Below are 57,671 nucleotides of genomic sequence, written 5' to 3' on the forward strand. Positions count from 1 at the left end.
TTTTAAAATATATTTAATTGATCTTCCTGGCATAGGAATAAATAAAAAATTAAAACCCATTAATATTGAAAAAATTATTAAAATATTAAATTTGTACATGCCTAAAAATTCTATTTATTTAGGATGGTCACTCGGAGGATTAATTGCAACTAATTTTGCTATATTATACCCAAAAAAAATTTTAGGACTTATTAACATAGCATCTTCTCCGTATTTTATAAAGCAAAAAAATTGGCCTGGAATAGAAAAAGAAAAAATATATCATTTTTACTATAATTTGGTTAATCAATACCATCTAACAATAAGCAATTTTTTATCTTCACAAATATTACAGGAAAAAAAATATTTTCAAGATTTAGAAATATTAAAAAAAATATTATTTGAAAAAGGCGCTATTCCTAAACAAAAAACACTAAAAAAAGGATTAGAAATATTATTATCGATAGATTTAAGATCTAAAATATCTATGATCAAAATTCCATTTCTAAGAATATATGGATCTTTAGATAATTTGGTGCCTAAAAAAGTTTCAAATTTAGTTGATTTAATATGTCCTAATAGCGATTCTATTATTATAAAAAATGCTGGACACATTCCTTTTATTTCACATAGAGAAGAATTTTGCTCTATTTTATTAAAATATTTTTTTAACAAATTTTAAAATATATAAGCCCCAAATAAATGGGGCTATATTACTAACACATTCTAAAAAGGAATTTCATCATCAAAATCTATTTCTGAAGAATCAATTGTTTCCTTTTTTAACTTATATTTTTCTATATTTTTAGATGCAGGAATAGTTTCGGTGTTTTTCGTTTTTAAAATACTATTATTTTCATTGATAGAAATACTATGAGAATTAGAATTTCTATTACCTAGCATTTGCATTGTACCACCAATATTTACTATTACTTCTGTAGTATATCGATCAAGACCATTTTGGTCTTGCCATTTTCTTGTTTGAAGAGAACCTTCAATATATACTTGTGAACCTTTTCGTAAATATTCACCTGCTATTTCTGCTAATTTTCCAAACAAAACAACTCTATGCCATTCTGTTTTTTCTTTATTTTCACCTGTATTTTTGTCTTTCCAATTTTCTGAAGTTGCAATTGTCATATTTACTACTGCATTACCATTTGGCATGTATCGAACTTCTGGATCTTGACCTAAATGACCAATTAAAATTACTTTATTTACACCTCTACTTGCCATAATAAAAACTCCATTTGTAAAACTAATTAATATAAATATATTTTTAAATAGAATTTTTAATTATTCAAAGTACATAATAAATATTTAATCAATTAAATATTTTTTATTTAATACAAAAAATATATACTTAATTATAAAATTTTAAAATAATAATATTTTAATTATAATTCTTTAAAAAGTACTTAAAAAAATTAATCAATTTATATTTTAAATAGATAAAATATACATAATTTAATTAAAAATTTATTTATTAAAAAAATTTTTTAAATATGAAGCTATATAAATTATAGTTGTTTTTCTTAATATTAAATTAATTTGTTTTTTTGATAAAACAATGACATATTTTTAAAAATATATTTAGAACACTTATTTTAATTCTATCTTAAATTAGAAAAAAACTTATACAAGTATTTTATCAAAAAACAAATAAAAAATTTTACATATCTCAAAAAATCTAAATATTTATAAATACACAAAATGTGATAAAATTATATACATAAAAAATGTACATAAACTATTAAATTGAATCTGTATTAATTTGTCATATATAAAAACTTTATTATAGTATTTTAAATTCACATTGATTTTAAGATTTTCTTAAAAATTTTAATATTACTTTGTATTTAAAATATTATTCCTCTAGAAATATATTCCCCTTAAGCGAAACTATGAATTAAAATAATTTTATTATAAATAACGTATAAGATATTCTATGTCATAATTAAACAAATATTTTAAAAAATAAAAACTTAAAATATTAAAATATACAAAGTAAATTTATAAGCAAATAATTTATTATTGTAATATTAGAAATATAATTTCAAAATGATTTGATAAATAATGGTATATGCAATATATATGGGTAAAAATAAATTATATTTAAATCAAATTAATAGATTAAAAATACCTCCGCATTCAATAGAAGCAGAACAATCAGTACTAGGCGGTTTAATGTTAGACAATGAGCAGTGGGATACTGTTTCAGAACATGTAGTTGCTGATGATTTTTTTAGCAAACCACATCGTTTAATATTTCAAGAAATGCAACAATTATTAAATTCAGGACATCCAATTGATTTAATTACATTATCTGAGTCTTTAGAGCAAAAAGGAAAACTAGAAAGTGTAGGTAGATTTTCTTATTTAGCTGAATTATCAAAAAATACTCCTAGCACAGCAAATATAACTGCTTACGCCGACATAGTGAGAGAAAGAGCTATTGTAAGAGAGATGATATTAGCTGCTAATAAAATAGCAAATGCAGGATATGATACACAGGGAAGAAAAAGTGAAGAACTTTTAGATTATGCAGAATCTAGTGTTTTTAAAATAGCAGAAAAACGTTTTAAAAAAGATTCAGGACCTAAAAATATTGAAAAAGTACTTGATGAAACTATTAGTAGTATTGAAAAATTATTTTTGTCACCGAATGATGGAGTAACAGGAATAAATACAGGATATCAAGATTTAAATAAAAAAACATCAGGCTTACAACGTTCTGAACTAATAATTATTGCTGCAAGACCTTCAATGGGTAAAACAACTTTTGCTATGAATTTATGTGAAAATGCTGCTATGTTATATGATAAACCAGTCTTAATTTTTAGCTTAGAAATGCCTGGAGAACAAATTATGATGCGTATGTTATCTTCTTTATCAAGAGTTAATCAAGCACGTATCAGAACTGGAAAATTAAATGATGAAGATTGGTCTAGAATATCAGGTACAATTAATGTTTTACTCAAAAAAAAGAATATTTATATAGATGATTCTTCAGCTCTCACACCTAGTGAGGTTCGTTCAAGAGCAAGACGTATTTATCGTGAAAATAATGGTTTAACATTAATTATGGTAGATTATTTACAACTAATGCGAGTTCCTTCTTTATCAGACAATCGTACTCTTGAAATTGCTGAAATTTCAAGAACATTAAAAGCCCTTGCAAAAGAACTACAAGTTCCAGTTATTGCTTTATCACAATTAAATCGTTCTTTGGAACAACGATCAGATAAAAGACCCGTAAATTCAGATTTAAGAGAATCTGGCTCTTTAGAACAAGATGCAGATTTAATTATGTTTATATATCGAGATGAAATATATCATGAAAATAGCGATTTTAAAGGTGTAGCAGAAATAATAATTGGAAAACAAAGGAACGGTCCCATTGGAACTATAAGTTTAACTTTTAATGGACATTGGTCTAGATTCGATAATTATTATAACCCTAAATATGATTAATTAAATAAATTATAATAAAATCAAATTTTATTTGAAATTCAAACTCTACCACTATAACAAATTTTGACTAAAAATTTTATTTTAGATATAAATATGATTTTTCGTATCATTTAACTTAAATTCAAAAAATATGAATAAAAAAAAGAGATTAAAAATCGGAATAGTAATGGATCCAATTCAATTTGTTAAAATTGAAAAAGACTCAAGTTTTGCTATTTTACTTGAAGTACAAAAAAGAAACCATCAAATTTATTATATGGAAATGAATGACTTATATTTAAAAAGGGGTCGTGCATATGCAAAAACACGTTTATTAAAAATACGAAGAGAAATACATAATCATTTTAATTTTATTCAAGAACAAAATATTTTATTAAATGAATTAGATGTTATATTAATGCGTAAAGACCCACCATTTAATATGGAATTTATATATGCTACATACATTCTTGAAAGTGCAGAAAAAGAAGGTGTTTTGATTATTAATAAACCCAAAAGTTTAAGAGATTGCAATGAAAAAATATTTGCATCATTATTTAATCACTTCATACCAGATACATTAGTTACTCGAAACATATCTCAAATATACAATTTTTGGAAAAAGAATAAAGATATAATTATTAAACCTTTAGATAATATGGGTGGATCAAGTATTTTCCGTATTAAAAATAATGATTTAAATTTTTTAGTTATTGCAGAAACTATGACTAATTACGAAAAAAAATATTGTATGGTTCAAACTTATTTACCATCAGTAAAATATGGTGATAAAAGAATATTAATTGTTAATGGAACAGCTATACCTTGGTGTGTAGCAAGAATTCCTAAAAAAGGAGAAACACGAGCAAATATAGCGGCTGGAGGTATTGCTAAAATTAAAAAACTGAACAAAAAAGATTGGGAAATCGCAAACTATTTATCTCCTATTTTAAAAGAAAAAGGACTTATTTTAGTTGGATTAGATGTTATAGGAAATAAATTAACGGAAATAAATATTACAAGCCCAACATGTCTTTGTGAAATTGAGTCAAATAAAAATATTTCTATTAGCAGCATTTTAATCGATTATATTGAAAATCAAAGATATTAAATAGAGATTTTAAAGTAATGATAATTGCATTTGATTTTGGGATCAAAAATATTGGAGTTGCTATAGGTGAAAAAATTCTTAAAAAAGGAAAAGCTTTAAATAAAATAACTGTAAATAAGGGGTGTCCAAATTGGAATGATATAAAACATTTATTTAAAACATGGCAACCCAAGCATGTAGTTGTAGGACTACCACTAAATATGAACGGTACAAGACAAGATATGACAAAAAAAGCAGAAAAATTCGCTAATTTACTAAAACATAAATTTAACATTTCCGTTGAATTACACGATGAACGTTTGAGTACAAAAGAAGCTAAATCTTTAATATTCAATCAATATGGTTTTAAAATATTACAAAAAAGCAATATTCATTCTATTGCAGCTGTTATTATATTAGAAAGCTGGTTTAATCAATCCTTATTATAATTAATTACATCTAATTTAAAATATGAAAAATATTGAAAATAATATACAAACACTCAAAAAAAAAATAAAATATTTATTAAGAAATAATAGCTCTTCACTTAATAATATTAAAATAATTGCTGCGAGTAAAAATCAATCAGTTCAAAAAATAAAAATTGCTTTATCTTGTGGGATATATGAATTCGGAGAAAATTATGTTCAAGAGGGTATACATAAAATCAAACAACTTCAAAAAAATCATAATATTATTTGGCATTTTATAGGTAAGTTACAATCAAAAAAAACTAAATTAGTTGCGCAGTATTTTGATTGGTGCCAAACTATTGATCGAGAAAAGATTGCAATTTTATTAAATAAATATAGAAAAATTAAAGAAGTTCCAATTAATGTTTTAATACAAATTAATATTTCTAAAGAAAAGAATAAAAATGGTGTTTCTATAGAAGATTATCAAAAATTATCAAAAACTGTTTCTAAAATGCCTTATCTTAACTTTCGTGGAATTATGGTCATGCCTAAAAAAGAAACAATAAAATATAATAATTATAAAAATATTAATAATATCTTTAATTATTTACAAAAAAAATATAAATCAGTTGATACCCTATCACTAGGAACAAGTTTTGATATGAAAACTGCTTTAATGTACAATAGCAATATGATTAGAATTGGAAAAGATATTTTTAATTTTTAATCTTTTCTAATATATTATTTATTTTGAATACAAAAATATTATGCTCAAACTTCCACCAATTAGTTTATATATTCATATTCCTTGGTGCATTAAAAAATGTGGATATTGTGACTTTTATTCATATGTTAGTAAAAAAAGTATTCCAGAAATTAAATATATTCAACATTTACTAAAAGATTTAGAAAAAGATTTAAAATTAATAAATAAACGGAAAATAAGTAATATTTTCATTGGTGGAGGAACACCTAGTTTACTTCATCATGAATCTATTAAATATTTAATAAAAGGAATAAAAAAAAGAACAAAAATTTATCAATCTTCAGAAATTACTATAGAATCTAATCCTAAATTAAAAGAATACAAACGTTTTAGAAAATATAAAAAATCAGGAATTAATCGATTTTCTTTAGGTATTCAAACGTTTAATTCAAACTTATTAAAAAAAATAGAACGTACATATGATAAAAAAGAAGCTATTAAAGCAATTAAAGAAATAAAAAAAATTAATAATAATTTTAATATAGATATTATGTATGGTTTGCCAGGCCAATCATTAAATAATGTTTTATCAGATTTAAAATATACCGTTCAGCATAATCCAACACATATATCATGGTATCAATTTACAATAGAACCTAATACTTCTTTCTATAAAAAAAAATTAGATTTACCTGATGAAAACATTTTATTTAATATGTTTAATAAAGGTGAAAAATTTTTAAAAAAATCAGGTTATATAAAATATGAAATATCTTCATATATGAAATTAAATTATCAATGTCGACACAATATGAATTATTGGAATTTTGGAGATTATATTGGAATAGGATGTGGTGCACATGGTAAAATAACTAAAAAAAATGGAGATATTATTCGAACTACTAAAAATAAAAATATAAATAGTTTTATAAATGGAAAATATTTAGACACAAAAAAAATAATTTTAGAAAAAGATAAGCCTTTTGAATATTTTATGAATACTTTTAGACTTTATCAACCTATTTACAAAAAACATTTTCAAGAACGTACTAATATGAATATCAGAGATATAAAAAGCAAAATTAACAAGGCATTACAAAAAAAATATATAATAGAAAATGAAAAATATTGGGAAACAACAAAAAATGGAAAAATGTTTTTAAATTCATTAATAAAAATTTTTTTGAATTAAATCAAATTTAATATTTAGATTGAAACATTAAATTAAAAATTTTATTTCCTAAAAAATCTGCTTTTTTTGAAAAATTTGTTTTTATATAATCAACGGGATATTCAATAAAAGTATTTTTTTTAGATAGATTTAAATATTGATTAATATTTTTTATTGTATCTAATATATAAACAGCATATTCTTTTGAATCAGTTAAAATATGTAAAATACCACCATAATTTAATTTTTTTGAAATATTTTCTAAAAAATCATGCTGTATCATTCTTCTTTTATGATGTCGTTTTTTAGGCCATGGATCAGGGAAAAAAATTTGTATTTTTGATAATGTATGATTTAAAATCATAGTTTCGATTACTTCTACTGCATTGTGATGAATAATTTTTAAATTTTCTAAATTAGAAATATAAGCAAAACGCAAACAAGAACCTATTCCAGACTCATATACTTCAATACCTAAAAAATTGAAATGACAAAAATGAGTCGCCATTTTTACCAAGGAGTTTCCTGATCCGAAACCAATATCTAAAACAACTGGATAATTATGTTTAAAAACACATCTAAAATTCAAAGGTTTTAATTGATAATCAATACCAAAAAGAGGCCAATATTTTTCTATTGATTTTAATTGCGATTTAGTTGTTCTACCTTTTCTACAAACAAAACTTTTATTTTGTCGAAAAAATACCCCATTTTTATATTTAGGTGTGATAATATTGTTTTTCATATTTTAATGACTTATTGATTATAAAATATTTTTATAGATATTTATATTTTAACTTTTTTTAAAAAAAAATACATCTAAATTATTTTTTTAAATATAACGAATTTTCTACTAAAATGACATTTTATGTTTTTTCGCAACTAATTCTTAATTGGTATCATTTTAATGGAAGAAAGAATCTTCCTTGGCAAAAAGATAAAACATTATATAAAGTTTGGATATCGGAAATAATGTTACAACAAACTCAAGTAAAAACCGTTATTCCATATTTTAAAAAATTTATATTAAAATTCCCAAATTTAAAATTTTTAACAAATAGTACATTAAATGATATTTTATATTTATGGAGTGGTCTTGGATATTATAAAAGAGCTAAAAATATTTATAAAACATCTAAAATTATACAAGAAAAATTCAATGGAAAATTTCCTAGAAATATTTCAGACGTACTGAAATTACCTGGTATAGGAAAATCTACTGCAGGTGCTATTTTATCTTTTACATTAAATTATTCTTTTTCTGTTTTGGATGGAAATGTAAAAAGAATTTTAATACGGTACTATGGAATTTTAGGATGTTCAAAAAATATTAAAACTGAAAAAAAACTATGGAATATAATAAAAAATATAACTCCTATCCATAATACTGGTAATTTTAATCAAGGAATCATTGATTTAGGTGCATTAATTTGTACTAATTGCAATCCTAAATGTGAAATTTGTCCATTAAAAAAAAACTGTGTCGCTTATAAAGAAAAAGCATGGAATAGATATTTTTTAGAAAAAAATAAAACAATAAAATTAAAAAAAATATATTGGTTTATTATACTACGTTTTAAATATAAAATTTGGATGGAACAAAACAATACAAAAAATATTTGGAATAATTTATTTTGTTTTCCAAGTTTCGAAAAAAGAAAATATGCAATAGAATGGCTTAAAAAAAATAAAATAAATTTTAAAAAAAATAAAACAATTAACTCTTTTAATCATGAATTTACGCATCTTAAGATACAAGCTAAACCTATTATAATAGAACTATTGTTTCAACAAAAAATTATTAATATTCAAAAAACAGGAATTTGGTATAATCTTAAAAAACCTCAAAAAATAGGATTACCCAAATTAGTAGAAAAAATTATAACATTACTAATATAAAATTTAAATTAATGAAAAAAACAAAATCAATACATCGTAAAATTTTTTGTGTATTTTTACAAAAAGAATCTGAAGGTAATGAATTCCAACCATATCCAGGAACATTGGGAAAAAAAATATATAATGAAATATCAAAAAAAGCCTGGAAAAAATGGACAATACAACAAACAAAATTAATTAATGAGAACAAATTAAATATGAGAGAAGAAACAGATCGAAAAAAACTAGAAACATATATGAAATTATTTTTATTTAATAATAAAAAACATATTTTATAAAAAATTTATATTAAACTAAATTTCTTTTAAAAAAGTGCTTATATTTGATTCTGGTATAGGAGGGATTTCTATATTAGAAAACATTAAAAAAAATATTCCTAATATTAACTATATATATTTATTAGATAATGAAGCTTTTCCTTATGGAGAGAAAAGAGAATCTTTTATTATAGAAAGAAGCATAAAAATAATTAACACAATTAAAAAGCTATATCCCATTACAATGGTAATTGTTGCATGTAATACTGCAAGTACTATATCTTTAGATATATTAAAAAAATATTTCGATATACCTATTATTGGAGTTTTACCTTTATTAGATGAAACCATGAGAATTACGAAAAATAGCAAAATTGGTTTTATAGCAACTAAAGCTACAGTAAATAGTTCATATGTTCAAAAAAGAATATCTAAAAATATCCATAATAAAAATATTAAAATTATAGCTACAAATAAACTAGCAAAAATAGCTGAAAAAAAAATCAGAAAACAGTTTATTTCTTATATAAAATTAAGAAAAATTTTTAATAGATGGCTACTTCTTTCAGTACAACCAGATACAATATATTTGGGTTGTACTCATTTTTCATTTTTAAAAAAAGAAATTCAAAATATTTTTCATAAACCAATTATTTTTTTAGATTCTCACAAAATAGTTGTCAAAAAAATTAAAAAATATTTTTTAAATAAAAAAAACAATCAAAACATTAAAAAAAATATATTTTTGTATTCAAAATATGATAAAAATATTAACAAATTATTATGTATTTTAAAAAAATATGAATTTAACTCTATAAAAAAAGTTAATTTAAGTTAATCTTTTCATAAAATAAATTTTTATATTTTTGAAAAACATATTCTAATAATTTTTTCAATAAATTTGTTTTTTCTGTATCAAAAGAAAATTCTTCTAAAAGATGATTAATTTTTATTATATATTTTTCTAATGCAGATCGAGTAAATACTTTAAAACAATGATTTATCCATATTTTCTTTTCATTAGAATCTAATATAAAAAAAAAATTTCTAGCTTTATAACGAAAAAAAAGTTCTTTTAAACGTGTATCTGAAAAATTTAATTTAATATTTTTTAAATTAATTGGTTTAGTCTGATTAATTTTTTTGATTAATTGTCGATCATATAAATTAAAAAAACCATTATAAATTTGCAAATCTACATTTGATAAATTTTGGAATTCATTTTTCTGATAAATAATTTTTCTTATAATATTTGCTATAAAGTAATTTAATTTAATTAAATTAATTTTTTTATCAATATAAAAATCTTTTAATTTTAATCGTTCAATATCTTCTGTACTAATCAATTGTATAGGTAATAATATAGGACAACGATTTAAATATATCAATAACACACCTAAATTGAATAAATCTTTAATAGTGATATCTTGATAGTCTTTTTTTTCTAAAAAACCAATTAGAGATTTTACATCTTTAAATAAATCTATTGCAATTAATACATTATTATTATTTTCATCCCAACATAAAGGTAATACAAAACTCATATTATTACGTATAGAACCAAAACAACTAGAAATATATAGAATAGGTTGAAATTTTTCTATGTGAACCAATTTATATAATGCATTTTTTTTACGATATTTTAAAAAAAAATTAAATAATTTTGGTTGTTTTTCTTTAATTAATTTTGCTAATTTAATAGTAGCATAAACATCGCTAATTGCATTATGTGCACTATTATGTAATATATGATTTTCTCGAGTCAAATCAGATAATTTAAAAATAGGCAAACCAATATTATTTTTAGGCCATTGTATGCCATCAGGTCTTAAAAGATAACATATTCTCATAATATTTAATAAATCCCAACGTGAATTTTTATTTTTCCAACTCCATTCATATGGATCTAAAAAATTTCGATAAAATATATTTCTTGTAATCTCATCATCAAAAGCAATGTTATTGTAACCTACTATACAAGTATTAGGTTTAATTAAAATATTATATATTTTATTTGCAAAATGATATTCATTCATACCCTGTTTTAGGGTAAATTGAGGGGTAATTTTAGTTATTAAAATAGAATATGGTTCTGGAAAATAATCATCTGATGGAAAACAATAAAAACATTTAGGATCTTCAATAATATTTAAATCCTTATCTGTTCTAATAGATGCAAATTGTGCAGGCTTATCTAATGATGTATGTGTTCCAAAAGTTTCATAGTCATAAAATAAAAAAGTAAATTGATTTTTTGGAAAATACAATATGTGTTTTTTTTTCACTATATAATCTTAATAATTTAAAAAATAGAATTTACATACCATATAAAATTTTTTTAAATATGAAAAATATTAAAATAAATTCATTTGAAGAGTTTTAGACTCTATATCAGAGGAATAAAAGTGGAATATTTAAATAAAATATAATAAATATAAAAATTTTTATAAAACTATAAAATAAATTTTAACAGTTTAATTATATTAATTTTTTCTCCCCTGACTGGACTCGAACCAGTGACATACGGATTAACAGTCCGCCGTTCTACCAACTGAACTACAGAGGAATATAGATATATATATCAAAAATTTATATATCTGTCAAACATATAAATAAAAAATTATAATTAAGTATAAAAATTTTAAAAGAACTATAGATTATTATAGAAAATTCATTTATAGTAAAAGATATAAAAATATATAGGCCCTTTAGCTCAGTGGTCAGAGCAGGCGACTCATAATCGCTTGGTCGCTGGTTCAAATCCAGCAAGGGCCAGTAAAAATTACAAATTTAAAATATTTTAAAAATATTAGTTAAATTTTTCACCATTAATTAGGATTTAATTTGATGGAATGGAAAAAAGAATTTATCGATTTTCTTTTTAAAAAAAAAGTCTTAAAATTTGGAAAGTTTATACTAAAATCTGGACGTATAAGTCCTTATTTTTTTAATTCAGGATTATTATCTACAGGTAAAGATACTGTTAAAATTGGAATGTTTTATGCAAGAGCAATCATGGATTTAAACATTAAGTTTGATATGTTATTTGGACCTGCCTATAAAGGTATACCTATTGTAGTTTCAACTTCAATTGCTTTAAAAAATCAATATAATTTAGATATTCCATATTCTTTTAACAGAAAAGAAGAAAAAAAATATGGAGAAGGTGGGCAGTTAATAGGCGGTGATATAAAAAATAAAAAAATTATTATTTTAGATGATGTTATAACATCAGGAATATCGATCAATCACTCAGTGAAAATAATTGAAAAAGAAAACTCTAAAATATCTTCAATTTTTGTTTTACTAGATAGAAAAGAAAAAAAAGAAACAAACTTATACAAAATTAATCATTCAAACAACCAGAAAAATTACAAAATAAACTCTATTATTACAATTAACGACTTATTTTTTTATCTTTCAAAAAAAGAAAAATTAAGAAAATATGCTAATAAATTAGTAGAATATCATAAAAAATATGGCAGCTTTTAAAAAATCATTTATACTCCAGAATGACCAAATCCATTTTCAGAACGAACGCTTTTTTTAAAATTTTTAACTATAGAAAACTCTGGTCGAATAATCGGAACAAATACTATTTGAGCAATTCTATCATAAGGATTAATAAAAAAATCCTGTGTACTTCTATTCCAAACAGATACCATTAACTCACCTTGATAATCTGAATCAATCAAACCTACTAAATTACCTAAAACAATTCCATGATTGTGGCCTAATCCAGAACGCGGTAAAATTAGAGCAGTAATATAAGGGTTTTCAATATATATTGAAATCCCAGTAGGAATTAAAATAACATTTTTAGCAGATAAAGTTATTTTTTTATCTATACATGCTTTAAGATCTAATCCAGAAGAACCAGGAGTAGCATATTCAGGCAAAAAAATATTATTTTGTTTAATATGAGAATTTAAAATCTTAATTTTAATTATATTTTTATTCATAATTATTAGTACTTTATTATTAAACTGTATTTTAAAATTACGATAAAACCAAAAAATCTGGATTTATTAAAGATACTTTAGAAGATAAAAAATAATTTAAATTTTTCCTTTCACTATATGTGATAACTTTTCCTCCCGCCCCTGTTACAATTGCATGTCCTGCTGCAGTGTCCCAAATATGTGTTTTTCCAAATCTAGGATAAATTTGTGCTTTTCCTTCTGCTACATAACAAAACTTTAAAGACGAACCTAATTTTTTTATTGTATATTTTTTTTTATTTTTTAAAAAATCATGTAATTTTTTATTAGGATGTGAACGACTAATAATATATTTCGGTATATTAGTTTGATTTACAAAAATTTGCTTTTTTTCACCTATTTTATTAATTTTCCAAGATTTTTTTTCAAAAGCATAATATAAAACATTAAAATAGGGAGCATAAACTACACCTATAATAGGAATACCGTGTTCAATTAAACTAATGTTAACTGTAAATTCTCCGTTTTTTTTTAAAAATTCTTTAGTTCCATCTAATGGATCAACTAACCAATATATATCCCAATTTTGATTATATTTGATATTATTAGAATCTTCTTCAGATAATATTGGAATATTAGGATAAATATTAGATAATCTATCTTTGATAATTTTGTTAGCAATATGATCTGCATGAGTTACAGGACTATTATCATTTTTGTAAGAGATATTGATTATTTTATTAGATATATAAACTTGTATAATAGCATTACCAGCATCTTTAGCTATTTTGCAGATTTCTTTAAACATTTAACACCATTATAAAATAAATCATTTTTTAGGAATGATATTAACTATAAAATATTCACAAACTTCATTATGAGGTTGGAAGATTACTTGATGCTCACCGATGTGACGTAATACACCATTAGGTAATTTTATTTCTTTTTTATTAATTTTAATACCTATCTGAGACATTTCTTTAATAATATCTCTGATACCTACAGAACCAAATATTTTATTTTCTTTCCCAACTTTTGAAGGGATTACTATAGATTTAATTTTTTGTACTTTTTCTGCACGAGATCTTGCAATAAGTAATTTACTAATATTTTCTTCTTTTAATTTAACTTGTTGAGCTTGAAAAGATTCAATATTTTTTTTGTTAGCTAAAACAGCTTTACCTTGAGGTATTAAATAATTTCTAGCATAACCTGATTTAACTTTTACAATTTTACCAGAATCACCTAAGTTATTAACTTTAAACAAAAGAATTACTTCCATTATTTATTATTCTCTTCTTAATTTTAAAATATAATGAATTATAGTGGTTTTTATTATCAACAATGTTGATCAGTATATGGAAGTAAAGCGAGATATCTTGCTTTTTTAATAGCTTTTGATAATTGTCGTTGATATTTAGCTCGAGTTCCAGTAATTCGACTAGGAACAATTTTTCCATTTTCTGTAATATAATTTTTTAACATAACAATATCTTTATAATCTATCTCTTGAATACCTTCTGCTGTAAAACGACAAAATTTTCGACGACGGAAATAACGTGCCATATAAAGTATCCTTTAAAATAACAAAATCATCATTAATTTTGTATATACTTAAAAATTGTATAGAAATATTTTAGATATAAATAAATCATTCATCTATAATTATTTTTTTTCTTTTTTTTCTTCTTTTAACTTAATCATAGGAGATGGTTCAATAACTGCTTTTTTAACTAATATAATCATATTTCTAATAATTGCAATATTAAAACGAAAATCAGTCTCTAATAAATTAATTACTTTAGGTTCAACTTCAATGTTAATTAATACATAATGTGCTTTATGTAACTTATTAATAGAATATGATAATTGTCTTCTACCCCAATCTTCTAAACGATGTATAATTCCTAAATTATCAAGAATTATTTTTTTGTATTTTTCAATAATATTGCTAATTTTATCGCTATAATCCGGATGAACCATAAAAATTATTTCATAATGACGCATAAAATGCTCCTTTTGGATTTTTTAGTTTCCCGGATTTTAAAAAAATGCTATCTAAGAAACAAGGAACTATTACATAAAATTATATCTATCTTAAATATATGGTATTTTAATTTAATAAAAAAATCAATTAAATTTAATTTTATAAGAAATATAAAAAAACTAAAATTTTCAAAAGTTTAAATTAACTAAATACATAAAGATAATTCTATTTTTCTTTGATCTAAATTAACAGAAATCACTTTGACTTTCAAAGTATCACCAAGACGAAATATATTTTTAGTAGATTTTCCAATAAATTTCAAGCCGATAGAATCAAAATAGTAGTAATCATCAATTAAACTTTCTATACGAACTAATCCATCAATAAAATATTTATTTAAACGAACAAAAAACCCAAAAGAAGTAATATTTGATATTACACCAGTAAATATATTGCCAATTTTTTTTTTCATAAAATCACATTTCAACCAATCTGTAACATCTCTATTAGCTTCGTCTGCACGTCGTTCAGTCATAGAACAATGGATCCCAATTTTTTTTATATTATTTATTATATAATTTAAATTAAGAGCGTAATCACTATTTTTTTTGAATTCTTTTTTATTTTTATCTAATGTAAATAATATTTTTTTTATTACCCTATGTAATAAAAGATCAGGATATCTTCTAATTGGAGATGTAAAATGAATATAACTAGATAAAGATAAACCAAAATGTCCATGGTTTTCTGGTGCATATACCGCTTGTTTCATAGATCTTAATAACATAATTTGAATCATTTCATAGTCTGGACGATTTTTAATCTCTTTTAAAAAATTTGAATAATAAAAAGATTCCGGGATTTCACCTCCTGGCAAACACAAACCTAATTCTTTTAAAATAATTCTAAAATTCACAATACTATCTTTAGCAGGACGATCATGATTCCGAAATAGAACTGGATATTGATATTTTTGTATAAATTTAGCAGATGCTATATTTGCTAAAATCATACATGATTCAATAAACTTATGTGCATCATTTCTAATATGTTGATAAATACTCCTAATTTTAAAATTAGAATCTAAAATAAACTTGGTTTCAATATTTTCAAAATAAATACCTTTTTTAGAAATATTATTTTTTTTTAATATTCTTTGTAAAGATGATAAATTTTTAATATGTTTTAATAATTTATTATATTTTACACATAATTCAATATCACCATTCCAAATTTTAAATATTTCATCATATGTAAATCGTCCTTGTGAGCATATAATTGCCTCGTAATGTTTATATTTAATTAGCTCCCCTTGATTGGATAAACTCATTTCACAAATCAAACATAAACGTTCTACATAAGGCTTTAAAGAACATAAATTTACAGATATTTTTTCTGGTAACATAGGAACAACTAATGAAGGAAAATATACAGAATTACCTCTTTTTAAAGCTTCTTTATCTAAAAAAGTATTAGGTTTTACAAAATAACTTACATCTGAAATAGCTACTAATAAATTCCATCCTTCTTCGCTCTTTTTTTTATTACAAAAAACAGCATCATCAAAATCACATGCATCTTCTTCATCAATAGTGAAAAATGGAAGATGTCTTAAATCTATACGAATGTTAAATTCTTTTTCATCAATTCTATCATTTATTGCATGTAATTCATCTTTAATTTCTTTTGACCATATATAAGGAATATTATGTGTTCGTATAGCAATTTCTGTAGCAAGATTAGTTTGCATTTCCTTGCCGCCAAGAACTTCTACTATTGTACCTTTAATTTTATTTTTTTTATTTAAAAAATGTTTATTTAATTTAACAGTAACGATAGAACCTATAGCAATTTTATTAGTTAATATAGAAGAAAGAATAAATATTTTAAAATTGAATCGATTATCATTAGGAACAACAAATTTTGATTTTTTTTCAATATAATATCGGCCAACTATTAAGATATTATTTGGTTTTAATATTTTTAATACTTTTGCTAAACTTCTCCCTTTTTTTTCAGATTTGATAACATGAGCTAAAATAATATCACCATGAATACATAATTTCATTTGTTCTATAGACAGCCAAAGGTCTTCTTTTAACGTTTCAGTTCTTAAAAATCCGTAACCATTTCTATGACCTATTACTTTTCCTTTCACTAAATTAAGATTGTCTAAAATAATATAATCCTGACTATATGTACATATAATTTGTTTATCTCGTTCCATAGCTTTTAATCTGCGACGTAACGCTTTTTTAGACATTGGATGATGAATATTAAATTTTTTTTCTATTTCTTTTTGATTAATTGAATTTTTATGTTGCTTTAAAAAAAATAAAATACACTCTCGACTTGGAATAAGATTTTTATATTTTTTGTTTTCATTTTTTTGGTAGGTATCTACTACCATATTCACTTCTCCAATAAAATTGGTTCATGAAAAATATTTTTAAATTTTTTTATTATAAAATTATAAAAAAATATTTTTTACTAAAATAGTATCATTTCTATCTGGTCCTGTAGAAATTATATGTACTGGAATTCCTGCAATTTTTTCAATACATTTTATATAATTTTTTGCCGCTTTAGGTAATTCTTCTATTTTTTTAATACCTGAAGTTTGTTCCATCCAACCAGTGTATGTCTCATATATGGGTTGGATATTCTCTAAATTTGAAAAAGATATATTATGATAGATTTCTAATGTATTTACATTTTGATAAGCTATGCAAATTTTTATTTCTTTTAAATCATCTAAAACATCTAGTTTAGTTATACATAATGCCGATAAAGAGTTTAATTTAACAGCATAACGTAAAGCTACACCATCTAACCATCCAGTACGTCTTTTACGACCAGTAGTAGATCCAAATTCATTTCCTTTCTTAGAAAGATAACTGTCTATACTATTAAAGAGTTCAGTAGGAAATGGACCATTACCGACTCGAGTAGAATAAGCTTTCGTAACTCCTAAAATATAATCTATGTTTTTCGGACCAACACCAGTGCCAGTAATAACACCACCTATAGTACTATTAGAAGAAGTTACATAAGGATATGTACCATGATCAATGTCTAAAAAACTACCTTGTGCACCTTCAAAAATAATAATTTTTTTATTTTCAATAGCATCATGTAACATTATCGTAGTATCTGTAATCATATCATTAATTATATTTTTAGCTTCCAATAAATCTTTTAAAATTAAATGATAATCAAATGGTTTATGCTTATAAATAGATAATAATTGATCATTATAATAATTAACTATCTTTTTTAATTTGATAGATAAATTTTTTTCGTTTTTTAAATCTCCAATACGTAAAGAACGACGGGCAATTTTATCTTCATATGCTGGTCCAATACCTCTTCCTGTGGTTCCAATAGCATTCACGCCTAATTTTTTTTCACGTACTATATCCATTGTAATATGAAACGGTAAAATTAAAGAAGCCGCATCAGAAATAAAAAGACGATTTTCAATAAAAAAATTATTTCTTTTTAACATTTCTATTTCTTTAACTAATTCAGAAACAGAAATAACAACTCCATTTGAAATTATACCAATAACTTTTGGATGTAATAAACCCGATGGTATTAAATGAAGAACAATCTTTTTGCCATTTAATACTAATGTATGACCTGCATTATGTCCTCCATGATATCTAACTACATAAGAACTGTTTGTAGATAAATAATCAACTATTTTACCTTTTCCTTCATCACCCCACTGAGTGCCTAATATTACAATATTTTTATTCATTAATTTAATATACCTATTTTTTAAATGTTTTAACTTGAAATAACATGGTTCATATATTGAAAAAATTTATTATCGGAACTAATTAACATAATATTGTTTTTGTTTTTAAAACTATTTTCATAGGCATGTAAACTTCGGATAAACAAATAAAAAGAAGAATCGCCTTTAAAATTATCTGAAAAAAGTTTTGCTACTTGTGCTTCACCTTTTCCCTTTAATATTAAAGCTTCTTTCTGCGCTTCAGCTAATATCATTGATACTTTGTAATCAGCCATTGCGCGTAATTTTTCTGCTTTTTCTTGTCCTTGAGAACGTTGACTTCTAGCAACAGCTTCTCGTTCTGCTCGCATTCGATTATATATAGCTTCAGAAACTTCAGTAGGTAAATTAATTTGTTTAATACGAACATCTACAACTTCAATTCCTAATGCATTCATACTATTAACATTAATTTTAGATGCATTTGTTAAATTTACTGTTCCTTTATTTAAAGATTGAAGTACATCTGTTGTCAATCTTCCTCTAGAATCAGTTACAATTTCTTTTACATTTAAACATCCTATTTGAGAACGTAGTCGATCGCTAAATTTTCTTTTTAATAAAACTTCCGCTTGAAAAATATCTCCGTTCCCAGTTGCTAAATAGTAACGACTAAAATCACTAATACGCCATTTTATATACGAATCTACAATAAGATCTTTTTTTTCTTTTGTAACAAAACGATCAGCTTGATTATCCATAGTATGAATACGCGCATCTAACATTTTAACAGTTTCTAAAAATGGAATTTTAAAATGTAAACCAGGTTCATAAACTAATGTTTTTTGATTACTATTTCTTAAAACTTTACCAAATTGTAAAACAATTCCACGTTCGCCTTCTTTTACAATAAACAATGAAGAAGAAATAAAAAAAAGCAAAATACTTGATAAACAAATTAACAATTTATTCATATATTCATTCTCTTTCTATATTTTTAATGTCTGTTCGTATTGAATTTATACGTCTTTGTTTAAAAAAATTATTAGGAGATAATGAAGATAAATAATTGATCTCTTGATCTTTTTTAAAAGATTTCAATTTACTTTTTATTGGTTTAGTTGAATTTAAAAATAGTTTATTATCTGCTTGTCTATTATTAAAAAAACCATTTAAAGATAAAAAAAACATTGAATTATTATTTTTATCAATAAAAATTTTTTTAGTTTTACTTAATAATCTTTCCATAGATTCTATATAAATTCTTTTAAGAGTGATTTCTTTTGCTTTTTTATATTCTGGCAAAATTTTTAAAAATCTAACAACTTCTCCTTGAGCTTCTAATATTATACGTGAAGAATAGGCTTTAGCTTCTTCTAAAATACGCTGAGCTTTTCCATTAGCTTTAGGTTGAACTTCATTTGCATATGCTTCAGCTTCCCGTACATATTGTTCTCTATTTTCTCGAGCTGCAATTGCATCATCAAAAGCAGCTTTTACCTCTTCTGGAGGTCTAGCTGTTTGAAAATTTACATCTAATATAGTTATTCCCATATTATACGGTTTAATAGTTTCTTCGATTTCTTTTTGAGTATCATGTCTAACTAAAGTACGTCCTTCAGTCAATATACGATCCATAGTAGAACGTCCAATTACTCCACGTAAAGCACTATCAGTTGCTTGCCTTAAGCTATCATCAGGATATGCAACAGAAAAAAGATAACTAGAAGGATTAGTAATTTTGTATTGTACATTCATTTCAACACGTACTACATTTTCATCAGAGGTTAACATAATACCTGAAGTTGCTAATTCACGTACTGTTTCAACATTAACAGCTTGTACATGATTAACAAATACCGGTCTCCAATTCAATCCTGGTTCAACTAAATGACTAAATTTACCAAAATGAGTGACTACACCACGTTCAGCTTCTTTAATCGTATAAAAGCCACTAGCACACCAAATAATAAAAAATATAAAAATTATTAGTAAGAATGGATGAATTTTCTTATTCAATGAATTTGAAGAATTATTTGTATTGTTAATTAAATTATGAATTTTTTTGAAAAATTTTTGAAAATTTATTGAAATTTTTTTTTGACTAAATTTTTGTTCTTTTTTTTCAGAATAATCTTTTTCTGAACCATTTTTTTTCCCCCATGGATCTATTTCTGGTTCATGATTGTTTTTTTTATTCCAGGCCATTTTATGCCTCATTTATGAGTTTCAATTCTGTATCACATATTTTAAATAAATTAAAAAATAATATATCTTATATTTTAAGATATGAAAACTGTATTTTTTTTGAATTTTTTAAATATTTTTAAATTCTTAGAATTTATAATGTTTGATTTAATTTTAATATTAGATATTAAATTTATATGTTTTTTTAAGAATTTTGTGTATTTCATTAAAAACAGTATGTGGATTTGAACTAACTATAGAATAAACATTTTTCCATTTTTTTAACCATGTTAATTGATGTTTAGCTAGTTTTCTAGTTGCAAAAATAATCCTCGAAACCATTTCGTCATAATTAATTTGATATTCAAGATAATCCCACATTTGTCGGTATCCGATACATCGGATAGATGGTAACTGTTTATTTAAATCTCCTCTTAAAAATAAATTTTCTACCTCTTTTTGAAAACCTGACATTAACATTTTTTTAACACGATATTCAATTTTATCATATAACCATTGTTTACTTTCAGGTAAAATAGAAAATTGAATTATATTATATGGTAATGTAGCAGGTGTTGTATTCTTTAAAGAAGTGAAAGTTGTTCCAGAAATATAAAATATTTCTAATGCTCTTAATAGTCTTTGAAAATCGTTTCTATGAATATTGCGTGCAGACATAGGATCTATTAAATTTAACTTGTCATATAAAAAAGATTTATTATATTTCACCTTATCTAATAAATATTTTCGAATTTTAAAATTTGAAGGAGGAAGATTAGATAAACCATATAATAATACATGATAATAAAACATTGTGCCTCCAACAAGTAATGGTATTTTCCCCGACTTTAAAATGTTTTCAATTTCTTTAAAAGCATCTTTTCTAAATTCTGCTGCTGAATATACTTCACTAGGATCTTTAATATTTAACAAACGATGTGGATGAATTTTTAATTCCAAATTATTAGGTTTATCTGTTCCAATATTCATATCTCGATAAATTAATGCAGAATCTACACTAATTATTTCTATTGGCAAAAATCTTCTAAGATACATAGCGATTTTACTTTTTCCACAACCAGTAGGTCCGATTAAAAAGAAAACAATGGGCTTTTCAGATTGAAAAAATTTTATATTTTTAATATACATAATGCTTCATCAATATTTATTTTACATGAAAGTTTAAAATCAGGTTTTTTAAGTATAAATGGACAAAAATATTCTAATTCTAATAATAACAAAATTCCGTCTAAATAATTCCAAGGCTTTTTTTTTGTTGATATATTATTATAAAACCATTCTAAAATTTTTTTTATGTTTAATTCGTTTTCTGAAGAAGCAAAGGTAAAAAAATTTAATATTAAAAGATCAATATTTTTTTCTTTCAAAATACACGGTATTTTTTTTAAATTAATATATTTTTTTAATAAAATAAAATCAAAACCAAATTTAAAGATCATCAGTTGATTTTTAAATAAAACTTTATATTGCTTGGAAGTAATAACAATTTTCATTTCAAATATATACGATGTAGGATTAATGCTATTTTTAATGCAAAATTTCAACTTATATTGATTAACAATTTTTTCTGCTAATGGGAATGAAATTAATATAAATTCATTAATATAATGAATTAAACCATAATATTTTTTAATAATTATCAATAGTTTTAAGGAAGAAAGAATTTGATTTTTTGATTTTTGTTCTAAAAAAAAATTATTCTTAATTATATTTTGAAAAAGAAATTCTTTTTGTTGTTGTAAAATTTTTTTTTTAATTAATTTAAAACAAAAAGTATAAAAATCTGTAATATAATGTTTTTCTTTTTTTTTAGATGGAATATTGTATAAAAATAATTGATTTTGATTTCTTTTTAAAATATTTAAGATACTATTATATACAAAGTCATAAATTTTATTAGATTTATGAAACCTAACTTGACTTTTAGAAGGATGAATATTAATATCTATTTCATAAGGTGGTATGTTTATATATAAAATAAACGACCTGTTAGTTTTGACACCTGTAAATTCATAATAAGCATTCAAAACTGCGTTACTTATTATGTTATTATAAACAAATCGATTATTAATGTAACAATATTGAATATTTTTAAAGGAATCTATAAAATATGAAGGATATACTACCCAACCAAATAATGTAACATTATTAATTTTTTTATTCACCATTAATAAAGCATTAATGTCAAGTTGATTGAAAATTTGCTTCAATCGAAAAATTTTATTTTCAGAATTTGTTATTTTATTATAAGTAACAATTACATTTTTATTTTTTTTAAAAAAAATATTTAATTCAAAATGAGATAAAGCTATTTTCTTAATTACATCATAAATTTTTAAAAATTCTGAATTTTTATCTTTAATGAATTTTAAACGAACAGGTACATTATAAAATAAATGATCTACTATAACTGTTGTTCCTACAGGATGAGCAATAGGAAACAGTGTGGTTTTTTTATTAGATCCATCAGCATAAATTTTCCATCCAATATGATTGTCTTTAAAACAGGACATTAACGTAATTTTTGAAACTGATCTAATACTTGATAATGCTTCTCCTCGAAATCCAAACGTATTAATAATAGATAAATCAGAAACATCAAAAATTTTACTTGTAGCATGGGGAGAAATTGCTAATAACAATTCATTTCGATCAATCCCATAACCATCATCTTTAATAATAATTGATTCAAAACCATTTTGTTCAATATTAATATTGATATTTTTTGATTCTGCATCAATACTATTTTCTAATAGTTCTTTAATAACAGAAGAAGGTCTTTCAATTATTTCTCCTGCTGTAATTTGACTAGATACACTAATTGGTAATATACGAATAGGCATTCGTACCTCTTATACTCTATTTTAAAATTTAAAAATATAATTTAATCGATATTAAATTTAATTGGAGATTTTTTGGAAAAAATTTTATTAATTAAAAGATACTCAGAAATAATTAAATTCATTTCATAACTATCCATTTGTAAATTAGAAATTTCAAATAATGTTTTTTTTATTCCTAACGTTTTTATTAAATTAGAAATTTTTACAGACTCTGAATCATTTTCATTTTTATAATGTAATGCTGCTGCAATACCTTTTATTAAATTACAATATGGAAAATTATATTTTTTTGCTAACAACAAGGGTTTAATCAAACGTTCATTTTGGGATAATTTTTGAACTGGATTTCTTGCAATACGTTCAACTTTATCCAACAAAACATAATTCTCGAACCGAATTAAAATTTTATTAATATAAGAAAAGTGAATTTTTTTATCAAACTTATATTTTTTAATTAGTGTTAACCCGCTTTCTTTCATAGCACCTTTAACGATGCTTTTTATATTATGGTCTTTAATACTTTCATATATAGTTTTGTATTGTCGTATCCATCCTAAATAAGCTGTGATAGCATGACCTGTATTTAATGTTAAAATTTTTCTATCTATAAAAGACCTTAAGTTATCACTTATCGTCATATCAATAATATTAGGAATTATTCCTTTAAATTGATTTTTATCAACAATCCATTCTTGAAAATTTTCAGCAATTAAAGATAATTTATTTTTTTCAAAAGAACATATAGATGGTATAATAGTATCAATACTACAATCTATAAAACCAATATATTGATCAAAATATTTATAATATTTAAGAGGTATTTTTTTGAAAACAATAGTTCTTAAATAAGAACTTGCTTGGATTTTATTTTCACAAGCAATAATGTTTAATGGTGTTGTAGATTTTAATTTAATTCTTAATATGATTCCTTTTGCTAAAATAGATGCAATTTTATCAAGTGAAGACGCTCCAATCGAAGTTGTAATTAAATTAACATCAGATATAATATTTAAAATATTCGGGTCATTTAAATTAATTGCACTAAAATTATCGATATTAATGATTTTTTCATAATTATAACCTACTAATTTTATTTTATATTTTTTATAATAATTTAAAGCATCTATTATATTTTGATTTATATCAGCGAAAATAAGATCAAAACCAGAATATAATATTATTTTTCCAATAAAACCCCGTCCAATATTTCCAGCTCCAAAATGTAAAACTTTCATAATGAAATCCTAATTAAATATTTAAATATGATAAAACTTCTTCTACATTTTTTGTTTTAGATAATTTACTAATAATTTCTGTATTATCCAATGCATTTGTAATTTGACTAACCACTTTAATATGCTCATTATTTTTAGCAGCAATACCAATTACAAGATAAGCAATATCATTAAAATCATCTCCAAAACGTACACCATTTGGAAATTGACAAAAAATTATTCCAGTTTTTAAAATATTGTTTTTTGCTTCTATAGTACCATGAGGTAAAGCAATGTTTTCTCCTAACCAAGTAGATGCAATTTTTTCTCTAGCCAACATTGCATCAATATAGTTGTTCTCCACATAACCTTGTTCTACTAAATATTTACCAACTATTTTAATAGCTTGTTCTTTATTATCAGCAAATTGATTAAGAAAAACATTTTTTTTACTTAGTTTAAATAATTTATTTGATTTATCTTTTATATCAAAACCATTGGTTTTACTTATTTTTTCTTCATTACGAAAGTTTTTATTTTGAATTAATTTGTTTACTAAAAAATCATAAAAAACATTGTCAAGAAAATTAATTAAAGGTATATGTTTAGCATTAGGAGCATATTTTTTAGCACGAGAAGTTAGATTTTTATGTGTTATTACTATATCTGCATTATGAGGTAAACAATGAATAGAAGTATTAAATACAGATATATGCATTAAATTTTTTTTTCTCATTTTCTTTCTAAGAATACTTGCACCTATTGCACTAGATCCCATTCCAGCATCACAAGCTACTACAATAGTATTAACATTTTTAAAAAAATCATTTGATTTGTAATTTTTATTATTTAATAAGCAAATATTAGTGTTATTATTTTTATTATGAATAAATTTTAACAATATAAAAGCAACTAAAAAAGAAACAAAAAAAGAAGAAAAAATTGAAAAAATATTAATACAGTAAAAACCCTTTTTCGTCATTGCTAAAATAGATAAAATAGAACCTGGTGAAACAGCACCAATTAAACCGCCATGAAAATAAACAAGCATAAAAATATTAGTCATACTTCCTAAAATAAGCGACAATATTAATCTTGGATTCATTAAAACATAAGAAAAGTAAACTTCATGAACACCTCCTATAAATTGAATAATTGCAGCTCCTCCAGCAGATTTATAATAATCTTTTTCTCCGAAAAAAAAACATGCAAGTAACATTCCTAATCCTGGTCCAGGATTTGATTCTATTAAAAAAAATATAGAATTTTTATTTTCTAAAATATCTTGAAGACCTAAGGGTGTGAAAACTCCGTGATTAATTGCATTATTTAAAAAAAATATTTTAGCAGGTTCAATTATAATAGCTATAAGTGGTAATAAATTATGATGTATAACTATTTTTAATAAACGACCTATAGAAAATGAAAACCATTCAATACAAGGTCCAATGAATAAAAATGCAATAATTGTTAAAATAATTCCAATTAATGCAATAGAAAAGTTATTGATTAACATCTCAAAACCATTCTTTATCTTATCTTTAAGTAAATTATCGAAAACTTTAATAATCCAACCGCCCAATACACCTGAAATCATTCCACCTAATAACATAGGTATTCCAGTACTAGTAATCATGCCAATAGTAGTTATACTACCAATTATCCCTCCTCTTTTGCCGCCGACTAATTTGCCACTAGTAAATCCAATAAGAATTGGTAAAAGATAAAATATTATAGGTGAAATTAATTCTGCCAAAATCTTATTTGGTTTCCATCCAAGAGGTGCAAATAATACATTCATAATACCCCATGCAATAAAAATGCTTATATTAGGCATCATGATATTACTTAAAAATTGTCCAAAGTTTTGTATTTTTAATTTAATTGATTTAAACATACTGATTGCTCATATATTGAAAAACAAACTTATATTAAATAATTATTATTTAAAATTTTTTATAAAATCTCATATCGTTTATTTTATGTTCATAATAAATAAATTAACTAACTAAATATTTCATTTATAAAAAGATCTATAAAAATTTATTAAACCTTGTGTAGAAGAATCAAAACTTTCATATTTCTCTAAATTAGAAATATTTTCATAAATATCTTTAGCCAATTTTTTACCCAATTCTACACCCCATTGATCAAAACTAAAAATATTTAATAAATGACCTTGAACAAAAATTTTATGTTCATATAAAGCGATTAACATACCTAAATTATAAGGTGTTATTTTACGTACTAAAATGGAATTTGTAGGTTGATTTCCTATACATTGCTTGAATAAAAAATTTTCATCTTTTTTATTTAGAATACATTTTATGTTATTTTCGATCGAAATTGATTTTTTAAAAAAAGATTTTTCTATATTGCCAAAAGCAAGTGATTTAGTTTGTGCAAGAAAATTAGATATTAATTTTATGTGATGACTTCTTAAATTATTATGAGATAAAATAGGAACAATAAAATCACTTGGAATTAATTTAGTACCTTGATGTATTAATTGAAAAAAAGCATGCTGACCATTAGTTCCGGGTTCTCCCCAAATTATAGGTCCAGTTTGATAACATATTTTTTGACCTTTCTTATCTATTGATTTACCATTAGATTCCATATTAGACTGTTGGAAATAAGCTGAAAATCGATGCATGTATTGGTCATATGGAAATATAGCCTCTGTTTCAGAACCAAAAAAATTAGTGTACCAAATACTAATAACAGCTAATATTATTGGTATATTTTTTTCATATTCTGAATTGTAAAAATGATTATCTATAGTATGAGCACCATTTAAAAATTTTTCAAAATTATTAAATCCAATAGATAATATGATAGATAATCCAGCAGAAGACCATAGTGAAAAACGACCACCTACCCAATTCCAAAATTGAAAAATATTTTTAATATTAATTCCAAAATTCAATGCATTTTCTATATGGGCTGATAATGCAAAAAAATGTTTATCTAAGCTAGATTTATCTTTTGAATATCTCATAAACCATATTTTCGCACTATTTGCATTGGTTATTGTTTCGTCTGTAGTAAATGTTTTAGAAGCTATTAAAAAAATTGTTGTTTCAGGACTAATTTTTTTTAAAACTTCAGAAAGATGAGTACCATCTATATTCGAAACAAAATGTATATTTAAGTGATTCTTATATGGACGCAATGCTTCTGTAACCATATATGGACCTAAATCAGAACCTCCAATACCAATATTAACAACATCTAAAATCGATTTTCCAGTATAACCTTTCCATTGACCACTAATTACTGAATCTGAAAAATCTTTCATCTTATTCAATACATGATTAACATCTAACATAATATTTTTATTGTCTACAAATATGGGAAAATTACGTCTATTCCGCAAAGCAATATGTAATACAGATCGATCTTCTGTTTTATTTATTTTAGCGCCAGAAAACATTAGTTTAATAGCATCTTTAACATTCATTTCTTTTGCTAGATCTAATAAATATTTTAAAGTATTTTCAGTTATACGATTTTTTGAAAAATCAACTAATATTTCATTTTCCAGAAAAATAGAAAATTTTTTAAATCGATTAGGATCTAACAAAAAAAGATCTCTTAAATGTATATTTTTTATTTTATTAAAATGATCTTTCAAAATATTCCAAGATTTAGTATTAACAGGATTAATATATTTCATTCAAATAATTTCTCAAATAATTTCTCAATATTAAATTATTATACTACAATGTTTTATGTATCAAATATCTATAAATAATAAAAAATTATTAAGATTCTCGTAAAAATTTTTTAATTTTTTAAAAATAAAAAATAATATACAATAAATTATAATTCTAATATTAAATAAAAATTTTATGGAACTTAATCAAAATCTAATTTGGATTGATTTAGAAATGACTGGACTAAATCCTAAAATTCATCGAATTATAGAAATAGCTACTTTAATTACAGATGAAAAATTAAATATACTTGCAAAAGGTCCAGTTTTTGCAATTCATCAAAGAGAAAAACACATACTACTAATGAATGAATGGAATAAAAAAACTCATACAAAAACTGGATTAATTGAAAGAGTGAAAAAAAGTACTTATAATGAATCACTAGCTGAATCTGAAACTATATTTTTTTTAAAAAAATGGGTTGATATAAAATCATCTCCTATGTGCGGAAATAGTGTTTATCAAGATCGCAGATTTTTAAATGAATATATGCCTAATTTAGAAAATTATTTTCATTATCGGTGTATTGATGTAAGCACGATCAAAGAATTAGTATATCGTTGGTATCCTAAAATAAAAAAATTTAAAACAAAAAAACACACTGCATTAAACGATATACAAGAATCAATAATGGAGTTGCATTTTTATAAAGAAACTTTTTTTAGTATTTAATTCAAAATAAAAAAATATTATTGATGTAAATATATTTTTTTTAAGTAAAGCTTGATTAATAAATTTTATGTATATAAAATATATAATATATTTAAAAATATATATAAATTTTGCGGGAATAGCTCAATTGGTAGAGCACAACCTTGCCAAGGTTGGGGTCGCGAGTTCGAATCTCGTTTCCCGCTCCAAAATTAAGATATTAAAACTATTATAACGATATAAAAATCAAGGAAAATTTATGATCTTTGATTGTTCTTACAAATGGATAATATTAGCTTTTTTATTTATAAATTTTCAAGATAAATCTCAAAAAAATATTGATAACAAAATTATTAATACAGCAATATTTACAGAAAAAATAAAAAATTATCATACAAAAAATAATTTTTTTTTAATAAATTTAAAAATCATTTAATTAAAAAAACAAAAAAATTTACTATTTTAATAGACCCAGGACATGGTGGACAAGATCCTGGATCAATCGGACATAAAGGACTAAAAGAAAAAGAAATAAATTTAAAAATTGCTATTCAATTAAAGAAATTATTAGATAGTAATAAACTTTTTAATGCAATTTTAACACGTAATAATGACTCGTATTTATCTTTAAAAAAAAGAAGAAATTTTTTAAAATATCAACACGTAAGTTTATTATTATCAATTCATGTAGATTCTTCAAGTAAACAATATGTATCAGGAATATCAATATGGATTGTTTCAAACAGTAGAATGCATCGTGAAATTAACAATTTTATAAAAAATAATAAAGAAAAAATTCATTTTTCTAAAAATATTGAAAACATATTTAAAAATAGTAAAAATGATATATATTTCAAAAAAACTATTCTCGATTTACAATTTAATAATTTTCAAACTATGGAAATAAACTTATCAAATTATATGTTTGAAGAATTTAAAAAAGTTTTAAAAGTTCATAAAATACGATTAAATTATGCTAGTTTGGGAATATTGAGTTCTATAAATACACCTTCTATGCTAATAGAAACTGGATTTATCACTAATTTTGAAGAAGAAAAAAAATTAAGAACAGTTTCCTATCAAAAAAAAGTTGCTAATGCTATTTATGTTTCATTAAAAAATTATTTTCAAAATAAATCTAATCTTTTGACAAATATTGAGTAAGAATAATTAAATTTATTTTTAAGCATCAAAATACCTTTTAAGATGCTTAGAACTTAAAATAATTATTTTAAATTATAGATAAAAATCATAGCTTTATATCGTTTATTTTTTAGTCATTTTAAAACGTTTTTTAAATCTTTCAACACGTCCTCCAGTATCAATAATTCTTTGTTTTCCAGTATAAAATGGGTGACATTTTGCACATATATCTAGATTTAGATCATGATTAAGAGTTGAGAAAATTTCAATTTTATTACCACAAGAACAAATAGCTGTTATCTGATAATAATGAGGATGTATTTTTTTTTTCATAGAAAATTTTCCTAAATTATTAAAAATATTTATTCTATATATATAATTATTAGTATAATAACAATTAATTTTTTAAAAAATAAAAATATGTATAAGCATAAAAATAAAATAAATTCGATGTATTTTAAAAAAAAAAAAATCAAATTTAATAAATATAATTTATTCACTATCTTAGCACTAATAATAATTTTTTTTATTTTATTTAATATATTTTCAAAGAAAACAAATAATACACAAAAAAAGATATTTGTTCAAAATAAAGAAGATGAAAATACATTACCTGCTAAACCAAAAGAAAGATGGAAATATATTAAAAAATTAGAAAACTTATAAAAATGAATATTTTTGATAAAATATATTATCAATTAATTTTAACCAAATAACATAAAATTAATAAATTTTTAATATTAAAATTACTTTAAATAAACTTAAATTAATTATTCAGTTATTAGAATAATGATTTTAATTTTTATGTAAAAATTTTATATATTTCTAAATAAAAACGTTATCTTTAAGAGGTTTTTCTTGTGACCACAATACTAAGTGTAAGATTAAAAAACAAAGTAGTCATCGGAGGTGATGGACAAGCAACTTTAGGCAATACTATCATGAAAAGTAATGTCAAAAAAATTAGAACTCTTTACCATGAAAAGGTAATTGCAGGTTTCGCGGGCGGTACTGCTGATGCTTTTACTTTATTTGATATGTTTGAAAAAAAATTATCTATATATCAAGGTCAATTACAGCGATCAGCCATAGAATTAGCAAAAGATTGGAGATCTGATAAAATGCTTCGAAAATTAGAGGCTTTATTGGCAGTAGCGGATAAAGAAACTTCTTTAATTATTACTGGAAATGGAGATGTAATACAACCTGAAGATGATTTGATTGCAATTGGATCAGGAGGATCTTATGCACAATCAGCTGCTCGTGCACTAATAGAAAACACTAGTCTTAGTGCTAAAAAAATTGTAGAAAAATCATTAAATATTGCTGCAAATATTTGTATATATACAAATCATATTTTTACTATAAAAGAACTACTTTCAGAAAAATAAGGCTTATTTATATGTCCGAAATGACTCCTCCTCAAATTGTTGCTGAACTTGATAAGTTCATTGTTGGTCAAAAAAAAGCAAAAAAAGCAGTATCTATTGCATTGAGAAATCGTTGGAGAAGAATGCAACTAAATAACGAATTAAGACAAGAAATTACACCTAAAAATATTTTAATGATTGGTCCTACTGGGGTGGGTAAAACAGAAATTGCTAGACGACTAGCTAAACTAGCTGATTCTCCATTTATTAAAGTAGAAGCAACTAAATTTACTGAAGTAGGATACGTAGGAAAAGAAGTAGATTCAATTATTAGAGATTTAACAGATGCTGCTATAAAAATGATTCGCATTAAAAAAATTGAGAAAAATAAAGCTCGAGTAGAAGAAATTGTTGAGGAAAGAATATTAGATGTTTTAGTACCTAGACCTAAAAATAATTGGACAGAAAATGAAAAAAATGAAAGTCTTTCAAATACTTTACAAATATTTCGTAAAAAGTTAAGAGAAGGTGTTCTTGATGATAAAGAAATTGAAATTAACTTATTAGCTAGTACTATGGGAGTTGAAATTATGGCACCTCCTGGTATGGAAGAACTAACAAGTCAATTACAATCTTTATTTCAAAATTTAGGTGGTCATAAAAGAAATACAAGAAGACTTAAAATTAAAGATGCAATTATATTACTAAAAGAGGAAGAAGCAGCAAAATTAGTTAATCCAGAAGACATAAAAAAAGAAGCTATAACCGCAGTTGAACAAAATGGGATAGTTTTTATTGATGAAATTGATAAAATATGTAGAAGAAGTGATGCATCTGGTCCAGATATCTCTAGAGAGGGTGTACAAAGAGATTTACTTCCATTAATTGAAGGATGTACTGTATCTACTAAGTATGGTATGGTAAAAACAGATCACATTTTATTTATTACATCTGGTGCTTTTCAAACATCTACTCCATCAGATTTGATTCCCGAATTACAGGGAAGACTTCCAATTAAAGTCGAACTACAAGCATTAACAATAAATGATTTTGAAAAAATACTTACTGAACCTACTGCATCAATTACTACTCAATACAAAGCGCTTATGAAAACAGAAGGAGTAGATATAAACTTTACGGAAGAAGGTATTAGAAATATTGCAGAAGCAGCATGGAAGGTAAACGAATCTATGGAAAATATAGGTGCTCGAAGGTTACATACAATATTAGAAAAATTAATGGAAGATATTTCATTTAATGCTAGTAGTAATATTGGAAATAAAATTGAAATAAATGCAGATTATGTTGGAAAACATTTAGATCAATTAATATCTAACGAAGATCTTAGTCGTTTTATTTTATAAATTAATCAGAAAAAATATTTATCCATTAAAAAATTATTTAAAATGGATGAATATTTTATTTTATCAATTACTATTGAAAAAAAAAAATCAGGACACATATAAAAATTAATCAAATTTTTAATTTTAAAAATATCCTTTCAGTATAAATAAATTAAAGGAGGTTTTTATGTCTTATCGTTCATTTTCTTTTTTACCAAACATTCATCATAATAGTGTTTTTTCAAATAGATTTAATCAAATCGACAAAATGTTTAGTACTTTAACAGGAGAAAAACCATTATCAGATACACCATTATATAATCTTATTCAAATTAATGAAAAAAAATATAAATTAACACTAAATGTTTCCGGTTATGAAGAAAAAGAACTAGATATATCTATACATAATAATCAACTTATAATTCAAGGAAAAAAAGAAAAACACAATCAAGAAAATGAAAAAAAATATAAATATTTACATAAAGATATAATATTTAATAATTTTTCTTTAAGTTTTAACTTTGATCACAAGATACAGGTAAATAAAGCAAATTTATTTTTAGGTTTATTAGAACTAAATTTTGAATGTAAAATTCCAGATGAAGAAAAACCTAAAAAAATATATATTAATATTCCTAATAATACAAAAATTGAAAGCAAATAAAATATAAGTAATGTTTAAAAACAAAAATTATTAATAATCATTGTACTTAAATTTAAATAAGTGCAATGATTATTAAAAATATTTTTCAAAACATATAGGAATATTTAATGAACCCATGGATTAATGCTGAAGTTTTAAAAATAAAAAAATGGACTGAAAATTTATTTAGTATTTTTTTAAAAGCTCCCATATCAAAATTCGAAGCTGGACAATACACGAAATTAGCTTTATATGAAGATATAAAAAAAAGAAAAATTCAAAGAGCATACTCATTTGTAAATGCTCCAAGTAACAAAAATTTAGAAATTTATATTGTTCGTATTCAAAATGGTAAATTAACTAATATCTTATATAATTTAAAAGAAAAAGATAATATATTTATTAAAAAACATGCATTTGGATTTTTTACTCTTAAAGAAATACCTAATTATGAAATATTATGGATGTTTGCTACTGGTACTGCCATTGGTCCTTACTGTTCTATTTTACAAGAAGGTAAAGATATTGAAAGATTTAAAAACATTATATTAATACATGCTGTACGATATAAAAATGAATTAGTTTATCTTCCATTAATGGAAAAACTATGCAAAAAATATAACGGAAAACTAAAAATTCAGACCATATTAAGTAGAGAAAAAGATAAAAATTCTTTATCTGGAAGAATTCCTTTTTTATTGGAAAATAAAATAATAGAACAAAAAATCGGATTGGATATGAATTATAAAAATTCACATGTTATGTTATGTGGCAATCCATCGATGGTAAAAGAAACATATTCTTTATTAAATAAAAATAGAAATATGACTAAACATTTAAGAAAAAAAAGTGGGAATATTACAATGGAAAATTATTGGTAGATTTTTAATCTTAAAAACCAATATAATTAACATAATTTATATATATTATAAATTTTAAACATAAAAATTAAAATAATATATTATTTTGTTTCTAAAAATAACACTTGTTTTTGTATATTTTATTTATATATTACATGTTATTTATCAAAAATTTTTTAATTAATAAACTTCATTTCTTAGATCAATTCTTTTAAAAGCATATAAAATACTTCTTAAAATATAAACAGTTATTTTATTCAATAATGAATAAAAAAATATTAGTTAATATATTTTAATTTTTTAGGATTATAACTAATTTAATAAATTCGTTCCTTTTTAGATGATAGCAAATATTTGATGTGTTATTCTAAATTAATTATTAAAAGTAATTTTTAATTGAATTAATTACTGGAGAACATCAATTTATTTCAAATAAAATAAATATTATTAATAATATAGATTTTTAATTAAATTTTTAATATAAAAATTATGTTTCAAACTTTTATTTATAACTTTTTGTTAGAACTCATATACAAGTGGAATTTTATATTTTAATTTTATTACAATTAAAATAAAAATTATTTATAAAAATAAAAAAATGAAAAAAACAGCAATATATCCAGGTACATTTGATCCAATTACATATGGTCATTTAGACATTATAACTCGTGCAATAAAAATTTTTGATAATATAATTATCGCTGTTTCTTCTAATAATTTAAATAAAAAAACCATTTTTAGTTTAAAAGAACGTATCAAATTAACCAAATTAGCTACATTACATCTTAATAATATAAAAAAAATAATTGGTTTTAATGATTTATTAGCTAATTTAGCAAAAAAAGAAAATACTAATATTTTAATTAGGGGGGTACGTACAATATTTGATTTTGATTATGAAATTAAACTCGCTGCTATTAATAAACAAATATACCCTGAACTAGATAGTGTATTTTTGCTTTCATCTAAAGAAGTTTCATTTATATCATCATCTTTTGTGAAAGAAATCGCAAAATATAAAGGAAATGTAAGACCATATCTTCCCGAGAAGATATACTTTGCTTTATTAAAAAAAATTAAAACGCTTGCAAATTAACAATATTTATTAGTGTAACTTTAAAAAATAAAAAATAATAGGGCCAGAATGTGCCCTATTATTTTTTGAAAAAATGTATCTTAAAGAATTAATGAACAAAATATGAATATTCTATTTTTGGTTCTTCTATATATGAGAAAATAATACTTGTTTTTACCCCAAAAGTATGATTTTCTTTCACATTGTTTGAATTTATAGAATAAAAATCGGATAAATTGGTATCAATAATTCTGATGGTACCATCTTTTAAATGATTAATCTCATAAAAATTTTTTCCACGTACAACTTGTACATTATTTAATTCTGGATGTTTAGCAATTAATTTTAAATAAGATTTCTTTAATAACATTGGATTTGCATATATAGAAATAATTTTTTGTTCTGTATCAGTTTTAATTAATTTTTGAAAACTTTCAAGCATTTTTGATTTAGTCGATGAAGATATTAATTTTCCATCAATTAAAAAATCAGCAAAATGAAAATCTATCATAAAATTTGTATCTAAATGCTTCGGAAGTGTGAATGTTTCAAAAACATTTTGAAAAGATGAAATTGTAGCAGCATTATTGATTTTTTCAGATGATAGGGGATAATTGAAAATCGATGAAGAATTTGTATTATTTGTAAAATAGTTATACTCAGATTTTTCAATATTTTCATTAATTCCATGTTTAAATTTGGAATTTATTTTCAAATTTCCTTCATTTACTTGTATATCAAGATTTTCGTCAAAATTTTCATCTAAATTATTTTGATCTAATATTTTAAGCTTTTCTTCTTTTGGATCTTCAATATTTAAATCAGGAAATGAACTTTCATACTCAGGATGTTTAGGATTATGATTTAACTTGTTGACTATTTTTAATCTTCCCTCTTCTCTTATTTTTTCAATTAAAATATGTATGAAAGCTTTTGAAGCTTCAATTGTTTTTTTTAATTTTGCAACGTATTTAACTAAACTATCTATTCTATCGTTTACTTTTTTTGTAGATTCATCCATTGATGATCCAACAATAAATCTATAACCTGCATCAAAAATTTTCTTAAATGTAGTTCCATTAAAAAGGTTAAAAATTTCATTTTTAACTGCTTTATAGGCAATAGATATTGTTTCTAATACTTTATCAAATATTTCTTTACTGATTTTTATTATATTTAGATTAGAAAATGTGTCTTTAATGAAATCCATTAAAGCATTAAAAGATCTCGGTAAAAAATTTAAAATAGATTGAAATGTGGATTCAGTAGGGGATTCTTCAGTAGTAGTTTTTTTTTCAAAGAATTTTCTTTATTTAATACATCAATATCATTAATACTATTTTTTCTTTCTTTAGCTTTTATTAAAATATTATCTAAATCATTTAAGCATTTGTTTTGCAATCTTTCTAATTCAATTAAATTTTCTTCATCTTTAGACAAAGAAATTGTAATTTTAATATCTTTTATAGGATTTTTATCTTCTGTTTTATTTTCTTTTTTATTTTCCTTAATTTTTTCAACAATATTATTTTTAATAACAGTATTTGATGTTTCTGGATTTATTTTAATTTGTAATTTTCCATTTTGTTCAAAAGATGTTGGATTTAATTTATCAACTAGATTAATATTAGATGACATAATTTTATTTCCTTTTTTTAAACTATTTTAAACTATAAATTTTTTAAATAAAAATATTCTTTTTATGATACCTTAAAAAAAATATTTTTTAAAATTATAGACTAATTTTTTTAATTAATATTTTAAATCAAATTATCGATATGATTTTGTTATCTATTAATTAAAATGAATTTTAAATTATAAAGTATATAATGTAAAATTCTATTATTTTATATATTTTAAAACTATTTTTAAATAAGTCAACTATTAATAATAAATAAACAAAAAAATATTATGAATATATATTTATTTATAAAAAATAATAACCTTAGATTACAAAAAATAATTAATGAATACAACATAAAACATGACGAAAATTCTACTATAGCATTAATTATTAATAATAATGCATTAGAATTATATAATCGTTTAAAACCTAATGAGAAATCGATTAAAATTGATTTTTTATCTAAGCAAAATAATTATAGATGTTTAAACTTTAAAAAAAAACATGAAGCGCTATATAAAGCTCTAGGAATTAAAAAAAATTACTCCCCTTATGTTATAGATGCAACAGCTGGATTTGGAAAAGATGCATTTTTAATTGCTTTTTGGGGGTGTTATGTCCTTATGATTGAACGACATCCAATAATAGCTGCTTTGTTAAAAGATGCTATGCAAAGAGCACATGAAAATAAAAATATTGGAAATTGGTTAAAAAAAAGACTCCATTTACTATGTAATGATAGTACTAAAATATTTAAAATGCCAATTGTTAAACCAGATGTAATTTATTTAGATCCAATGTATCCAAAAAATAAAAAAAAAGCACTACCTAAAAAAAATATGCAATTTTTAAGAAAAATCATAAATTATAGTGATAATAATGAAAATTTGTTATATATTTCTAGAAAATTTGCAAAAAAAAGAATTGTTGTTAAAAGACCATCTTATGCAAAACCTCTATCTAATGAAAAAGCAGAATTTTCAATAAGCAATAAAAATCATCGTTTTGATATTTATTTACCCCTCAAATAAAATAGGAGCACATTTCTTTATTGTGTACTCCTATCTAAAAAATATAAATAATGTTTTTTAAATTAGAAACAATGCTATTGAATATAAAAAACTAGAAAGTAAAATTGAAACAGGTAAAGTTAATATCCAAGCAACAATAATATTTTTTATAGTACTTTTTTGAATATGATCACCATCAGCTAACATTGAACCTGCTACTGATGAAGCTAAAATGTGTGTTGTAGAAACAGGAATGCCTGTATAACTAGCTATTCCAATAGAAAAAGCAGCAGTGATTTGAGCAGACATAGCTTGTGCATATGTCATTCTTTTTTTTCCTATTTTTTCTCCAATAGTTGTAACTATACGTTTCCAACCAAACATTGTACCTATAGATAAAGCAAGTGCAATTATCAATATTATCCAAACTGGTGCATATTCTACAGTTACAAGTATATCTTTTTTAATATTATATAAAATATTTTTTTCATATTTAGTCGTATTGAAATTGATTAAATGATCAATATTTTCGGAAATAGAAAGTAAAAAATGACGTAGTTGAAAACGTTGTTTTATACTTAATGTATTATAATTATATACATCATCTAACAAAATTTGAGTTTTTTTGATGTTTTTTATTATATTAGAATTATTATAATCTAATTTTTTATTATTTATTTTCGAATAATGATTTAAGTAATACTTCTTTAAATAATCAATCGTGTTTTTTGTATGAATAATTTCTTTTTTAGAAGCATTTAAATTTACTAAAAAACTAGTTGGTATAATGCTGATTAATACGAGCATAATTAAACCAATTCCTTTTTGACCATCATTGGCTCCATGTGAATAACTAACTCCGATAGATGATAAAATTAATGCTATTTTGATCCAAAATGGGGGGTTTTTTTTTCCATCATTTTTTTCACGTTCTAATGGTGTCATATGAATACGATGGATTGTTTTATATTTTTTCGAAATATATCTCAATAAAAGTATTAAAATTGCAGAAATTATTAATCCTATAATAGGAGATAAAATTAATGATATTAAAACATTTAAAATTTTAGATATATTTAAAGCATTAACTAAAGAAGATCCTTCTGTAATGGCATTAATTAAAACAATTCCAATAATTGCACCAATAAGAGAATGTGAACTAGATGCAGGTAAACAAAAATACCAAGTAGATAAGTTCCACAAAATAGCAGCAAGTAAGATAGAAAAAACCATTGCAAGGGCGTGTTTAGGATTTCCACTTAATAATAAGTCGTTAGGTAACAAGTGAACAATGGCATAAGCCACTGTTAAACCTCCAAGTAATACACCTAAAAAATTAAATATACCAGACATAATAACAGCAAAATTTGCTGGCATAGCTCTGGTATAAATTAAAGTAGAAACAGCATTGGCTGTATCATGGAAACCATTAATAGCTTCATAAAATAATACAAAAAATAAAGCCAAAAAAATAAATAAACTATGATTCAAGTCAGAACAAGAAAATAAATATAGCATAATATTTTAGCCATTTTGATGAATTGAACTAAGCTTATTATCCTTGAGAAAATATCTTTTAGGAAACTAAAATATAATAAATTTTTATAAAAAATACTTTATTTAATAAATTTTTTTAATTTGAAACATAAAAATATTCCCAATATTAAAATAATTACCATAAAAATTGAGATTCCTGTCCATCTTGAATAAAACCAAAAAAAACCACTAAACGTTCCGAATACACTTGAACCTAAATAATAAAAAAATAAATATAAAGAAGTTGCTTGAACCTTGGCGAATTTTGCCGAGGCACTAACCCAACTACTAGCAATTGAATGGGAAGCAAAAAAACCTCCTGAGAAAATTATTAATCCTAAAACAATAACTATAATTTGATTAAATTGTGTGATTAATAAACCTAAAATCATTAATAATAAAGATATTATTAACACATTTTCTTTATTATATTTATTTACTAAAATTCCAGCTTTAGGTGAACTATAAACTCCTGTTAAATAAATAATAGATAATAATCCTATATTGGAAGGACTAAACAAAAAAGGTGTTAATATTAATCGATAACCAATATAATTAAAAACAGTAATAAAACTGCCCATCAATAAAAAACCTATCATGAAAAGAATAGATAATATTGGATTTTTTAAATGTGAGTAAAAATTATTTAAGAATTTTTTATAATTTACAGAAATTGGACAAAAATTTTTTGAAGATGGTAAAAAATACAAAAAAAGAAAAGATGATATTAAAGAAAAAAAACCAATTACAAATAATGAAATATTCCACGAAAAATTTTCAGCTATAATACTGGTTAAAATTCTTCCAAAACAACCGCCTATAGTATTTCCACTAATATATAAACCAATACAAAATGACAATGAATTAGAATGAACTTCTTCCACTATATATGTAATGGTAATTGCAACTACTCCGCTTAAAGATATTCCTATTAAAGCACGAAGAAGAATTATCATTCTCCAATGATCTGTAGCAGAACAAACAATTGTAAGAATTGATGCTGTTAGTAAAGATATAGACATAATTAATTTTCGGCCAATTATATCTGATAAAATCCCAGTAAATAGTGTTCCTATAGCCATAGTAGCTGTTGTTGCTGATAAAAACAAACTACTTTCTGCTGCAGTTAAATAGAATTGTTTAGAAAATATTGGTAAAATTGATTGAACACAATATAAAATAGAAAAACTAGAAAATCCTCCTAGAAAAAGAGATAAAATAATTTGATTAAATTTTTTTGTATTCCTTTCAATATATTTTTTTCTTTTAATGGTATTTTGATTGTTCAAAACTCTAAAAAACTCCTATAATTAATATTTTATATGTATATATGGCCTTCATAAACATAACGTGCAGATCCTATCATATATAAAGGATTCCCAAAACCCTTCCATTTAATTAATAAAATACCACCTAATAATTCAACTTTAACCTCTTTATTAAGAATATTTTTTGCAATGCCTACTGCTACTGCCGCACATGCACCACTTCCACAAGATTGAGTTTCTCCTTCATTCCTTTCATAAACTCTCAATTTGATATAATTTTTATTTAAAATCTGCATAAAACCTATATTTATTCCATTAGGAAAAATATTTTTTTTTTCTATTATTTCACTGATCTTTTTTACAGGTGCATTTTTTACAGATTCTACTTGAATTACACAATGAGGATTACCTAAAGAAACCAAACTACATGATAAGCTATCATCAATTATTTTTATTACTGAAAAATTATAATTTTTTAATTTTTCTGAAATATCTATTAAACTTAATGAAAAAACAGGTTCATTCATATTTACTTCAATTATATCTTGAGAAATAAAATTAATAATTATATTTTTTTTATTAGTACTGAGATTAATTATTTTTTTGTTGGTTAAATGTTTTAAAACGAGAAATAATCCAACACATCTGGCACCATTTCCACATTGTTCTACTTCATTGCCATCTGAGTTAAAAATACGATAATGAAAATCAAATTTAGAACTTCTGGGTGGTTCAATTAATAATAATTGATCAAATCCTATGCCAGTATTACGATTTGATAGTGCTTTTATTTTTGTTGAAGATATAACAAAATCTTGTGTAATTGATTCAATAACCATAAAATCATTACCTAAACCATGCATTTTAGAAAAATTAATTTTTCTTTTATGATAAATATTTGATTTCATTTAAACTCCTTATAGTAATTGGTTTTTTATAGAAAATTTTTTAAAAATTAAATAACATTTAAAAAATTTTATTTAACATTAATAAATTAATTAAATAAATTTTAAGAAATACTAATGGAAACTAAAATAATGTCTAATTCAATAAATAATTTTTATAATTTAATCAATCATTTGTTTCTTAAAATTGAAGATAATTTAAATAGATATATTGACAAAATTGATTTTGATTATGAAATACAAGATTATGTAATTACTATTACTTTTTCAAATAAAAGTTTAATTATAATTAATAAGCAAGAATTTTTACAACAAGTTTGGTTAGCAACAAAATTAAATGCATATCATTTTAATTATGATGCAGATAAATGGATTTGCAATCGTACTAATAAAGACTTTTGGGAAATATTTCAAGAATCTTTTTCTATACAATCTAGCAAAAATTTAATATTTTATAATATTTAAAATACTTTTAATAATTTTAGATATATTATCACTAACTAGATATTTTATTATGATTTTTATAAAAAATATTTTAAACAAATATGAACAGTAATATGCAAAAAAAAATATTAAGAATTGCTACAAGAAAAAGTCCTTTAGCTTTAGAACAAACTAAATATGTTAAAAAAAAAATATTATCTTTATATCCAGATATGAATATAAAATTGGTACCTATAGTTACACATGGAGACAATATTTTAAACAAATCACTTGCTAAAATAGGAGGAAAGGGACTTTTTATAAAAGAATTAGAATTTGCTTTGCTTGAAAACAGAGCAGATATTGCAATACACTCAATGAAAGATCTTCCTGTTCATATTACTAAAGAATTATCTCTAATTAGTATATGTAAAAGAGGTAATCCATTAGATTCATTAGTTTCTAATCATTATAAATCTATTAGTCAACTACCTAAAGGAGCAATAGTCGGAACATCAAGTTTAAGAAGACAATGTCAATTAATAACGTATCGTCCAGATTTAATTATTTCCCCTTTAAGAGGAAATATAGAAACAAGAATAGCTAAATTAGATCAAGGCAAATATGACGCAATAATTTTAGCAGCTGAAGGACTAAATAGATTAAGTTTAAAACATCGGATTAGTCAAATTATACCTGCTGAACTATCACTTCCTTCATGTGGACAGGGTGCTATTGGTATACAATCTAGATTACATGATAAAAAAATATCATTTTTTTTATCACGCTTAAATCATATTAATACTTATATTGAAATAAATGCAGAACGTGCATTTTGTAAAACTTTAGAAGCAGGTTGTCAAATTCCAATTGGAAGCTATGCAATTCTTAAAAAAAATAAAATTTGGCTTAGAGGATTAGTTGGTTCGCCTGATGGCGGTCGCATATTAAAAGGTGAAAGAATTGGATATTATAATAGTGCAGAAGAAATGGCATATTCTTTAGCTAATGAATTACTAGGAAATGGCGCTCGGAAAATTCTTGACGAAATTTATACTAAACAATTAAATTAAAAATGAAAATATTAGTGACGAGACCTTCACCTGAAGGAGAAAAATTAGCAAAGATATTAAATTGTATAGGAATTTTATCTTGGCATTTTCCTTTATTTAATTTTTTACCTAGTACAAGTTCAATAAGTTTATCAAAAAAAATTTGTGAATTATATAAATCAGATATAATTCTAATTTTTTCTAAAAGATCTGTTTATTATACAAATCTATACTTAAACGAAAATAATTTACATTGGCCACTAAATCCAGATTATTATGCTATTGGAAATGGTACAGCTATTTTTTTTCAAAAATATGTTAAAAAAAAATTTTAGTTCCAGAAAATGAAGAAAATAGTGAAGCTTTATTAAAAATTTTATATAAAAAAAATATTAGTAAATCTAAAATTGTTTTGTTAAAAGGAGAAAATGGAAGAAATTTAGTAGAAATGAGTTTAAAAAATAAAAATTTTAATATTTCTGTTATTGAATGTTATAAAAAAGTTTTTAAAATAATAAATAATCACTTAGAAATAAAAAAATGGCGTTCTTATAAAATAAATACATTAATAATAACTAGTGGTGAAGTTTTAAATAAATTGAATGAAACAATTGATATTTTAAATAAAAACGAATGGTTATTTAAATGTAAATTAATTGTTGTTGGTAACAGATTACATAAGATAGCTAAAGATATTGGTTGGAAAGATATTATTACGTCTAATTATGCGAATAATGAACATTTATTAAGTGTTATTAAAAGATGTAATTTTTATTCGGCGAAAGAGGATTTGAACCTCTGACCTACTGGTCCCAAACCAGTTGCGCTACCAAGCTGCGCTATTCGCCGTTTTTAAAATTTTTTGGGTGGCTAATGGGATTTGAACCCATGACCACTGGAATCACAATCCAGCACTCTACCAACTGAGCTATAGCCACCAAATAAAAAAATAATAATATTATATTCTTTCTATTAATAAGTGCGCTCGACAGGATTTGAACCTGGTACCTCTACCTTCGGAAGATAGTGCTCTATCCAAATGAGCTACGAGCGCATTTATAAAATATAGACTAGATTCTATGATTAATGATTCTGATTGTCCAGCTTTTTTTATAAAAATTTTAAAGTTAAAAAATATTTTTTTAAATTATAAATTTTTATTCTATAAAAAATCAAAAATTAAGTACTTAAGAACGTTTCATCATATTAAAAAATTCATTATTAGTTTTAGTCATAGATAGTTTATTTAATAAGAATTCCATTGCATCTATTTCGCTCATTGGGTGAATAATTTTTCTTAAAATCCACATTTTTTGAAGTTCGTCTGGTAAAGTTAATAATTCTTCTTTTCTAGTTCCGGATCGGTTATAATCAATAGCTGGAAAAACACGTTTTTCCGCTATTTTTCTAGATAATGGTAATTCCATATTGCCTGTCCCTTTAAATTCTTCATAAATTACTTCATCCATTTTTGAACCAGTATCGACTAATGCTGTTGCAATTATTGTTAAACTACCACCTTCTTCTACATTACGAGCAGCACCAAAAAATCGTTTAGGTCTATGTAGTGCATTTGCATCTACTCCTCCTGTTAGGACTTTACCTGAAGCTGGAACAACGGTATTATATGCACGTGCTAAACGGGTAATAGAATCAAGTAATATAATAACATCTTTTTTATGTTCTACTAATCGTTTTGCTTTTTCAATAACCATTTCTGCTACTTGTACATGTCTTGATGCAGGTTCATCAAAGGTAGAAGCGATTACTTCACCTTTAACTAATCTTTGCATTTCGGTCACTTCTTCAGGTCTTTCATCAATCAATAAAACCATTAAAACACAATCTGGATGATTATAAGCTATACTTTGAGCAATATTTTGTAATAATATTGTTTTTCCAGCTTTTGGAGGAGCAACAATTAAACCTCTTTGTCCTCTTCCTATAGGAGAAGCTAAATCTAGAACTCTAGCAGTTAAATCTTCTGTTGAACCATTACCTCTTTCCATTCTCAATCGAGAATTTGCATGCAAAGGTGTTAAGTTTTCAAATAAGATTTTACTTCTTGCATTTTCAGGTTTATCGTAGTTAACTTCATTTACCTTTAATAAAGCAAAATATCTTTCACCTTCTTTAGGTGGTCTTATCTTTCCAGAAATAGTATCACCAGTTCTTAAATTAAATCTACGAATTTGACTAGGTGATACATAAATATCGTCAGGACCAGCTAAATAGGAACTATCAGAAGAACGAAGAAATCCAAATCCATCTTGTAATATTTCTAAAACTCCATCTCCAAATATATCTTCTCCACTTTTTGCATGTTGTTTAAGGATTGCAAAAATAATATCTTGTTTACGCATACGCGCTAAATTTTCCAACCCCATTTTTTCACCAAGAATAATTAATTCAGAAACTGGCATATTTTTAAGTGCGGTAAGGTTCATAATGGTGGGTTCTTAGTAAAATCGGGGTAAATCTTGAAATGATAATTTTGACATAATATATATTTTTTTAAAAATTTTTTTAAAATTTAATTATTTAATTAAAAATTAGTAAATTTATTTAATGTTTTCATCTATAAATTCTTGTAGTTGTAATTTAGAAATTGCTCCAATTTTAGTCGCAAGAACCTGACTATTATGAAATAATAATAATGCAGGAATTCCTCGAATAGAATATATTGGAGCTGTTTTTGGGTTTTTTTCAATATTTAATTTTCCAATTTGAATTTTATTACAATATTCACTTGCTATCTCTTCTAAAATAGGTGCTAACATTTTACATGGATTACACCAATCAGCCCAAAAATCAACCAATATAAAACCTGTTTTTTTTAATACTTTTTCTTTAAAATTTTGATCAGTTAGTTCAATAATATTTTTCATTGTTTATTTTCTCAATAAAGAAAATTTAAAAAAATTATTTTTTTTTAAATTTATTTTTATGAATATTGTTTATTAATATTATCATTTTTAAAAATTGATTTAAACTAAAATTATAGAATTTTTATATTTTGTTATTTTAAAAAATTATTTTTTTTAATTTTTTGTTTCAAGTAATTTATTTTTTTTATACTATATTGTGTATTCTTTGTAGAATTATTTAATATAATGTTTTCATCCCAATGTAAATCTTCTTTAGGTAGTTCGAATAGAAATCTACTAGGTATAGTATATAATTTTTGACCATATTGTATTCTTGTTTGACAATATGTTAAAAATAGTTGTTTTTTTGCTCTAGTCATACCAACATAAGCTAATCTTCGTTCTTCTTCTATATTGTTTTCATTAATACTTTTTATATTAGGTAAAACACCTTCACTCATTCCAATAATAAAAACAGAAGAAAATTCTAATCCTTTAGATGAATGCAATGTCATTAATTGAACTTGGTTGGAATTTTTAGGTTTTTTTTCATTATTAATTATATCACGAAGTGTCATTTTTGTGATAATTTCTAATAAATTCATAGGTTTTTCAAAATTACTTCCCTTTAATAAACTTTTTATCCAATTAGATAAAATATAAATATTATTTATGCTTTTTTTTATTTTATCAGGTTCTTTTAAATTTTTTGATAACCATGATTCATATTCAATATCATGAATAATAACATCTAAAATACAAGATGGTTTTGAATAAGATAGTAAAGTTATTTTATTTACCCACGAAATAAATTGTTTTATTCTATTTAATGTAGAAATATTTAAAAAATTTTTTATTTCTGGATCACTAGTAACTTGAAAAAAACTCATATTTTTTTTAATTGAAGCTTCTTCTATTTTACGAAGTGTAGCAATTCCAATTCGACGATGTGGAATATTTAATATTCGCATAAATGCATAATTATCATCATGATTAATGATTAATCGAAGATAGCTTAACAAATCTTTAATCTCAGGATTTGAAAAAAATGATGAATTATTAGATATATTATAAGGAATATTTCGTTTTAAAAAAATTTTTTCAAGAATTTGAGATTGATAATTGCCTCGGTATAATATAGCATAATCTTTATATTGTATTTTATCTTGATTACATTGACAAATTATTTTTTCTGCTATTTTTTCTGCTTCTACTTCTTCGTTTTTACCAATTATAATTTTTATTTTACTTCCATATTTTAATTTAGAAAATAATTTTTTTTTAAAATAATTTGGATTATATGAAATAAGTTTATTTGCCGCTTTAAGTATTCTCCCATAAGAACGATAATTTTGTTCCATTTTTATTATTTTCAAATTAGGAAAGTCTTTTTTTAATAACAAAATATTTTGAGGTTTTGCTCCTCTCCATGAATATATCGATTGATCATCATCTCCAACTAAAGTAAATTTTGAATTTATATGTGTTAGTTCTTTAATTAATTCATACTGACTATTATTGGTGTCTTGATATTCGTCAACTAATAAATAAGCTATTTTTTTTTGCCAACGATGTTGAACAATTTTATTTTTTTTAAATAATAATGTTGGTCTACAAATTAAATCGTCAAAATCTAATATGTTTGATTCACATAAATAAATAGTATATTTTTTATAAAAACATGCAAAATCTTTTTCTTGATCAGATTTTGCTAATAAATCAACATCTGAAGGTGTATAAAATTTGTTTTTCCAATAAGAAATCATAAAAATTAAATGTTTTAATAATTTTGTATCATTTTGAATTTTTTGATTAGTTATTTTTTTTAGTAATAAAATTTGATCTTTTTCATCAAATAAAGAAAAATTAGGATTTAATTCTAAAAATTCAATTTCTTTTTTAATAATTTGTAAACCAAATGAATGAAATGTTGAAATAATTATTTGTTGTATTTGAATTGGATTTAAATATTTTAAAAGACGTATTTTTATTTCATGAGCAGCTTTATTAGTAAAAGTTAAAGCAATAATGTTTTTCGGTTGATATTCACAATATTTTATTAAATAAATAATTTTATTAATGATAACTTTGGTTTTTCCTGAACCAGCCCCTGCTAATATCAAACAGGGACCGTTGATAAACTCTACAGCATTTTTTTGAACATAATTAAGAGACATAATAAAATAGTAATTAAATTAAGGTGTTTTAGAATAAATTAAAAAATATATGTTATTTAGCAACTGAAATTGATTTCATTTCTTTCATATAGTTTCTTAATTTGTATCCAATAATTTCAATAGGATGATTTCGTATATTTTCATTAATTTTATATAATTCAAGATTGTCTATTGATTTATTTAATAACGATGATCCTAAATCAGATTTTTCAAGATTTATTACAAAATTTTTTAAAATAGGATAAGCTGCTTCAGAAAAAAGATAACTGCCATATTCAGCTGTATCTGAAATAACTATGTTCATTTCATATAATTTTTTTCTAGCAATTGTATTGGCAATTAATGGTAATTCATGTAAAGATTCATAATAAGCTGATTCGCTTTTAATACCTGATTCTAACATTGTTTCAAAAGCTAATTCAATTCCTGCTTTTAATATTGAAACCATTAATGTTCCATGATCATAGTATTCTTGTTCAGATATTTTTATTGGATCAAAGAAATTTTTTTCAAAAGATTTTTCTTTTATCGTGTTACGCCAATTTAATAATTTTTTATCATTATTCTCCCAATCTTTCATCATTTCATCAGAAAATTCACCTGATATGATATCATCCATATGTTTTTGAAATAATGGAGCTAATATTGTTTTAATTTTTTCAGATAATTTGAAAGCTCTTATTTTAGATTGATTTGAAAGCCTATCCATCATTAATGTAATACCTCCATGTTTTAATGATTCAGTAATTGTTTCCCATCCGTATTGTATTAGTTTTCCTGCATAGCTTGATTCATGTCCATTTTCAATTAATTTTTCGTAACATATTAATGATGCTGTTTGAAGCATACCACATAAAATTGTTTGCTCACCCATTAAATCTGATTTAACTTCCGCAACAAATGATGATTCTAAAACTCCAGCATGATGACTACCTATTGAAAAAGCCCATGCTTTTGCAATATCTAAGCCCTTTTTATTTAGATCATTATCTGGATGTACAGCAATTAAAGTAGGTACTCCGAAACCTCTTTTAAATTCCTCTCGAACTTCTGTACCAGGACATTTCGGTGCTACCATGATTACTGTTATATCTTTTCTTATTTTTTGACCACATTCTACAATGTTAAAACCATGAGAATATCCTAAACATGAATTAGGTTTCATTAGTTTTTGAATTTCTTGAATTACATTTTTATGTTGTTTATCAGGTGTTAAATTAATTACTAAATCAGCAGTTGGAATTAAATTTTTGTAATTTTTAACTGTAAAATTATTGTTAGTTGCGTTATACCAAGATTTATTTTTGTTTAGAATGCTATCATTTTTAAGAGCAAAAGCAACATCTAGTCCAGAATCTCTCATATTTAAACCTTGATTTAAACCTTGTGATCCACAGCCTATAATAACAATTTTTTTATTTTTCAGAAGATTATTTTTATTTTGAAATTCCTGCCTTTTCATAAAACGACATTTTTTAATTTCTTTAATTTTTTGACGAAAAGATAATGTGTTAAAATAGTTCATATTATTTATTCCAGATATAAAATTAATTAGTTATTAAATATTTTAAAAATTAAATAATTTATTTTTGTCTCTGACTGCACCAGTATCTGCGCTAGTAGCACAAGAAGCATAAAATTGTAATGCTAGGGAAACATTTCTTTTTCGATCTAATGGTTTAAATGCCCTATTACCTTTTGATTTTTCTTTTATCATTCGATTTTTTATTTCTTTTTCTGTGATATTTAAATGAATTGTTTTTTCATAAATATTAATTTTAATATTATCTCCATTTTGAACTATTGCTATTACACCTTTATTTGCAGCTTCAGGTGAAATATGTCCTATTGATAATCCTGATGTGCCGCCAGAAAATCTACCATCAGTAATTAATGCACATGTTTGATCTAAATTCATAGATTTTAAATACGTTGTTGGATATAACATTTCTTGCATTCCAGGTCCTCCCTTAGGACCTTCGTATCGAATTACGACAACATCCCCTGGTTTTACCTTTCCTTCTAATATAGATTTAACTGCTTCTTCTTGACTTTCATAAACTTTGGCTGTTCCAGAAAAAATATAACTTTTCTTATCTATACTAGCAGTTTTTATTATACAACCATTTTTTGCTAAATTTCCATATAAAACAGACAACCCTCCTTCTTTACTATAAGCGTTTTCACAAGATCGAATACATCCTGTAATACGATTTTTATCTAATTTATCCCATCGAAAATTTTGTGAAAATGGTTTAACTGTTCGAATACCTGCAGGTCCTGCTCGAAACATTTTTATTATGTTATTTTTTTTTGTAGATAAAATATCATAATTTTTTAATGTTTTTTCTAAACTCAACCCTAATATATTTTTAGTGTTTTTATTTAATAAATTAAAACGATTTAATTCTCCTAATATTCTCATAATTCCACCTGCACGATGTACATCTTCTACATGATATAATTTTGTACTAGGAGCAACTTTACAAATATGTGGGGTTTTTTTTGAAAGACTATCAATATTAGACATTTTAAAATCAATATTTCCTTCATTTGCTGCTGCTAATAAATGCAATATAGTATTTGTAGAACCCCCCATTGCAATATCTAATGTTATCGCATTTTCAAAAGATTCTTTATTTGCAATATTTCTAGGTAAAAATTGTTTGTAATCATTTTGATAATAATCTTTTGTAATTTTAACTATTATTTTAGCTGATTTTTTAAATAATTTTTTTCTATCGACATGAGTTGCTAATAATGTTCCATTACCAGGTAAAGCTAAACCAATTGCTTCCATTAAGCAATTCATTGAATTAGCAGTAAACATACCTGAACAAGATCCACATGTAGGACATGATGATAATTCTATTTTTTTTATAAATTCATCTGAATTTTTAGAATTACCTCCATGAACGATAGCATCAACTAAATCAATTTTTTCTATTTTCTCTTTTATTTTTACTTTTCCTGCTTCCATTGGACCTCCTGAAACAAACACAGAAGGTATATTTAAACGCATAGCTGCCATAAACATTGCAGGTGTAATTTTATCACAATTAGATATACAAATCATTGCATCCGCGCAATGTGCATTAATTACATATTCTATAGAATCAGCAATAAGTTCACGAGACGGTAAAGAATACAACATTCCAGCATGTCCCATTGCAATTCCATCATCTATTGCAATAGTATTGAATTCTTTTGGAACACCACCTGATTTTGAAATTTCTTTTGATATTATTTTACTTACTTCTTGAAGATGAATATGACCTGGAACAAATTGTGAAAATGAATTAACTATAGCAATAATTGGTTTTTTAAAATCTTCATCATTCATTCCTGTAGCACGCCATAAAGATCTGGCTCCAGACATATTTCTTCCTTGAGTAGTTGTAAAAGAACGATATTTAGGCATTTTTTAGATAACCTCACAATAATGTTATTTTTATTTTTGTTTTTTAAAAAATATAGGAATTATAATTTTATATAATTAATGGATTTTAAAAGAAATTATTTTTAAATTTGATGAGTGAAATTTTGGCAGGGGTGGAAGGATTTGAACCTACAACTTTCGGTTTTGGAGACCGATGCTCTACCAATTGAACTACACCCCTAATGATGTTTAGATGTTGTATTTAAAAAAATTAATTATATTCTTAATTAATGAAAAAGTCTAGTTTGTATTCTAGAAAAATTTTACTCTAAAAGAGTATTTATTTTTAGATATAAATTTGTATTAAAATGATAGAATATTAATTTTATTAAAATAGTTTTAAGGTGACTAATTTTATGAAGATACCAATTTATTTAGATTATGCAGCTACTACTCCTGTAGATTTTCAAGTTGCTAAAAAAATGATGAATTATTTAACAATAGATGGAATGTTTGGAAACGCAGCTTCCCGTTCACATAAATTCGGCTGGGAAGCAGAAGAAATAGTTGATATTGCTCGAAATCAAATATCTGATTTAATTGGGGCAGATTCACGTGAAATTATATTTACTTCAGGTGCCACTGAATCGAATAATTTAGCTATTAAAGGGATTGCTTTATTTCATAAAAAAAAGGGTAATCATATTATTACAAGTAAAACAGAACATAAATCAGTATTAGATACCTGTAGATATTTAGAGAACGAAGGTTTTTCTATAACTTATTTGACTCCAAAAAACAATGGAATTATTGATTTAAATGATTTAAAAAAACATATAAAAAAAAGCACTATACTTGTCTCTATAATGCATGTAAATAATGAAACTGGAATTATACAAGATATTAATAGTATCTCTGAAATTTGTAAATCTCGTGATATTTTTTTTCATGTAGATGCAACTCAAAGTGTGGGTAAAATTGAAATTAATGTAAAAAATTCGTTTGTAGATTTGATGTCTTTCTCAGCACATAAATTATATGGACCAAAGGGTATTGGAGGATTATATGTTCGTCGTAAACCCCGAGTTCGTTTATTAGCATCCTTACATGGCGGAGGACATGAAAGAGGTATGAGAGCTGGAACTTTACCAGTTCATCAAATTGTTGGCATGGGTGAATCCTTTGAACTAGCAAAAAAAAAGATAAAAGATGATTTTATTCATTTGAATAATTTAAGAAATGAATTATGGAATGGTATTAAAAATATTGAAGAAGTATATTTGAATAGTGATTTAAAACAAGGTGCACCTCATATTTTAAATGTTAGTTTTAATTATGTTGAAGGTGAATCGTTAATTATGTCGCTTAAAGATTTAGCTATTTCTTCTGGTTCTGCATGCACTTCATCTAGCTTAGAACCGTCATATGTTTTAAGGGCTTTAGGAATTAAAGATGAATTAGCACATAGTTCTATTCGTTTTTCTATTGGAAGATACACTACGAAAGAAGAAATTCACCATACAATAAAATTAGTTCATAAATCTATTTATAAACTTCGCGAACTTTCACCATTATGGGAAATGTTTAAATCTGGAGTTGATTTAAATAGCATAGAATGGGATCATAGTTAATTAATAATATACAAAGGGTAATTAAAAATGGCATATAGTAAAAAAGTTATGGATCATTATGAAAATCCTCGAAATGTTGGTTCTTTTTCTAATTCTGATATCAATGTTGGCAGTGGTCTAGTAGGTGCACCTGCTTGTGGTGATGTAATGAAATTACAAATTAAAGTTAACTCAAAAGGTATTATTGAAGATGCTTGTTTTAAAACATATGGTTGTGGATCTGCAATTGCTTCTAGTTCACTTGCTACGGAATGGATTAAAGGAAAATCAATTAAAGAAGCGGAATCTATAAAAAATACAAGTATAGTAGAAGAATTAGATTTGCCTCCAGTAAAAATTCATTGCTCTATTTTAGCAGAAGATGCTATTAAAGCAGCTATTACAGATTATAAAAATAAAAGAAACAAAGGATAATACTTATTTTTTATAATTTAATGTTGAAAATTTTTTTTCAACATTAAATTTTCGTTGAACATTTTTAAAAATGTAATTTAGGTGATTTATGGATTATTTTACGTTATTTAAGTTACCAAAACAATTTAATATAAACAAAGATTTATTAAATAAAAACTTTTATAAATTACAATTAAAATTTCATCCTGATTTGTTTATCAATGATTCCGTATCTAAAAAAAAACAAGTTTTAGAAAAATCTATTGAAATTAATAATGGATATAAAATTTTAGAAGATTCGTTAAGTCGATCAATTTATTTACTTTCATTAAATGGTATTAAAATTAATCAAGAAAACTTACTTTCTGAAAATCAATGTTTTTTAAAAAAATATTTTTTTTTATATGAAGAAATGGAAATTCTAAAAAAAAAAAATAATTCAAAAATAAACTATTTTAATGATTTTTTAAAAAAAATAGAAAATGAAATAAAAAATTGCGAAAATAAAATCAATAATAATTTTTATAATAAACATTGGAATAAAATTATTGATGAAATATCTCAATTATTTTTTTTAACAAAAATTAAGAAAAAATTTAAAAATGACAACTTTTGCTTAAATTAAATAAATGAGGGTGTTTTATATGGTTTTTTTAAAAGAAAAATTTAATAAAAAGTTAATTTTAGGTATAGATTTTGGTACTACTTATTCTCTTATATCTACTATTAAAAATAATCATGCCATATTATTAACTGATGAAAAACAACGTTATTTAGTACCATCTATAATAAATTGTCGAAAAAATAATTTTTTAATTGGTTGGGAAGCAGAAGAAAAAATACTTCAAGACCCAATGAATACAATTGTCTCAGTTAAACGTTTAGTAGGTCGTTCTATTGATTTTATTAAACAAGAATTTCCTGTTTTACCCTATATTATAGAAGAGAATGAAACCGGAGATATTGTATTTTATACGCAATCAGGAAAGATTTCTTTAACTACAGTAGTGAGTGAAATATTAAAATATTTAAAAAAAAGAGCTTGTTTTTTATATAATATTTATAAAGATCTTACAGTTATAACTGTTCCAGCATATTTTAATAATATTCAGAGATCTTTGATTAAAAAAGCTGCTATTATGGCTGGAATTAATTTGATTAGGTTATTAAATGAACCTACATCTGCTGCCATCGCATATGGTTTAGAAACTAATAAAAAAGGTATAATTGCTATATATGATCTTGGAGGTGGTACTTTTGATATTTCTATATTAAAACTAAACCAAGGATTATTTGAGGTATTAGCTACTAGTGGTGATTCTAATTTGGGTGGTGATGATTTTGATACTTTATTAGCTAATTATATTTATAAAAAAGCAAATTTATCATCTCATGAATATAATATTTCTTTACAATCTATATTATTAACAGCAGCAAAACAAGTAAAAATAAAATTAACTTATTATCAAACAGCAGAGATTAGTATTTTAAACTGGAAAGGGGTAATTCATCGTAATGAATTCAATATGCTTATTAAAGATTTAGTTAAAAAAACTTTGTTAATTTGTGCAAAAATTTTTAACGAAATAGGCATAAATATAAAAGATATTAAAGACATTGTTATGGTAGGAGGTTCTACACGAGTTCCACTAGTATATCAAGAAGTTAAAAAATTTTTCAAAATCAATCCATTAATTTCAATTAATCCAGATAAAGTAGTTGCAATTGGAGCCGCATTACAATGTAACATGCTTATTAAAAATAATGTTCATAATCGAACTATTTTGTTAGATGTTATACCTATTTCGTTAGGAATTGAAGTCATGGGTGGTTTTATGGAAAAAATTATTCTTCGAAATAGTCATATACCTATTTCTAAAACCAAGGAGTTTACAACTTCCAAGGATAATCAAACAGGTATTGTTATTCATGTATTACAGGGAGAAAGAGAACTTGCAAAAGATTGTATTTCATTGTCTCGTTTTGTGTTAAAAGATATCCCACTTAGAAAATCAGGTAAAGTTCGAGTTTTAGTTACATTTCAAATTGATACTGATGGTTTAATTAATATAAGTGCATTTGAAAAAGATACTAATAAAGAAAAAAAAATTCAAATTGATCATTCTTTATTACATTTTTCAAATACGTCTAAAACTATTAAAAATGATGTTTCTTTTTTTAAAGATGATTATTTTTTCAGAATTAAAGAAGAAAAAAAAATTGAGTCTAGAAATATTTTAAATTTATTGGATCATGCATTAAAAGAAGATAAAAATTTAATCGATATAAAAGAACTAGAAACAATCAAAGTAAATCAAAATGCTTTACAGAAATCAATTGATAAAGATGATTTTTACGGTATTAAATTAAATTTAAAAAAATTAGATGAAGTAACTAAACACTTTTTTTCATTGCGTTTAAAAAATGCGATTAATAATTCTTTAAATAATAATAATATAAATGAGATTAAATAATGCCTAAAATTTTTTTTCTACCTCATAAATTTATATTGCCGAAAGGTGCTGTTTGTGAATGTAAAAAAGGTGAAACCATCTTAAATGTTGCATTAATTAACAATATTAAGTTAGAACATGCATGTGAAAAATCATGTGCTTGTAGTACTTGTCATTGTGTTATACGAAAAGGTTTTCTTTCTCTTTCAGGATGGTCTGAAAAAGAAGAAGATGTTTTAGATAAAGCTTGGGGTCTGGAATCTACCAGTCGACTAAGTTGTCAAGCGATTATGGGCGATATTGATATAGAAGTTGAAATTCCTTTATATAATGCTAATCATATTTCTGATAATTAGTTTATTTTTATACATATGGATTTATTGTTTCTTTAAATTTTAAATTAATTGGTACTCCATGTATCGCAAGAGATTTATAAAAAAAATTTTTTAAATATTTCTTGTAAGTTATTGGTAAATATCTAGTTTGATTTCCATGTATAATAATTTTAATTGGATTATAATTTCCTAAATGAACATATTTTAATTTTATTCGACGTCCATTTATCATTGGAGGTTGATGTTTTTTAATTGCATCTTTCATAATTTGCATAAGTTTTGAAGTGCTTATTTTGTGTTGATAAGATAGATTAAAATCTTCAATAAGTTTAAATATTTCATAAATTCCTTCACTATTAATTGCTGATATAAAATGTATTTTTAAAAAAAAAGAATTTTTTAATTGATAATTTAATAGTTTTTTAAATTGATTTTTTTCTGAAAAATTTAATAAATCCCATTTATTAATTATTATGATTAATGGTTTTCCAAAATTTTCAATAATGTTAATCAATAATAGATTTTGATGACATATTCTAAATTGTTCATTTTTTGCATCTATGACTAATAATGTTATGTCTGTTTTTTGAATAGTTTTTAAAGTTTTAATAATAGAAATTTGCTCTATTTTCTTTTTTGTTTTCTTCTTTGAAGTTCCTGCAGTATCTATTAATATATAGTTTTTATTGTTATATTTTATAGGTATAGATATTACATCTAATGTTGTACCTGGTATATTAGATGTAATAATTCTATCTTGCATTAAAAGTGAATTAATTAATGTTGATTTTCCAACATTAGGTTTGCCTATACATGCAATTTTTATTGATATATTTTTTGTTTCTAGTATTTGTTTTGATTGTATTTTTTCATATTTAAACTTAATCCAAGGAATTAAGTGTTCATTA

The 57,671-nt window shown here is 23.5% G+C and carries 58 protein-coding genes and 7 tRNA genes (2 of these 65 cut by a window edge); 31 read left to right on the top strand and 34 right to left on the bottom strand.

The window, feature by feature from the left end:
- Positions 1-661 carry the 3' portion of a pimeloyl-ACP methyl ester esterase BioH gene (gene bioH, locus D9V64_RS02785; protein ID WP_158367075.1) on the top strand. Its footprint begins 116 nt before the window's first position, so only the last 661 of its 777 coding nucleotides appear in the window; its start codon lies off the left edge, out of view; the stop codon is at positions 659-661.
- A gap of 44 nt (positions 662-705) precedes the next feature.
- On the opposite strand, the gene D9V64_RS02790 is transcribed toward bioH, so the two are convergent.
- Positions 706-1,215, bottom strand: coding sequence for a single-stranded DNA-binding protein (locus tag D9V64_RS02790; protein ID WP_158367077.1), 510 nt, complete (start codon positions 1,213-1,215; stop codon positions 706-708).
- Positions 1,216-2,055: 840 nt separating this feature from the next.
- Between D9V64_RS02790 and dnaB the strand changes: the two genes are divergently transcribed.
- The 5 genes from dnaB to hemW all read left to right on the top strand — a co-directional run bounded on the left by dnaB (position 2,056) and on the right by hemW (position 6,836).
- A complete protein-coding gene (gene dnaB / locus D9V64_RS02795) occupies positions 2,056-3,453 on the top strand; it encodes a replicative DNA helicase (RefSeq protein WP_158367079.1) in 1,398 nt (465 codons plus the stop codon).
- A gap of 130 nt (positions 3,454-3,583) precedes the next feature.
- The gene (gshB, locus tag D9V64_RS02800; RefSeq protein WP_158367081.1) at positions 3,584-4,543 is read left to right on the top strand and encodes a glutathione synthase; all 960 of its coding nucleotides are present in this window, start codon (positions 3,584-3,586) and stop codon (positions 4,541-4,543) included.
- Positions 4,544-4,560: 17 nt separating this feature from the next.
- Positions 4,561-4,971: a Holliday junction resolvase RuvX gene (gene ruvX, locus D9V64_RS02805; RefSeq protein WP_158367084.1), complete on the top strand. Its 411-nt coding sequence runs from the start codon at positions 4,561-4,563 to the stop codon at positions 4,969-4,971.
- A 22-nt stretch (positions 4,972-4,993) separates the two neighbouring features.
- Entirely contained in the window at positions 4,994-5,665 is a 672-nt protein-coding gene (locus D9V64_RS02810; protein ID WP_158367087.1) for a YggS family pyridoxal phosphate-dependent enzyme, read from the top strand.
- 40 nt (positions 5,666-5,705) lie between these two features.
- Positions 5,706-6,836: a radical SAM family heme chaperone HemW gene (gene hemW / locus D9V64_RS02815; RefSeq protein WP_158367091.1), complete on the top strand. Its 1,131-nt coding sequence runs from the start codon at positions 5,706-5,708 to the stop codon at positions 6,834-6,836.
- 7 nt (positions 6,837-6,843) lie between these two features.
- On the opposite strand, the gene trmB is transcribed toward hemW, so the two are convergent.
- Positions 6,844-7,560: a tRNA (guanosine(46)-N7)-methyltransferase TrmB gene (gene trmB, locus D9V64_RS02820; protein ID WP_158367094.1), complete on the bottom strand. Its 717-nt coding sequence runs from the start codon at positions 7,558-7,560 to the stop codon at positions 6,844-6,846.
- A gap of 113 nt (positions 7,561-7,673) precedes the next feature.
- On the opposite strand from trmB, the gene mutY reads away from it, so the two are divergent.
- Genes mutY through murI form a run of 3 tightly spaced genes read left to right on the top strand, consistent with a single transcriptional unit; the run spans position 7,674 to position 9,809 of the window.
- Positions 7,674-8,714 carry an A/G-specific adenine glycosylase gene (mutY, locus tag D9V64_RS02825; RefSeq protein ID WP_158367097.1) on the top strand — a complete coding sequence of 347 codons (1,041 nt, stop codon included), beginning with the start codon at positions 7,674-7,676 and terminating at the stop codon, positions 8,712-8,714.
- A 29-nt stretch (positions 8,715-8,743) separates the two neighbouring features.
- Entirely contained in the window at positions 8,744-8,992 is a 249-nt protein-coding gene (locus D9V64_RS02830) for an oxidative damage protection protein (protein ID WP_158367303.1), read from the top strand.
- Positions 8,993-9,026: 34 nt separating this feature from the next.
- Positions 9,027-9,809 carry a glutamate racemase gene (murI, locus tag D9V64_RS02835; RefSeq protein WP_158367101.1) on the top strand — a complete coding sequence of 261 codons (783 nt, stop codon included), beginning with the start codon at positions 9,027-9,029 and terminating at the stop codon, positions 9,807-9,809.
- Here the strand turns inward: murI and sbcB are convergent.
- Positions 9,796-11,256 carry an exodeoxyribonuclease I gene (gene sbcB / locus D9V64_RS02840; protein ID WP_261979779.1) on the bottom strand — a complete coding sequence of 487 codons (1,461 nt, stop codon included), beginning with the start codon at positions 11,254-11,256 and terminating at the stop codon, positions 9,796-9,798. The genes murI and sbcB overlap by 14 nt on opposite strands.
- 208 nt (positions 11,257-11,464) lie before the next feature.
- A tRNA-Asn gene (locus tag D9V64_RS02845) sits at positions 11,465-11,537 on the bottom strand.
- 136 nt (positions 11,538-11,673) lie between these two features.
- Here D9V64_RS02845 and D9V64_RS02850 point away from each other — a divergent pair.
- A tRNA-Ile gene (locus tag D9V64_RS02850) sits at positions 11,674-11,746 on the top strand.
- A 72-nt stretch (positions 11,747-11,818) separates the two neighbouring features.
- Complete coding sequence (gene pyrE / locus D9V64_RS02855) at positions 11,819-12,463, top strand: orotate phosphoribosyltransferase (protein ID WP_158367104.1); 645 nt, start codon at positions 11,819-11,821, stop codon at positions 12,461-12,463.
- Positions 12,464-12,471: 8 nt separating this feature from the next.
- Here pyrE and dut read toward each other — a convergent pair whose 3' ends face one another.
- The 14 genes from dut to pgi form a co-directional block, all read right to left on the bottom strand.
- On the bottom strand, positions 12,472-12,933 hold the full coding sequence (gene dut, locus D9V64_RS02860) for a dUTP diphosphatase (protein WP_158367107.1): 462 nt from the start codon (positions 12,931-12,933) through the stop codon (positions 12,472-12,474).
- Positions 12,934-12,970: 37 nt separating this feature from the next.
- Positions 12,971-13,720: a 3'(2'),5'-bisphosphate nucleotidase CysQ gene (gene cysQ / locus D9V64_RS02865; RefSeq protein WP_158367111.1), complete on the bottom strand. Its 750-nt coding sequence runs from the start codon at positions 13,718-13,720 to the stop codon at positions 12,971-12,973.
- A gap of 21 nt (positions 13,721-13,741) precedes the next feature.
- Positions 13,742-14,194: a 50S ribosomal protein L9 gene (gene rplI / locus D9V64_RS02870; protein WP_158367114.1), complete on the bottom strand. Its 453-nt coding sequence runs from the start codon at positions 14,192-14,194 to the stop codon at positions 13,742-13,744.
- 56 nt (positions 14,195-14,250) lie between these two features.
- Positions 14,251-14,478, bottom strand: coding sequence for a 30S ribosomal protein S18 (rpsR, locus tag D9V64_RS02875; protein ID WP_158367118.1), 228 nt, complete (start codon positions 14,476-14,478; stop codon positions 14,251-14,253).
- Positions 14,479-14,577: 99 nt separating this feature from the next.
- Positions 14,578-14,919 (bottom strand): 30S ribosomal protein S6, encoded by a 342-nt coding sequence (gene rpsF / locus D9V64_RS02880; protein WP_158367122.1) that lies wholly within the window; start codon positions 14,917-14,919, stop codon positions 14,578-14,580.
- Positions 14,920-15,104: 185 nt separating this feature from the next.
- Positions 15,105-17,309 carry a ribonuclease R gene (gene rnr, locus D9V64_RS02885; protein WP_158367310.1) on the bottom strand — a complete coding sequence of 735 codons (2,205 nt, stop codon included), beginning with the start codon at positions 17,307-17,309 and terminating at the stop codon, positions 15,105-15,107.
- Between the two features lie 60 nt (positions 17,310-17,369).
- On the bottom strand, positions 17,370-18,662 hold the full coding sequence (locus D9V64_RS02890) for an adenylosuccinate synthase (RefSeq protein ID WP_158367124.1): 1,293 nt from the start codon (positions 18,660-18,662) through the stop codon (positions 17,370-17,372).
- 29 nt (positions 18,663-18,691) lie between these two features.
- On the bottom strand, positions 18,692-19,615 hold the full coding sequence (gene hflC / locus D9V64_RS02895; RefSeq protein ID WP_158367127.1) for a protease modulator HflC: 924 nt from the start codon (positions 19,613-19,615) through the stop codon (positions 18,692-18,694).
- Positions 19,616-19,619: 4 nt separating this feature from the next.
- A complete protein-coding gene (gene hflK / locus D9V64_RS02900; protein WP_158367132.1) occupies positions 19,620-20,849 on the bottom strand; it encodes an FtsH protease activity modulator HflK in 1,230 nt (409 codons plus the stop codon).
- 159 nt (positions 20,850-21,008) lie between these two features.
- The gene (gene miaA, locus D9V64_RS02905; protein WP_261979813.1) at positions 21,009-21,920 is read right to left on the bottom strand and encodes a tRNA (adenosine(37)-N6)-dimethylallyltransferase MiaA; all 912 of its coding nucleotides are present in this window, start codon (positions 21,918-21,920) and stop codon (positions 21,009-21,011) included.
- A 38-nt stretch (positions 21,921-21,958) separates the two neighbouring features.
- Entirely contained in the window at positions 21,959-23,692 is a 1,734-nt protein-coding gene (mutL, locus tag D9V64_RS02910; protein WP_158367138.1) for a DNA mismatch repair endonuclease MutL, read from the bottom strand.
- 41 nt (positions 23,693-23,733) lie between these two features.
- A complete protein-coding gene (locus D9V64_RS02915; RefSeq protein WP_158367141.1) occupies positions 23,734-24,927 on the bottom strand; it encodes a mannitol-1-phosphate 5-dehydrogenase in 1,194 nt (397 codons plus the stop codon).
- A gap of 13 nt (positions 24,928-24,940) precedes the next feature.
- Complete coding sequence (locus tag D9V64_RS02920) at positions 24,941-26,803, bottom strand: PTS mannitol transporter subunit IICBA (protein ID WP_158367144.1); 1,863 nt, start codon at positions 26,801-26,803, stop codon at positions 24,941-24,943.
- A 120-nt stretch (positions 26,804-26,923) separates the two neighbouring features.
- A complete protein-coding gene (gene pgi, locus D9V64_RS02925; protein ID WP_158367147.1) occupies positions 26,924-28,585 on the bottom strand; it encodes a glucose-6-phosphate isomerase in 1,662 nt (553 codons plus the stop codon).
- A 175-nt stretch (positions 28,586-28,760) separates the two neighbouring features.
- Between pgi and orn the strand changes: the two genes are divergently transcribed.
- From orn to D9V64_RS02940, 4 genes are all read left to right on the top strand, one after another.
- Complete coding sequence (gene orn, locus D9V64_RS02930) at positions 28,761-29,297, top strand: oligoribonuclease (RefSeq protein ID WP_158367151.1); 537 nt, start codon at positions 28,761-28,763, stop codon at positions 29,295-29,297.
- 112 nt (positions 29,298-29,409) lie between these two features.
- Positions 29,410-29,485, top strand: a tRNA-Gly gene (locus D9V64_RS02935).
- 50 nt (positions 29,486-29,535) lie between these two features.
- Positions 29,536-29,712 (top strand): hypothetical protein, encoded by a 177-nt coding sequence (locus tag D9V64_RS03170; protein ID WP_187308564.1) that lies wholly within the window; start codon positions 29,536-29,538, stop codon positions 29,710-29,712.
- A complete protein-coding gene (locus D9V64_RS02940) occupies positions 29,712-30,440 on the top strand; it encodes an N-acetylmuramoyl-L-alanine amidase (RefSeq protein ID WP_158367154.1) in 729 nt (242 codons plus the stop codon). The genes D9V64_RS03170 and D9V64_RS02940 overlap by 1 nt, the downstream gene beginning before the upstream one ends.
- A 102-nt stretch (positions 30,441-30,542) precedes the next feature.
- Here the strand turns inward: D9V64_RS02940 and rpmE are convergent, their stop codons facing one another.
- Positions 30,543-30,752, bottom strand: a complete 210-nt coding sequence (gene rpmE / locus D9V64_RS02945; RefSeq protein WP_158367157.1) for a 50S ribosomal protein L31 — start codon at positions 30,750-30,752, stop codon at positions 30,543-30,545.
- Positions 30,753-30,839: 87 nt separating this feature from the next.
- Here rpmE and D9V64_RS02950 point away from each other — a divergent pair, with 87 nt between their 5' ends.
- From D9V64_RS02950 to coaD, 6 genes are all read left to right on the top strand, one after another.
- Entirely contained in the window at positions 30,840-31,085 is a 246-nt protein-coding gene (locus D9V64_RS02950) for a hypothetical protein (protein WP_158367160.1), read from the top strand.
- Positions 31,086-31,279: 194 nt separating this feature from the next.
- A complete protein-coding gene (hslV, locus tag D9V64_RS02955; RefSeq protein ID WP_158367163.1) occupies positions 31,280-31,810 on the top strand; it encodes an ATP-dependent protease subunit HslV in 531 nt (176 codons plus the stop codon).
- An 11-nt stretch (positions 31,811-31,821) separates the two neighbouring features.
- Positions 31,822-33,153, top strand: coding sequence for an HslU--HslV peptidase ATPase subunit (gene hslU, locus D9V64_RS02960; protein ID WP_158367166.1), 1,332 nt, complete (start codon positions 31,822-31,824; stop codon positions 33,151-33,153).
- A 166-nt stretch (positions 33,154-33,319) separates the two neighbouring features.
- Entirely contained in the window at positions 33,320-33,796 is a 477-nt protein-coding gene (locus D9V64_RS02965; RefSeq protein ID WP_158367169.1) for an Hsp20 family protein, read from the top strand.
- Between the two features lie 107 nt (positions 33,797-33,903).
- Positions 33,904-34,656 (top strand): FAD-binding oxidoreductase, encoded by a 753-nt coding sequence (locus D9V64_RS02970; protein WP_158367172.1) that lies wholly within the window; start codon positions 33,904-33,906, stop codon positions 34,654-34,656.
- Between the two features lie 577 nt (positions 34,657-35,233).
- Positions 35,234-35,731 carry a pantetheine-phosphate adenylyltransferase gene (gene coaD, locus D9V64_RS02975; protein ID WP_158367175.1) on the top strand — a complete coding sequence of 166 codons (498 nt, stop codon included), beginning with the start codon at positions 35,234-35,236 and terminating at the stop codon, positions 35,729-35,731.
- A gap of 88 nt (positions 35,732-35,819) precedes the next feature.
- Here coaD and D9V64_RS02980 read toward each other — a convergent pair whose 3' ends face one another.
- Both D9V64_RS02980 and D9V64_RS02985 read right to left on the bottom strand, forming a co-directional pair.
- The gene (locus D9V64_RS02980) at positions 35,820-36,920 is read right to left on the bottom strand and encodes a hypothetical protein (protein ID WP_158367178.1); all 1,101 of its coding nucleotides are present in this window, start codon (positions 36,918-36,920) and stop codon (positions 35,820-35,822) included.
- 29 nt (positions 36,921-36,949) lie between these two features.
- Positions 36,950-37,348, bottom strand: coding sequence for a hypothetical protein (locus D9V64_RS02985; RefSeq protein ID WP_158367180.1), 399 nt, complete (start codon positions 37,346-37,348; stop codon positions 36,950-36,952).
- A gap of 273 nt (positions 37,349-37,621) precedes the next feature.
- Here D9V64_RS02985 and D9V64_RS02990 point away from each other — a divergent pair, with 273 nt between their 5' ends.
- Positions 37,622-38,365 (top strand): class I SAM-dependent methyltransferase, encoded by a 744-nt coding sequence (locus D9V64_RS02990; RefSeq protein ID WP_158367183.1) that lies wholly within the window; start codon positions 37,622-37,624, stop codon positions 38,363-38,365.
- Between the two features lie 57 nt (positions 38,366-38,422).
- Here D9V64_RS02990 and D9V64_RS02995 read toward each other — a convergent pair whose 3' ends face one another.
- From D9V64_RS02995 to dapF, 3 genes are all read right to left on the bottom strand, one after another.
- Positions 38,423-39,862 (bottom strand): inorganic phosphate transporter, encoded by a 1,440-nt coding sequence (locus D9V64_RS02995; protein ID WP_158367186.1) that lies wholly within the window; start codon positions 39,860-39,862, stop codon positions 38,423-38,425.
- A 98-nt stretch (positions 39,863-39,960) separates the two neighbouring features.
- Positions 39,961-41,169, bottom strand: a complete 1,209-nt coding sequence (locus tag D9V64_RS03000; RefSeq protein WP_158367189.1) for an MFS transporter — start codon at positions 41,167-41,169, stop codon at positions 39,961-39,963.
- A gap of 29 nt (positions 41,170-41,198) precedes the next feature.
- Positions 41,199-42,026: a diaminopimelate epimerase gene (dapF, locus tag D9V64_RS03005; RefSeq protein ID WP_261979814.1), complete on the bottom strand. Its 828-nt coding sequence runs from the start codon at positions 42,024-42,026 to the stop codon at positions 41,199-41,201.
- A 144-nt stretch (positions 42,027-42,170) separates the two neighbouring features.
- On the opposite strand from dapF, the gene cyaY reads away from it, so the two are divergent.
- From cyaY to D9V64_RS03025, 4 genes are all read left to right on the top strand, one after another.
- A complete protein-coding gene (gene cyaY / locus D9V64_RS03010) occupies positions 42,171-42,518 on the top strand; it encodes an iron donor protein CyaY (RefSeq protein WP_158367194.1) in 348 nt (115 codons plus the stop codon).
- A 92-nt stretch (positions 42,519-42,610) separates the two neighbouring features.
- Positions 42,611-43,549: a hydroxymethylbilane synthase gene (gene hemC, locus D9V64_RS03015; protein WP_158367197.1), complete on the top strand. Its 939-nt coding sequence runs from the start codon at positions 42,611-42,613 to the stop codon at positions 43,547-43,549.
- A gap of 2 nt (positions 43,550-43,551) precedes the next feature.
- Positions 43,552-43,863 carry a uroporphyrinogen-III synthase gene (locus D9V64_RS03020; protein ID WP_158367200.1) on the top strand — a complete coding sequence of 104 codons (312 nt, stop codon included), beginning with the start codon at positions 43,552-43,554 and terminating at the stop codon, positions 43,861-43,863.
- 38 nt (positions 43,864-43,901) lie between these two features.
- Positions 43,902-44,330: a uroporphyrinogen-III synthase gene (locus D9V64_RS03025; protein WP_315984435.1), complete on the top strand. Its 429-nt coding sequence runs from the start codon at positions 43,902-43,904 to the stop codon at positions 44,328-44,330.
- On the opposite strand, the gene D9V64_RS03030 is transcribed toward D9V64_RS03025, so the two are convergent.
- From D9V64_RS03030 to D9V64_RS03070, 9 genes are all read right to left on the bottom strand, one after another.
- A tRNA-Pro gene (locus D9V64_RS03030) sits at positions 44,304-44,377 on the bottom strand. The genes D9V64_RS03025 and D9V64_RS03030 overlap by 27 nt on opposite strands.
- A 16-nt stretch (positions 44,378-44,393) precedes the next feature.
- Positions 44,394-44,466 (bottom strand) — tRNA-His (locus D9V64_RS03035).
- A gap of 42 nt (positions 44,467-44,508) precedes the next feature.
- Positions 44,509-44,582, bottom strand: a tRNA-Arg gene (locus tag D9V64_RS03040).
- Positions 44,583-44,715: 133 nt separating this feature from the next.
- Complete coding sequence (gene rho / locus D9V64_RS03045) at positions 44,716-45,975, bottom strand: transcription termination factor Rho (RefSeq protein WP_158367206.1); 1,260 nt, start codon at positions 45,973-45,975, stop codon at positions 44,716-44,718.
- 114 nt (positions 45,976-46,089) lie between these two features.
- Positions 46,090-46,416 carry a thioredoxin TrxA gene (gene trxA / locus D9V64_RS03050; RefSeq protein ID WP_158367209.1) on the bottom strand — a complete coding sequence of 109 codons (327 nt, stop codon included), beginning with the start codon at positions 46,414-46,416 and terminating at the stop codon, positions 46,090-46,092.
- A 131-nt stretch (positions 46,417-46,547) separates the two neighbouring features.
- On the bottom strand, positions 46,548-48,572 hold the full coding sequence (rep, locus tag D9V64_RS03055; RefSeq protein WP_158367212.1) for a DNA helicase Rep: 2,025 nt from the start codon (positions 48,570-48,572) through the stop codon (positions 46,548-46,550).
- 52 nt (positions 48,573-48,624) lie between these two features.
- Complete coding sequence (gene ilvC, locus D9V64_RS03060; protein ID WP_158367215.1) at positions 48,625-50,097, bottom strand: ketol-acid reductoisomerase; 1,473 nt, start codon at positions 50,095-50,097, stop codon at positions 48,625-48,627.
- Positions 50,098-50,139: 42 nt separating this feature from the next.
- Positions 50,140-51,993: a dihydroxy-acid dehydratase gene (gene ilvD / locus D9V64_RS03065; protein ID WP_158367218.1), complete on the bottom strand. Its 1,854-nt coding sequence runs from the start codon at positions 51,991-51,993 to the stop codon at positions 50,140-50,142.
- Between the two features lie 123 nt (positions 51,994-52,116).
- Positions 52,117-52,192 (bottom strand) — tRNA-Trp (locus D9V64_RS03070).
- A gap of 175 nt (positions 52,193-52,367) precedes the next feature.
- Here D9V64_RS03070 and D9V64_RS03075 point away from each other — a divergent pair.
- The 5 genes from D9V64_RS03075 (at position 52,368) to fdx (ending at position 56,784) form a co-directional block, all read left to right on the top strand.
- Positions 52,368-53,582 carry an IscS subfamily cysteine desulfurase gene (locus D9V64_RS03075; RefSeq protein WP_158367221.1) on the top strand — a complete coding sequence of 405 codons (1,215 nt, stop codon included), beginning with the start codon at positions 52,368-52,370 and terminating at the stop codon, positions 53,580-53,582.
- Positions 53,583-53,609: 27 nt separating this feature from the next.
- Complete coding sequence (gene iscU / locus D9V64_RS03080) at positions 53,610-53,996, top strand: Fe-S cluster assembly scaffold IscU (RefSeq protein WP_158367224.1); 387 nt, start codon at positions 53,610-53,612, stop codon at positions 53,994-53,996.
- A gap of 88 nt (positions 53,997-54,084) precedes the next feature.
- On the top strand, positions 54,085-54,600 hold the full coding sequence (gene hscB, locus D9V64_RS03085) for a Fe-S protein assembly co-chaperone HscB (protein WP_158367227.1): 516 nt from the start codon (positions 54,085-54,087) through the stop codon (positions 54,598-54,600).
- Positions 54,601-54,619: 19 nt separating this feature from the next.
- On the top strand, positions 54,620-56,449 hold the full coding sequence (hscA, locus tag D9V64_RS03090) for a Fe-S protein assembly chaperone HscA (RefSeq protein WP_158367230.1): 1,830 nt from the start codon (positions 54,620-54,622) through the stop codon (positions 56,447-56,449).
- Positions 56,449-56,784, top strand: coding sequence for an ISC system 2Fe-2S type ferredoxin (gene fdx, locus D9V64_RS03095; RefSeq protein ID WP_158367233.1), 336 nt, complete (start codon positions 56,449-56,451; stop codon positions 56,782-56,784). The genes hscA and fdx overlap by 1 nt, the downstream gene beginning before the upstream one ends.
- Positions 56,785-56,791: 7 nt before the next feature.
- Here the strand turns inward: fdx and der are convergent, their stop codons facing one another.
- Positions 56,792-57,671 carry the 3' portion of a ribosome biogenesis GTPase Der gene (gene der, locus D9V64_RS03100; RefSeq protein WP_261979780.1) on the bottom strand. It continues 536 nt past the right edge of the window, so the window shows 880 of its 1,416 coding nt (coding positions 537-1,416); its start codon lies beyond the right edge, outside the window; its stop codon occupies positions 56,792-56,794.

Origin of the sequence: Buchnera aphidicola (Aphis nerii) (assembly GCF_005083105.1) — a bacterium.
In the GTDB taxonomy this organism is placed as follows: Bacteria; Pseudomonadota; Gammaproteobacteria; order Enterobacterales; family Enterobacteriaceae; genus Buchnera; species Buchnera aphidicola_AS.

What these genes read in the sequence shown, in the direction of transcription:
- rep (WP_158367212.1), bottom strand. Translation starts at nt 48,572, where the DNA reads ATGTCTCTTAATTATGTTCAAAAAAATGCTGTAGAGTTTATCAACGGT.
- hflK (WP_158367132.1), bottom strand. Translation starts at nt 20,849, where the DNA reads ATGGCCTGGAATAAAAAAAACAATCATGAACCAGAAATAGATCCATGG.
- D9V64_RS02810 (WP_158367087.1), top strand. Translation starts at nt 4,994, where the DNA reads ATGAAAAATATTGAAAATAATATACAAACACTCAAAAAAAAAATAAAA.
- hscB (WP_158367227.1), top strand. Translation starts at nt 54,085, where the DNA reads ATGGATTATTTTACGTTATTTAAGTTACCAAAACAATTTAATATAAAC.
- rnr (WP_158367310.1), bottom strand. Translation starts at nt 17,309, where the DNA reads ATGGTAGTAGATACCTACCAAAAAAATGAAAACAAAAAATATAAAAAT.
- D9V64_RS02965 (WP_158367169.1), top strand. Translation starts at nt 33,320, where the DNA reads ATGTCTTATCGTTCATTTTCTTTTTTACCAAACATTCATCATAATAGT.
- rpmE (WP_158367157.1), bottom strand. Translation starts at nt 30,752, where the DNA reads ATGAAAAAAAAAATACATCCTCATTATTATCAGATAACAGCTATTTGT.
- hscA (WP_158367230.1), top strand. Translation starts at nt 54,620, where the DNA reads ATGGTTTTTTTAAAAGAAAAATTTAATAAAAAGTTAATTTTAGGTATA.
- coaD (WP_158367175.1), top strand. Translation starts at nt 35,234, where the DNA reads ATGAAAAAAACAGCAATATATCCAGGTACATTTGATCCAATTACATAT.
- mutL (WP_158367138.1), bottom strand. Translation starts at nt 23,692, where the DNA reads ATGCCTATTCGTATATTACCAATTAGTGTATCTAGTCAAATTACAGCA.
- hslU (WP_158367166.1), top strand. Translation starts at nt 31,822, where the DNA reads ATGTCCGAAATGACTCCTCCTCAAATTGTTGCTGAACTTGATAAGTTC.
- D9V64_RS02890 (WP_158367124.1), bottom strand. Translation starts at nt 18,662, where the DNA reads ATGAATAAAAATATTGTAATATTAGGCACTCAGTGGGGTGATGAAGGA.
- cysQ (WP_158367111.1), bottom strand. Translation starts at nt 13,720, where the DNA reads ATGTTTAAAGAAATCTGCAAAATAGCTAAAGATGCTGGTAATGCTATT.
- D9V64_RS02995 (WP_158367186.1), bottom strand. Translation starts at nt 39,862, where the DNA reads ATGCTATATTTATTTTCTTGTTCTGACTTGAATCATAGTTTATTTATT.
- cyaY (WP_158367194.1), top strand. Translation starts at nt 42,171, where the DNA reads ATGGAAACTAAAATAATGTCTAATTCAATAAATAATTTTTATAATTTA.
- D9V64_RS02950 (WP_158367160.1), top strand. Translation starts at nt 30,840, where the DNA reads ATGTATAAGCATAAAAATAAAATAAATTCGATGTATTTTAAAAAAAAA.
- ruvX (WP_158367084.1), top strand. Translation starts at nt 4,561, where the DNA reads ATGATAATTGCATTTGATTTTGGGATCAAAAATATTGGAGTTGCTATA.
- hemW (WP_158367091.1), top strand. Translation starts at nt 5,706, where the DNA reads ATGCTCAAACTTCCACCAATTAGTTTATATATTCATATTCCTTGGTGC.
- mutY (WP_158367097.1), top strand. Translation starts at nt 7,674, where the DNA reads ATGACATTTTATGTTTTTTCGCAACTAATTCTTAATTGGTATCATTTT.
- orn (WP_158367151.1), top strand. Translation starts at nt 28,761, where the DNA reads ATGGAACTTAATCAAAATCTAATTTGGATTGATTTAGAAATGACTGGA.
- dnaB (WP_158367079.1), top strand. Translation starts at nt 2,056, where the DNA reads ATGGTATATGCAATATATATGGGTAAAAATAAATTATATTTAAATCAA.
- trmB (WP_158367094.1), bottom strand. Translation starts at nt 7,560, where the DNA reads ATGAAAAACAATATTATCACACCTAAATATAAAAATGGGGTATTTTTT.
- D9V64_RS02920 (WP_158367144.1), bottom strand. Translation starts at nt 26,803, where the DNA reads ATGTTTAAATCAATTAAATTAAAAATACAAAACTTTGGACAATTTTTA.
- rpsR (WP_158367118.1), bottom strand. Translation starts at nt 14,478, where the DNA reads ATGGCACGTTATTTCCGTCGTCGAAAATTTTGTCGTTTTACAGCAGAA.
- rplI (WP_158367114.1), bottom strand. Translation starts at nt 14,194, where the DNA reads ATGGAAGTAATTCTTTTGTTTAAAGTTAATAACTTAGGTGATTCTGGT.
- gshB (WP_158367081.1), top strand. Translation starts at nt 3,584, where the DNA reads ATGAATAAAAAAAAGAGATTAAAAATCGGAATAGTAATGGATCCAATT.
- rpsF (WP_158367122.1), bottom strand. Translation starts at nt 14,919, where the DNA reads ATGCGTCATTATGAAATAATTTTTATGGTTCATCCGGATTATAGCGAT.
- iscU (WP_158367224.1), top strand. Translation starts at nt 53,610, where the DNA reads ATGGCATATAGTAAAAAAGTTATGGATCATTATGAAAATCCTCGAAAT.
- pgi (WP_158367147.1), bottom strand. Translation starts at nt 28,585, where the DNA reads ATGAAATATATTAATCCTGTTAATACTAAATCTTGGAATATTTTGAAA.
- D9V64_RS02915 (WP_158367141.1), bottom strand. Translation starts at nt 24,927, where the DNA reads ATGAAAGTTTTACATTTTGGAGCTGGAAATATTGGACGGGGTTTTATT.
- trxA (WP_158367209.1), bottom strand. Translation starts at nt 46,416, where the DNA reads ATGAAAAATATTATTGAACTAACTGATCAAAATTTTAAAGAAAAAGTA.
- rho (WP_158367206.1), bottom strand. Translation starts at nt 45,975, where the DNA reads ATGAACCTTACCGCACTTAAAAATATGCCAGTTTCTGAATTAATTATT.
- hemC (WP_158367197.1), top strand. Translation starts at nt 42,611, where the DNA reads ATGCAAAAAAAAATATTAAGAATTGCTACAAGAAAAAGTCCTTTAGCT.
- D9V64_RS02980 (WP_158367178.1), bottom strand. Translation starts at nt 36,920, where the DNA reads ATGGATTTCATTAAAGACACATTTTCTAATCTAAATATAATAAAAATC.
- D9V64_RS02790 (WP_158367077.1), bottom strand. Translation starts at nt 1,215, where the DNA reads ATGGCAAGTAGAGGTGTAAATAAAGTAATTTTAATTGGTCATTTAGGT.
- dut (WP_158367107.1), bottom strand. Translation starts at nt 12,933, where the DNA reads ATGAATAAAAATATAATTAAAATTAAGATTTTAAATTCTCATATTAAA.
- D9V64_RS02990 (WP_158367183.1), top strand. Translation starts at nt 37,622, where the DNA reads ATGAATATATATTTATTTATAAAAAATAATAACCTTAGATTACAAAAA.
- D9V64_RS03075 (WP_158367221.1), top strand. Translation starts at nt 52,368, where the DNA reads ATGAAGATACCAATTTATTTAGATTATGCAGCTACTACTCCTGTAGAT.
- D9V64_RS03020 (WP_158367200.1), top strand. Translation starts at nt 43,552, where the DNA reads ATGAAAATATTAGTGACGAGACCTTCACCTGAAGGAGAAAAATTAGCA.
- hflC (WP_158367127.1), bottom strand. Translation starts at nt 19,615, where the DNA reads ATGAATAAATTGTTAATTTGTTTATCAAGTATTTTGCTTTTTTTTATT.
- pyrE (WP_158367104.1), top strand. Translation starts at nt 11,819, where the DNA reads ATGGAATGGAAAAAAGAATTTATCGATTTTCTTTTTAAAAAAAAAGTC.
- D9V64_RS03170 (WP_187308564.1), top strand. Translation starts at nt 29,536, where the DNA reads ATGATCTTTGATTGTTCTTACAAATGGATAATATTAGCTTTTTTATTT.
- ilvD (WP_158367218.1), bottom strand. Translation starts at nt 51,993, where the DNA reads ATGCCTAAATATCGTTCTTTTACAACTACTCAAGGAAGAAATATGTCT.
- D9V64_RS02970 (WP_158367172.1), top strand. Translation starts at nt 33,904, where the DNA reads ATGAACCCATGGATTAATGCTGAAGTTTTAAAAATAAAAAAATGGACT.
- fdx (WP_158367233.1), top strand. Translation starts at nt 56,449, where the DNA reads ATGCCTAAAATTTTTTTTCTACCTCATAAATTTATATTGCCGAAAGGT.
- D9V64_RS02985 (WP_158367180.1), bottom strand. Translation starts at nt 37,348, where the DNA reads ATGTCATCTAATATTAATCTAGTTGATAAATTAAATCCAACATCTTTT.
- ilvC (WP_158367215.1), bottom strand. Translation starts at nt 50,097, where the DNA reads ATGAACTATTTTAACACATTATCTTTTCGTCAAAAAATTAAAGAAATT.